The 57,671-nt window shown below is 41.5% G+C and carries 51 protein-coding genes and 3 pseudogenes (2 of these 54 only partly in view); 20 read left to right on the top strand and 34 right to left on the bottom strand.

All coding sequences use genetic code 11. The annotated features are described in order from the left end of the window. Window positions 1-638, bottom strand: partial view of a DNA polymerase III subunit alpha gene (locus tag KJS58_RS08525; protein ID WP_213532110.1) — the start only. It extends 3,070 nt beyond the left edge of the window; the window shows 638 of its 3,708 coding nt (coding positions 1-638); the start codon lies at window positions 636-638; its stop codon lies off the left edge, out of view. Window positions 639-793: 155 nt separating this feature from the next. Here KJS58_RS08525 and KJS58_RS08520 point away from each other — a divergent pair, with 155 nt between their 5' ends. The 3 genes from KJS58_RS08520 (at window position 794) to KJS58_RS08510 (ending at window position 2,041) form a co-directional block, all read left to right on the top strand. After that, entirely contained in the window at window positions 794-1,120 is a 327-nt protein-coding gene (locus KJS58_RS08520; RefSeq protein ID WP_191798628.1) for a YtrH family sporulation protein, read from the top strand. Window positions 1,121-1,138: 18 nt separating this feature from the next. Beyond that, window positions 1,139-1,624, top strand: a complete 486-nt coding sequence (locus KJS58_RS08515; RefSeq protein WP_213532109.1) for a sporulation membrane protein YtrI — start codon at window positions 1,139-1,141, stop codon at window positions 1,622-1,624. A 105-nt stretch (window positions 1,625-1,729) separates the two neighbouring features. Further along, a complete protein-coding gene (locus KJS58_RS08510; RefSeq protein WP_213532108.1) occupies window positions 1,730-2,041 on the top strand; it encodes a YtpI family protein in 312 nt (103 codons plus the stop codon). A 20-nt stretch (window positions 2,042-2,061) separates the two neighbouring features. Here the strand turns inward: KJS58_RS08510 and KJS58_RS08505 are convergent, their stop codons facing one another. From KJS58_RS08505 to KJS58_RS08495, 3 genes are all read right to left on the bottom strand, one after another. Beyond that, a complete protein-coding gene (locus KJS58_RS08505; RefSeq protein ID WP_213532107.1) occupies window positions 2,062-3,399 on the bottom strand; it encodes a DRTGG domain-containing protein in 1,338 nt (445 codons plus the stop codon). A gap of 155 nt (window positions 3,400-3,554) precedes the next feature. Continuing rightward, complete coding sequence (locus KJS58_RS08500; RefSeq protein ID WP_213532247.1) at window positions 3,555-3,824, bottom strand: hypothetical protein; 270 nt, start codon at window positions 3,822-3,824, stop codon at window positions 3,555-3,557. 148 nt (window positions 3,825-3,972) lie between these two features. Then, entirely contained in the window at window positions 3,973-4,323 is a 351-nt protein-coding gene (locus KJS58_RS08495) for a YlbF/YmcA family competence regulator (protein WP_213532106.1), read from the bottom strand. A 194-nt stretch (window positions 4,324-4,517) separates the two neighbouring features. On the opposite strand from KJS58_RS08495, the gene KJS58_RS08490 reads away from it, so the two are divergent. From KJS58_RS08490 to KJS58_RS08470, 5 genes are all read left to right on the top strand, one after another. Further along, a complete protein-coding gene (locus tag KJS58_RS08490) occupies window positions 4,518-5,885 on the top strand; it encodes a YheC/YheD family endospore coat-associated protein (RefSeq protein WP_213532105.1) in 1,368 nt (455 codons plus the stop codon). A 31-nt stretch (window positions 5,886-5,916) separates the two neighbouring features. Then, window positions 5,917-7,032 carry a YheC/YheD family endospore coat-associated protein gene (locus tag KJS58_RS08485; RefSeq protein ID WP_213532104.1) on the top strand — a complete coding sequence of 372 codons (1,116 nt, stop codon included), beginning with the start codon at window positions 5,917-5,919 and terminating at the stop codon, window positions 7,030-7,032. Between the two features lie 108 nt (window positions 7,033-7,140). Further along, window positions 7,141-8,514, top strand: coding sequence for a YheC/YheD family endospore coat-associated protein (locus KJS58_RS08480; protein ID WP_213532103.1), 1,374 nt, complete (start codon window positions 7,141-7,143; stop codon window positions 8,512-8,514). Further along, the gene (locus KJS58_RS08475; protein ID WP_249717034.1) at window positions 8,511-9,623 is read left to right on the top strand and encodes a YheC/YheD family endospore coat-associated protein; all 1,113 of its coding nucleotides are present in this window, start codon (window positions 8,511-8,513) and stop codon (window positions 9,621-9,623) included. Before KJS58_RS08480 ends, KJS58_RS08475 begins: the two co-directional genes overlap by 4 nt. Before the next feature lie 16 nt (window positions 9,624-9,639). Continuing rightward, window positions 9,640-10,752, top strand: a complete 1,113-nt coding sequence (locus KJS58_RS08470) for a YheC/YheD family endospore coat-associated protein (RefSeq protein WP_213532102.1) — start codon at window positions 9,640-9,642, stop codon at window positions 10,750-10,752. A 138-nt stretch (window positions 10,753-10,890) separates the two neighbouring features. On the opposite strand, the gene KJS58_RS08465 is transcribed toward KJS58_RS08470, so the two are convergent. After that, on the bottom strand, window positions 10,891-11,577 hold the full coding sequence (locus KJS58_RS08465; protein ID WP_213532101.1) for an HAD family hydrolase: 687 nt from the start codon (window positions 11,575-11,577) through the stop codon (window positions 10,891-10,893). 380 nt (window positions 11,578-11,957) lie between these two features. On the opposite strand from KJS58_RS08465, the gene KJS58_RS08460 reads away from it, so the two are divergent. Beyond that, entirely contained in the window at window positions 11,958-14,618 is a 2,661-nt protein-coding gene (locus KJS58_RS08460) for a cation-translocating P-type ATPase (RefSeq protein ID WP_213532100.1), read from the top strand. 106 nt (window positions 14,619-14,724) lie between these two features. On the opposite strand, the gene yfkAB is transcribed toward KJS58_RS08460, so the two are convergent. The 3 genes from yfkAB to KJS58_RS08445 form a co-directional block, all read right to left on the bottom strand. Beyond that, window positions 14,725-15,867, bottom strand: a complete 1,143-nt coding sequence (yfkAB, locus tag KJS58_RS08455) for a radical SAM/CxCxxxxC motif protein YfkAB (RefSeq protein ID WP_213532099.1) — start codon at window positions 15,865-15,867, stop codon at window positions 14,725-14,727. A 99-nt stretch (window positions 15,868-15,966) separates the two neighbouring features. Beyond that, window positions 15,967-17,082, bottom strand: a complete 1,116-nt coding sequence (locus tag KJS58_RS08450) for an HD-GYP domain-containing protein (RefSeq protein WP_249717033.1) — start codon at window positions 17,080-17,082, stop codon at window positions 15,967-15,969. A 45-nt stretch (window positions 17,083-17,127) separates the two neighbouring features. Continuing rightward, the gene (locus tag KJS58_RS08445) at window positions 17,128-18,576 is read right to left on the bottom strand and encodes a bifunctional metallophosphatase/5'-nucleotidase (RefSeq protein ID WP_213532098.1); all 1,449 of its coding nucleotides are present in this window, start codon (window positions 18,574-18,576) and stop codon (window positions 17,128-17,130) included. A 132-nt stretch (window positions 18,577-18,708) separates the two neighbouring features. On the opposite strand from KJS58_RS08445, the gene moaD reads away from it, so the two are divergent. Both moaD and KJS58_RS08435 read left to right on the top strand, forming a co-directional pair. Then, complete coding sequence (gene moaD, locus KJS58_RS08440; RefSeq protein WP_213532097.1) at window positions 18,709-19,440, top strand: molybdopterin converting factor subunit 1; 732 nt, start codon at window positions 18,709-18,711, stop codon at window positions 19,438-19,440. Window positions 19,441-19,525: 85 nt separating this feature from the next. Continuing rightward, window positions 19,526-20,581, top strand: coding sequence for an HD-GYP domain-containing protein (locus KJS58_RS08435; RefSeq protein WP_213532096.1), 1,056 nt, complete (start codon window positions 19,526-19,528; stop codon window positions 20,579-20,581). Window positions 20,582-20,935: 354 nt separating this feature from the next. Here KJS58_RS08435 and sufB read toward each other — a convergent pair whose 3' ends face one another. The 6 genes from sufB to KJS58_RS08405 all read right to left on the bottom strand — a co-directional run bounded on the left by sufB (window position 20,936) and on the right by KJS58_RS08405 (window position 26,954). Beyond that, entirely contained in the window at window positions 20,936-22,333 is a 1,398-nt protein-coding gene (sufB, locus tag KJS58_RS08430) for a Fe-S cluster assembly protein SufB (protein WP_213532095.1), read from the bottom strand. 20 nt (window positions 22,334-22,353) lie between these two features. Next, window positions 22,354-22,785: a Fe-S cluster assembly sulfur transfer protein SufU gene (gene sufU, locus KJS58_RS08425; RefSeq protein ID WP_213532094.1), complete on the bottom strand. Its 432-nt coding sequence runs from the start codon at window positions 22,783-22,785 to the stop codon at window positions 22,354-22,356. Then, window positions 22,775-23,998 carry a cysteine desulfurase gene (locus KJS58_RS08420; protein WP_213532093.1) on the bottom strand — a complete coding sequence of 408 codons (1,224 nt, stop codon included), beginning with the start codon at window positions 23,996-23,998 and terminating at the stop codon, window positions 22,775-22,777. Before KJS58_RS08420 ends, sufU begins: the two co-directional genes overlap by 11 nt. Next, the gene (sufD, locus tag KJS58_RS08415; protein WP_213532092.1) at window positions 23,995-25,296 is read right to left on the bottom strand and encodes a Fe-S cluster assembly protein SufD; all 1,302 of its coding nucleotides are present in this window, start codon (window positions 25,294-25,296) and stop codon (window positions 23,995-23,997) included. The genes KJS58_RS08420 and sufD overlap by 4 nt, the downstream gene beginning before the upstream one ends. A gap of 26 nt (window positions 25,297-25,322) precedes the next feature. Then, a complete protein-coding gene (gene sufC, locus KJS58_RS08410) occupies window positions 25,323-26,105 on the bottom strand; it encodes a Fe-S cluster assembly ATPase SufC (RefSeq protein ID WP_213532091.1) in 783 nt (260 codons plus the stop codon). 384 nt (window positions 26,106-26,489) lie between these two features. Beyond that, window positions 26,490-26,954, bottom strand: coding sequence for a Dps family protein (locus tag KJS58_RS08405; protein ID WP_160032912.1), 465 nt, complete (start codon window positions 26,952-26,954; stop codon window positions 26,490-26,492). A 301-nt stretch (window positions 26,955-27,255) separates the two neighbouring features. On the opposite strand from KJS58_RS08405, the gene mtnK reads away from it, so the two are divergent. Further along, window positions 27,256-28,479, top strand: coding sequence for an S-methyl-5-thioribose kinase (mtnK, locus tag KJS58_RS08400; protein ID WP_213532090.1), 1,224 nt, complete (start codon window positions 27,256-27,258; stop codon window positions 28,477-28,479). Then, the gene (gene mtnA, locus KJS58_RS08395) at window positions 28,476-29,555 is read left to right on the top strand and encodes an S-methyl-5-thioribose-1-phosphate isomerase (protein ID WP_213532089.1); all 1,080 of its coding nucleotides are present in this window, start codon (window positions 28,476-28,478) and stop codon (window positions 29,553-29,555) included. The genes mtnK and mtnA overlap by 4 nt, the downstream gene beginning before the upstream one ends. Before the next feature lie 143 nt (window positions 29,556-29,698). On the opposite strand, the gene KJS58_RS08390 is transcribed toward mtnA, so the two are convergent. Then, window positions 29,699-30,001, bottom strand: coding sequence for a YunC family protein (locus tag KJS58_RS08390; RefSeq protein WP_213532088.1), 303 nt, complete (start codon window positions 29,999-30,001; stop codon window positions 29,699-29,701). A gap of 263 nt (window positions 30,002-30,264) precedes the next feature. Here KJS58_RS08390 and KJS58_RS08385 point away from each other — a divergent pair, with 263 nt between their 5' ends. After that, entirely contained in the window at window positions 30,265-30,825 is a 561-nt protein-coding gene (locus tag KJS58_RS08385) for a hypothetical protein (protein WP_213532087.1), read from the top strand. Between the two features lie 43 nt (window positions 30,826-30,868). On the opposite strand, the gene KJS58_RS08380 is transcribed toward KJS58_RS08385, so the two are convergent. After that, a complete protein-coding gene (locus tag KJS58_RS08380; protein ID WP_213532086.1) occupies window positions 30,869-31,243 on the bottom strand; it encodes a DUF423 domain-containing protein in 375 nt (124 codons plus the stop codon). Between the two features lie 189 nt (window positions 31,244-31,432). Here KJS58_RS08380 and KJS58_RS08375 point away from each other — a divergent pair, with 189 nt between their 5' ends. Together KJS58_RS08375 and KJS58_RS08370 are read left to right on the top strand one after the other, a co-directional pair. After that, on the top strand, window positions 31,433-31,861 hold the full coding sequence (locus tag KJS58_RS08375; protein WP_213532085.1) for a hypothetical protein: 429 nt from the start codon (window positions 31,433-31,435) through the stop codon (window positions 31,859-31,861). Window positions 31,862-31,953: 92 nt separating this feature from the next. Continuing rightward, the gene (locus tag KJS58_RS08370) at window positions 31,954-32,802 is read left to right on the top strand and encodes a DegV family protein (protein ID WP_213532084.1); all 849 of its coding nucleotides are present in this window, start codon (window positions 31,954-31,956) and stop codon (window positions 32,800-32,802) included. An 86-nt stretch (window positions 32,803-32,888) separates the two neighbouring features. Here the strand turns inward: KJS58_RS08370 and pdaA are convergent, their stop codons facing one another. Both pdaA and KJS58_RS08360 read right to left on the bottom strand, forming a co-directional pair. Continuing rightward, entirely contained in the window at window positions 32,889-33,629 is a 741-nt protein-coding gene (pdaA, locus tag KJS58_RS08365) for a delta-lactam-biosynthetic de-N-acetylase (RefSeq protein WP_249717097.1), read from the bottom strand. Window positions 33,630-33,765: 136 nt separating this feature from the next. Beyond that, window positions 33,766-34,182 (bottom strand): hypothetical protein, encoded by a 417-nt coding sequence (locus tag KJS58_RS08360; protein WP_213532083.1) that lies wholly within the window; start codon window positions 34,180-34,182, stop codon window positions 33,766-33,768. A gap of 164 nt (window positions 34,183-34,346) precedes the next feature. Here KJS58_RS08360 and cysC point away from each other — a divergent pair, with 164 nt between their 5' ends. After that, a complete protein-coding gene (cysC, locus tag KJS58_RS08355) occupies window positions 34,347-34,892 on the top strand; it encodes an adenylyl-sulfate kinase (protein WP_249717031.1) in 546 nt (181 codons plus the stop codon). Window positions 34,893-34,934: 42 nt separating this feature from the next. Here cysC and KJS58_RS08350 read toward each other — a convergent pair whose 3' ends face one another. The 9 genes from KJS58_RS08350 to thrC all read right to left on the bottom strand — a co-directional run bounded on the left by KJS58_RS08350 (window position 34,935) and on the right by thrC (window position 44,935). Next, a complete protein-coding gene (locus KJS58_RS08350) occupies window positions 34,935-36,725 on the bottom strand; it encodes an ABC transporter ATP-binding protein (protein ID WP_306433065.1) in 1,791 nt (596 codons plus the stop codon). Between the two features lie 37 nt (window positions 36,726-36,762). Beyond that, entirely contained in the window at window positions 36,763-37,911 is a 1,149-nt protein-coding gene (locus tag KJS58_RS08345; RefSeq protein WP_213532080.1) for a nucleotidyltransferase domain-containing protein, read from the bottom strand. Window positions 37,912-37,939: 28 nt separating this feature from the next. Then, window positions 37,940-38,386, bottom strand: coding sequence for a lasso peptide biosynthesis B2 protein (locus tag KJS58_RS08340; RefSeq protein WP_213532079.1), 447 nt, complete (start codon window positions 38,384-38,386; stop codon window positions 37,940-37,942). 10 nt (window positions 38,387-38,396) lie between these two features. Beyond that, entirely contained in the window at window positions 38,397-38,690 is a 294-nt protein-coding gene (locus tag KJS58_RS08335) for a lasso peptide biosynthesis PqqD family chaperone (protein ID WP_213532078.1), read from the bottom strand. Continuing rightward, complete coding sequence (locus KJS58_RS08330; RefSeq protein WP_213532077.1) at window positions 38,687-39,628, bottom strand: phosphoenolpyruvate carboxykinase (ATP); 942 nt, start codon at window positions 39,626-39,628, stop codon at window positions 38,687-38,689. The genes KJS58_RS08335 and KJS58_RS08330 overlap by 4 nt, the downstream gene beginning before the upstream one ends. A 182-nt stretch (window positions 39,629-39,810) precedes the next feature. Then, window positions 39,811-39,954: a paeninodin family lasso peptide gene (locus KJS58_RS08325; protein ID WP_160032898.1), complete on the bottom strand. Its 144-nt coding sequence runs from the start codon at window positions 39,952-39,954 to the stop codon at window positions 39,811-39,813. A gap of 60 nt (window positions 39,955-40,014) precedes the next feature. Next, window positions 40,015-41,946: an asparagine synthase-related protein gene (locus KJS58_RS08320; protein WP_213532076.1), complete on the bottom strand. Its 1,932-nt coding sequence runs from the start codon at window positions 41,944-41,946 to the stop codon at window positions 40,015-40,017. Then, entirely contained in the window at window positions 41,943-43,211 is a 1,269-nt protein-coding gene (locus tag KJS58_RS08315) for a sulfotransferase family protein (RefSeq protein WP_213532075.1), read from the bottom strand. Before KJS58_RS08315 ends, KJS58_RS08320 begins: the two co-directional genes overlap by 4 nt. 308 nt (window positions 43,212-43,519) lie before the next feature. After that, complete coding sequence (thrC, locus tag KJS58_RS08310) at window positions 43,520-44,935, bottom strand: threonine synthase (protein ID WP_213532074.1); 1,416 nt, start codon at window positions 44,933-44,935, stop codon at window positions 43,520-43,522. A gap of 252 nt (window positions 44,936-45,187) precedes the next feature. Between thrC and yhbH the strand changes: the two genes are divergently transcribed. Further along, window positions 45,188-46,354: a sporulation protein YhbH gene (gene yhbH, locus KJS58_RS08305; protein ID WP_213532073.1), complete on the top strand. Its 1,167-nt coding sequence runs from the start codon at window positions 45,188-45,190 to the stop codon at window positions 46,352-46,354. Then, window positions 46,351-47,178: pseudogene (locus tag KJS58_RS08300) on the top strand (SpoVR family protein); the annotation flags it as partial. The gene yhbH and the pseudogene KJS58_RS08300, both read left to right, overlap by 4 nt. A gap of 63 nt (window positions 47,179-47,241) precedes the next feature. On the opposite strand, the gene KJS58_RS08295 reads toward KJS58_RS08300, so the two are convergent. The 3 genes from KJS58_RS08295 to KJS58_RS08285 all read right to left on the bottom strand — a co-directional run bounded on the left by KJS58_RS08295 (window position 47,242) and on the right by KJS58_RS08285 (window position 48,402). Further along, window positions 47,242-47,520, bottom strand: a complete 279-nt coding sequence (locus tag KJS58_RS08295; protein ID WP_213532072.1) for a type II toxin-antitoxin system RelE/ParE family toxin — start codon at window positions 47,518-47,520, stop codon at window positions 47,242-47,244. After that, window positions 47,521-47,754 (bottom strand): hypothetical protein, encoded by a 234-nt coding sequence (locus KJS58_RS08290; RefSeq protein ID WP_213532071.1) that lies wholly within the window; start codon window positions 47,752-47,754, stop codon window positions 47,521-47,523. A 63-nt stretch (window positions 47,755-47,817) separates the two neighbouring features. Next, window positions 47,818-48,402 carry a restriction endonuclease gene (locus KJS58_RS08285; RefSeq protein WP_213532070.1) on the bottom strand — a complete coding sequence of 195 codons (585 nt, stop codon included), beginning with the start codon at window positions 48,400-48,402 and terminating at the stop codon, window positions 47,818-47,820. 104 nt (window positions 48,403-48,506) lie between these two features. Between KJS58_RS08285 and KJS58_RS08280 the strand changes: the two genes are divergently transcribed. Beyond that, window positions 48,507-49,940, top strand: coding sequence for a SpoVR family protein (locus tag KJS58_RS08280; RefSeq protein ID WP_213532243.1), 1,434 nt, complete (start codon window positions 48,507-48,509; stop codon window positions 49,938-49,940). 204 nt (window positions 49,941-50,144) lie between these two features. Here the strand turns inward: KJS58_RS08280 and KJS58_RS25425 are convergent. The 4 genes and pseudogenes from KJS58_RS25425 to KJS58_RS08265 form a co-directional block, all read right to left on the bottom strand. Beyond that, a pseudogene (locus KJS58_RS25425) lies at window positions 50,145-50,666 on the bottom strand (restriction endonuclease subunit S); the annotation flags it as partial. 228 nt (window positions 50,667-50,894) lie between these two features. Then, a pseudogene (locus tag KJS58_RS25420) lies at window positions 50,895-52,355 on the bottom strand (class I SAM-dependent DNA methyltransferase); the annotation flags it as partial. Next, the gene (hsdR, locus tag KJS58_RS08270) at window positions 52,356-55,604 is read right to left on the bottom strand and encodes a type I restriction-modification system endonuclease (protein WP_213532068.1); all 3,249 of its coding nucleotides are present in this window, start codon (window positions 55,602-55,604) and stop codon (window positions 52,356-52,358) included. Between the two features lie 194 nt (window positions 55,605-55,798). Continuing rightward, window positions 55,799-57,671, bottom strand: the 3' portion of a protein-coding gene (locus KJS58_RS08265; protein ID WP_213532067.1) for a DUF262 and DUF1524 domain-containing protein. The gene runs 215 nt beyond the window's last position; only the last 1,873 of its 2,088 coding nucleotides appear in the window; its start codon lies beyond the right edge, outside the window — the gene reads right to left on this strand; its stop codon occupies window positions 55,799-55,801.

Raw genomic sequence — 57,671 nt, 5'->3', positions numbered from 1 at the left:
TCCTCTTCAGACAGATAATGAGCATCGTTCGTTGCAACAAGCGGAATATCCAGCTCTTTTGATAGACGAATGAGTTCAGGATTCACTCGTTTCTGTTCAGCGAGACCGTGATCTTGCAATTCAAGATAGAAGCGGTCTCCAAATATCGTTTTATAACGAATAGCAGCCTCTCTAGCTTCATCTATACGTCCCATGAGTACATGCTGCGGAATCTCTCCTCCAAGACACGCACTTAAACAGATGATTCCTTCACTATATTCCGCGAGGCTCTCCATATCGATTCGAGGCTTATAATGAAATCCTTCCAAATGACCTATCGAACAAAGTTTCATTATGTTTTGGTAACCAATATGATTCTGAGCAAGCAATATCAAGTGATAAATGGGTTGATCTTTGCGGTTTCCCCGTTCATGACGAGAACCTGCTGTTATATAAGCTTCACAGCCGATAATTGGCTTGATTCCTTTTGCTACACATGCTTTATAAAAAGGGATTGCTCCGTACATGACCCCGTGGTCTGTTAAAGCAAGAGCCTTCATCCCGTCGTTCGCTGCCTTGTCCACGAGCTCTACAATCCGTGCAGCACCGTCAAGCAGGCTGTATTCGCTATGAACATGTAAATGCACAAATGAACTCATGACCGTTACATCCTTCCCTTAATCATATTTCACGTATTTTATCTTTTCTATTTTATCATAACAAGGCAGGCTCCGCCCATAGAATAGAGTACAAGCAAGCTGTGTCCTTCCTTTCTAGTATTCAAACGAAGGAGGACAGAAAGGAGCCGGACCACATTATGAGTTTCATGTCTAAGATTATCCTTGATTTCTTTATTGCGTTTGGCATTGTACTCGGCGGGGCAATGCTCGGCGGAGTCGGTGCGGTCGTTTCCCTTCAGCCTCCTACCCAGACGATGCTGGATGTTGCAGGCAGAATAAAAATTTGGGCCCTGGCCGCTGCTGTCGGTGGAACGATTGATCCCATGCGTGTCATAGAAAGTAATATGCTGGATGGGAACTTATCTCCTGCGATTAAACAAATCTTGTATCTGATTTTTGCTTTTTTAGGTGCTCATATGGGGACAGAGCTAGTCAAATGGATATGTACAACACGAAACTAGGAAGGAGGTAAACGTCTCATGCGTGTACCGCCAACCTATCTTATACGTCCTTTTATACAATTATCCGGTGTCTTTGTGCTGGGTATGATTATCGGATGCGTCGTCTACAATGCTGTGTTTCATGCAAGTTACAATGAGCTGTGGCTGGAGAACAAAGATTTAAAGATTCAAGAAGAACAGTATATTGAAGATATAAAAACCTTAAAAAAATACAGTAAACGACAAACCGTAATCAAAGAAATTAATATTCGTGCAGAAGAATCAGACAAGATCCCCGACTCGGTTTCTGTGAAGGAGATTATACAACTGTTAGGCGATGAACTTGAGGTGCTGCGGGGCAGAGATGTATATAACATCGATGAGTATAGTAAAATGACCCGAATTATGATGGATAAAAAAACATACACCGTGAGAGAGAAGCCCTACTCTGTCAAAATTACAACCATGCTTGTTATGGAAGGTGTGCTTCAAGTATGGGTCGAAATCACGCCATCCTTTCGTTAAGGAAGCCTAAATCCTATGGGAATTTTTTCAATATACTAGAGGAAATTCATGATACAATGAGGACGACATGTATATTTTTCCCAAAAAGGAGCTGTCTTACCAACCATGCTAGATATCATTAGATACGTTTTATTCGCACTGCTGCTCATCTCTACGATCACCGCGGGTATCTCTAGTGTTCGCAGCAGACGGTCACGTGATCTGCAGCAAAGAGGCCTTTTACAAGCGCTCAGCAATATTTCGATGGGTATCATGCTGATTGTACTGGCATGTATCCAGATGTTCATGTTTCAAGGGTCTACGGTTGCCGTCATCATCGAAGCTATCTTTCTTGTTCTTGGCGCATTCCATGTATTTTCCGGTATTCGTAACCACAGTTACTATGCGAATCAAAAAAGCGAAAAGTCCCCTGTATAAGGCGGACTTTTCGCTATAGTTTATACCCGGTCAATCGCTTGAAGGGTCATGATTGCTTTACAGATTAACTTATGATCTTCATGGATAATATCAATATCCAATTTACAGTTAAGTCTGCTGACTTCAAGAATTCTCGGCACAATACTAATCTTGTCTTCAATCTGTACAGGCCGGACAAAATAAGTTGTTATATTCTCCAGTACATGATCACTGCCTGTCTTCTCCTGAGCAGCTTTATAACCCGCCTGCGTCATTAAGTTGACAAGCACACCTTCCGAGATCGTTCCTAAATCCGTAGCCATCTGCGGAATTATAATCCCATTATATCTAGTGTCTCCTTCGGGACCTCGCTCTTCTACAAACCCATTCCATATCAAATGATCGAACGTTTCACCAAGCTGCGGTTGTTTCTGCGCTTCTCGCATGGCATCCAGCACTTCTCTGCGCTTGACGGAGGTAATGAGCTTCCGATTCCGATCCACAATAGGTAAATAATCAATCCCCTCCGAAGCCATTAACTGAGCCGCAGAAGCAAGAGAAGTTTTGAGGGTTGCTGTAACTGGCTTGCGAACCACACATTTCTCTATCACCTCGTTCTGATCGAGTTCGATGACATCTTTGCGAGTAATAATCCCGATGACCCGATTCCATTCATCTATAACAGGAAAACGGAGTTCTCCTGTTTCCAGAACCAGCCTGCTGAAATCGGAAACCGTACTGCTAAGTTTAAGATAATATGATCTGGGCTTGTCTCCTACGATATCTTCGAGGAGCATAATTTTTTTCTTAATCAGCCGATCAAAAATAGCCCTGTTGATCATAGATGCTACTGTAAAGGTGTCATGTCGGGATGAAATAATAGGAAGGCTCAGCTCATTCGCAAGCTGGATTACTTCTGAACTCGTCTCGAATCCTCCTGTAATCAGCACCCCGGCCCCCTGATTTAAAGCCAGCAAATGGGCATTATCCCGATTTCCTACGATGAGCAAGCTGTCAGCATCAATGTATTTGGCCATTGCTTCTTCTTTCATTGCACCGATAACATACTTGTGGAGTGGCTTAGAAAGCCCCTCTCTGCCTCCCAGAACATACCCTTCTACAATCTCTACTACATCTCCAAACGTCAGCTGTTCTGAAGCACCGCGCAATCTTTTCTCTACTCTTATCGTTCCTACTCTTTCTCTCGTAACAACAAGTCCCGCATTTTCTGCTTCTTTTACAGCCCGGTATGCCGTTCCCTCACTTACACCAAGTTCTTTTGCCAATCCACGAACTGATATTTTGGTTCCAATTTTTAATTGCCTTATGTATTCAAGAAGCTGCACATGCTTCGTAACCGTTTCTTCGTTCCCTTCCAATCTGTTACACCCCTTTATTTCGGAACTGTACTAGTCTGTACTCATTATATCATGAACTACATAAAATAACCAAAAATAGGTTTTCATAGAAACGCAAAAAAGGGCTGTTCTGAAGCCATTTCCAGCTTACAGAACAAACCCTCGCGCGTGAAAATTCACTGTGAACGCTCCTTAGCAGGAACAATTTTCACCGTTTTCCCACTCTCCTTATCTTCCATCCACTTCAGTTCCCACTGACGAAGTTTAGATTTACGTACCCGGTCAAGTGCTTTTCTCTTCTCCTCGTCTACACCCAGAATAAAGTGTAGATTTGCACCAATAACAAGAAGGGCAAAAGCTAACCAAGTAGCACTGAATGCAGCACTCCATCCGGTAAACGAAAGATTAGGCAAGGCATAAATCGTCATTCCACCGGCAATAAGCATGTAGAAAATATGTTTTGCCTTCGATAATTTTAATTTTCCTACCACATTTCTCACTCCTCTTTCTCATGAATCTATATATCTACTCTATGAATGAGAAGTGGTAAATATGTGGACAAATTAGGAAGCGTGAGAAATCAGAGAATTGATCCTACTGATTTGCAGGTCCGCCATATAGATGTTGCAGACTTTCCATAATAATTTTGTTCACGTCTTCAATGATCACACTCAAGCGGCGTTCAGCTTCAAATAGTCTGCGGATATTAAGATTCAGACTAAGAACTTCAAATGATTTTTCCATTTGTTCCATCTCTTCTTGAGCCGGCATATCACCTGACATCATGCGCTGCTGAATTTCGTTTTGGCGTCTGCGGAAGTCTTCGAGCATACGTTTGCTGTCTGGATCTGCATCCACCAATTTCATAGCTGCTGTAATTTCCTGTACTTCTTCGCTTTCTTTCAGTACTTTTGCAAGTTCGTTAGCTTTGTCATGAACATTCATTAATAATTCCTCCCAGCTGATTTTAAATAATACTTCATTTTTAGGTTAGGTTTCAGGCAAGTTAAAAACAATTTTAAAAAGCAGGTCAATCACCAAGGGATATATGTCCTCATATGATGAATCACATGCATTGTTCTATTACCCATTCCACCCTAAAACAGACATCTTGTTTGCCCCCTGGAAGGAGATCCACGATGTCAAAGAAAAAAGTAGCGATCCAAATAAGCGGATCTGGCCTTCTGCAGGATGACGTCGTGATGCTCGGGGATAAATTTCTCAAGCAATGGAAAATCCCCACTGGACGTCCGTTAATCCTCGCATTCGGAAGTTTCAATCAGGAAGTAACCGTTCTTTCCGTCCCGAAATACGAAGGGATGCGGATGAGTCCCTCCTTAGCTAAGAAACTGGGTCTCATTAACCGTTCTGTCCTTCAAATTCGTTATCATGCCGACAGCCGTACACTACGTATTGGTCCGCTCATTAGTGTTCTAATCAGCAGAGACTACCCGGAACAGCTTGAAAAACCTTTTGGTTCAATCACCATGTTCTGTAGAGAACTGGTCGGTGCGTGTCAAAAACAGGGTGCGTATGTGTATTTCATTACTCCAAGTCACGTCGAAACGGTAACTGGGCAAATCGATGGCTGGATTTACGATGATGGCTGGAAAAAAACAGTCATGCCAGTAGCCGACGTCATCAATAATCGGCTTACTTCACGCAAACTTGAGAATAAACCTAGCGTACAGCATTTTGTGAAGGAAGTAAAATCCCTGTACGGAACACAGATGTATAATGAGAAATTTCTCGATAAGCATGAAGTATTCGAAGCGCTGAAAACAAATGCTGGACTTAAACGATATTTGCCTGAATCCCACTTACTTAAGTCCTTCTCTAGATTTAAAAGTATGTGTTTGGCTCATCCCGTTGTATTTCTAAAACCTGTACGGGGCAGTCTTGGCAAAGGTATTATTCGGATTTCACGGCAAACAGACGGCTCCTACCTGACTCATGCCACCTTAGTAGGCGGGGTACAGAAACAAACTTATCCTACTCTAGCCAAACTTTTCACAGGATTATCAGGAAAGATGAAAACAACAAAATTTCAAATTCAGCAAGGGATTCCGCTTATTGATATTGGGAAAAAACCGGTAGACTTCAGGGCTTTGGTCCAGAAGAATAACACAGGAAAATGGAAGGTTACCTCTATTGTGGCGCGGATCGCCGGAGGAAGCCATTTTGTGTCGAATCTGGCTAGAGGCGGCTCACTTAGTACGTTAAAAGAAGCGGTCAATAAAACGCCGCTTCCTCCGGAAGTCAAAAAAAATGCCCTTGCGCAAATGCGCCGAGCGGCTCTTGATATTGCTGCAGCCATTGAAGAAACCATCCCAGCTCATTTTGGAGAACTCGGTATTGATCTTGCTATGGACACGTCAGGAAACATTTGGCTTATTGAGGTGAATTCCAAACCTTCCAAAAATGATAACACACCGCTTTCGGATAACAAGATACGCCCTTCTGTAAAAGCAATGCTTGAATATTCTGCCTACTTGGCAGGCTTCTAAATCCATACATCAGAAAGGAGGAACATGAGATATGCAAGGAACACTCGGTACTCTCGGAGTTCTCGTTAATGAACGAGAAGGTTCACCTCCTTTTGCGGATGAAGTCTTTTGCCAAAGGTTATGTCAGGAAAGTAATAAATTTGATATGGACGTCGTGGTTATTACTCCTAAAGGGTCTGCACCCAATGGAAAATATCAAGCATATCGCTATGTAAATGAGAACTGGACTCAGGAAACGATTGATTTGCCTGATCTGATTTACGACCGTTGTCTCACTCCAGTTCCTGGAGTATTTCGGCGCAGATTACGCCAGGCAAGCAAATCTGCTTCCCGCAAAATCCGGTTTCTCTCCAGAGCACTGCCAGGCAAATGGCATGTATATCAGACACTAAAATCATATGAAATACTGCATAAACATTTACCCGAGACTGAACTTTACACTTCTAAAGATCAGTTGAAAACATGGCTAAAAAAACATCCGGATGGCGTTTTTCTGAAACCGCAAGCAGGATCCCATGGCAAAAGTACCGTGAGGGCTCAGTGGATTTCAGCAGAGCAAACTCTATACATTCAGGGACGAAACCGGTACAACCGGAGCTTCGAGAAACGATTCTCTCATCTCTCTTCCGGCCTTGCACAGCTGCATCGTATTCTCATCACTAAACCTTACATTATCCAGCCATTTTTGCCGCTCATGAATAAAGATACGAAACCATTCGACCTTAGAGCTTTGGTACAAAAAAATGGTATTGGACAATGGGACCTTAGCGGGCTGGTTATTCGGGAAGGCACGGCGGGCAGTCTTACCTCCAATCTTCACGGCGGCGGAACAGCAAAGATTGCCCACACCTTTCTTGAACAAGAATACGGAAAAGAAACTACCTCTCTCCTTTTCGCACAAGCAGCAACACTATCTGCTCTCATTCCGAGTATTCTAGAAAGCCGCTATGGAAGACTGAGCGAGCTTGGCATTGATTACGGCATTGACCGAAACGGTCATCTATGGATTCTTGAAGTGAACTCTAAACCAGGGCGCGCCGCCTTCCTTCTCTCCGGTGATTCCGAGAGTATAAATAAAGCTTGTAATCGACCGCTAGAGTATGCTCGTTATCTGCTGCTCCGTTCACAAGGATCACCTATTCATTAGAGTAATCACAAATAAGAATGGAATAAATCCCTCCAAAGCAAACTGCCAGTTCTGTAAATATACACATCAATAATCCTTTGCGTTTTTGGGATAGGAGGATAAAAATAAATGAGCCTGACATTGTGCAATCTGCATTTTACGAAGCGGCCGGAGAAAATCATCTATCTATCTAATGCCCTCATTAAAAATTTTCAATTATCCGGTAAAAAAAATGTTCATATCCGGCTAGGGAAAAATCGGATTCAAGTAAATCTAAAGCCAATGAAGAAAAGCGGAAAACATATCTATCTTTCAAGTGGTGTTCGCAGTGCGATTAAGGTACCAACAACCGGCGGCATCCTTGTAAAAAATGTCGAAGGAGACGAAGTGCATCTCGGACCACTAATTGGGATTTTATCGGATGGCCCCCCCTCTGCTACCAAACCCTTTGGTTCAAGAACCGGCTTTGTGAAACAGTTACTCAGAGAAGGAAATCAGAAATCGTACACATTTGGTTTTACACCTCGAGATATTGACTGGAGCAGTGAAACGGTAAACGGGTATTTCCTTAACAGCTCTGGCGGATTTGTCAGAAGGCGTGTACCGCTTCCTGATGTGATTTATAATCGTCTGCCGAGCAGACGATCTGATTTCTCGTATTCTACTAACCAGCTCCGAGATCGTTTTGAACGTAAAAACATCCCTTTCTTTAACTGGAGTTTCTTTAATAAATCAGATATATACAAACTCCTCGAAGATGATCAAACCGTCAATGGTTATGTACCCGAGTCCCATCTGAATCCAAGCATGGAGCTTATCAATGAAATGTTAGAAAAACATCAAATTGTGTATTATAAACCTTCTTCCGGAAGCCTGGGTCAAGGTATCTATCGATTGACCTATTTGCCGAGCCGCGGATATTTTTGCCGTTATCGTAAAGCAGGCGGTAATGTACTTTTGCGCTTTAAGACGTTTAAAAGCCTTGCCCGAATGTTAAAAACAAAAATTGGCTCGGAGTCTCATGACTATGTTGCACAGCAAGGAATTAGACTCATAGAAATTGACCGTTGCCCTATCGATTTTCGATTTCACATGCACAAGAATGGAAACAACAAATGGGTTGTCGTGGGGATCGGGGCTAAAAAAGCCGGAAAAGGATCCATTACCACCCACATAAAAAACGGCGGTTCTTTAATGACACCAGAACAAGCGCTCAGCAAAACATTTGGCAGCAGATCATCTGAAGTTTTGCAAAAAACAAAAGATGTCGCTATAAAACTTGCAGAGGCCATTGAATTTCATCATAAGCACGTTCTTGGTGAAATCGGATTTGACCTTGGCATTGATCAGGAGGAACACGTATGGATGTTCGAAGCGAACGCAAAACCAGGGCGATCGATCTTCCGTCACCCTCAGCTCAGAACAGAGGGGAAAGCATCGGTGGAACACATAGTAGACCACTGTTTATATCTAAGTCAGTTCCATCAGAGGGAAGATTTGTGATTGGCGAGATCCGGGACACGAAGCCTACTATTGCGATTCTGACCATGCATGATAAGAAGCTTCTCTTTCGAGGAAATCGCAACAATTTTCGTGACATTATCAACACCGGTGAAGAGCTTGGTTGTTCCGTATACATCGTAACCGTTCGCGACCTGAAGCTGTCTTCTCGAGAAATTAAAGGATATCGTTATGATGAACACGTAAAGGAATGGGTCCAAGACCTGTTCCCCCTTCCTCAGGTGATCTATAATCGTATTCCTCAGCGGGAAGATGAACAAGATCCATTGGTAAAGAAAAAAATACAGGAGTGTCTGGATCATCCAGGCATCACTCTGTTCAATCCTTATTTTTTTAATAAATGGGATCTGTTTGAATGGCTTAGTAAAGGAAAGTCTACCCGTGATTTTATCCCTTATACCAAAAGACTTCGAACCCGGCGAGGATTAGGAAAAGTACTGGAGCAATATCCTTATGTTTATTTAAAGCCAGAAAATGGGAAAGCAGGCAAAGGAATTATGCGGCTTACTTTTCAGCAAAAAGAAAAACTGCCTTATATACTTCGGATACAAGATAACAAAAAAAGTGTGACTTACAAGGCAGCTACTCTACAGAAACTTTGGAACAGAGTCCAATTAGAAACGGAAGATTGCAAATATATCATTCAGCAAGGAATCAAACTCGCCACCTATAAAGGCCGGCCTTTTGATCTTCGCGTACTGGTCCAAAAGAACAACAAAGGCGTATGGAGCCTCTCGGGAATTGGAGCTAGACTTGCTGGACTAAAAAGTATTACCACACATGTTCCCCGCGGCGGCAGCGTGGAGGATCCATATGAACTGTTGTCCGAAGTATTCGGTTCAGAAAGAGCAAGCCAAATTATGAATCATGTGAAAGAGACCGCCATCACTATTGCAAAACAAGTGGAAAAGGCAGCAGGTCATAAACTTGGCGAGATGTCTATGGATCTTGGTGTTAACCCCAGCGGAGGCATCTGTTTCTTTGAAGCCAATGCAAAACCGATGAAATTCGATGAGCCTTTGATACGCAAGCGATCACTCGAGCGAATCATTCATTACTGTACCTATTTAGCGAGACAAATAGAAAATTAGAGAAGGTGATCCTTTTATGCCGTCACCTGTCCTAGGCATACTCACGCTGTACCTTAACGATAAAAAGCATCTTGAAGAGAAAAAAGTCTATGAGAAGATGATTGAAGAAGGCCAAAAGCTAGGCATTGACGTGTATGTATTCACTCCTTCCGATGTAAATTCCAGTAAAGAACTGATTCATGCCCTGATGTATTTACCTGAGCAGAACCGCTGGATACGTAAATGGCGTTCTTTTCCGGACCTTATCTTTGATCGTTGCCGGATTCAGCGAGGAGAACGATTCCAGGAACTGCTTCGTTTTCGCAAAAAATATGCACATCTTCTATTTCTAAATCGTCCGCTTCGTAATAAGTGGACCTTGCATCAAGCATTGAATAAAAAAGCACTCTTTCGCCCTTTTTTACTTGATACTAAACTGTATGGAAGCACGGCCGATGTCAAATTAATGCTAAAAAAACACAACCTTCTTTACCTGAAACCGATTAACGGTACGGGCGGCCGTGGAATTTTACGTATCCAGCGCAGCTCAAAAAACGTTAACATCTTACTTGTACAAGGACGGGATCAGCAGAGACGTATCCTGTCACCTAGAAAGATCGAAATAGAAAATATATTCACGTTACTTCCTTCCGCAGATACGGAAACTCGTTATATCATCCAAGAAGGTGTTCAATTAAAACTTCCCAATGGTCGCGTTCACGATTATCGTATGCTCGTACAGAAGAATAAATATGGGCAGTGGGAGTGTACCGGCTGTGCAGGACGAATTGGTGCAGAGCGAAGCGTAACTTCTAATCTGCATGGCGGTGGCAGAGCTGCAGAGATGAACGAACTTTTATCGAGATGGATCTCCCTTCCCGAAAAACGAAACGAGGTTCGAGAAACGGCAGAAGAATTCGGTATTGAGGTTGCTAAGTACCTGGAGAAAACCTACGGCGATTTATGTGAACTGGCTCTCGATCTGGCTATTGATAAGAAGGGCCGTATTTATCTTATTGAGGTCAATCCTAAACCTGCACGTGAAGTATTTATTGAGATTGGTCAAGATGAGGTATACCGTCAGGCCATTATTAAACCTCTTGAATACTCGCTGTGGCTCTATAAACAAAAAAACAGATCATTCTTATAAAGATATGCTAAAAACAAGCCGCATATGTTATATCTGTCCACTGTAGGAGTGTTCCCTCTTTCATGTAGGAAAGTATATAACAAATAGCGGCTTGTTTTATTTTTATTATGCAGACTTTAATAGGTATTCCTGATTTATCTACTCGGCTTTGTTGTACAGCTCGAGCAGCTCTGTGAAATCATTTATAAATGCATTTGAACCCTTCAGTTCATCTTCGTTACCAAACCCAGCATAGGCGCAGCCAATAACGGTCTGACCATTCTCGGCCCCCGCTTCCACATCGGAAGAACGATCTCCTACCATCCACGCATTTCTAATTTGGTGCTTATCTAGAAGCAGCTTCACCAGATCTACTTTTGAAGCAGTACTGAATTCACCTGCACTGTAAAGATCGTCAAACCATTCGGCGATTCCGTGGATTTCTGCTATAGCTTTTACATAATGTTCTAGTCCATTACTTGCCACAAAAAGTTTGACACCCCTGTTATGAAGCTCTTGAAGTGTTTCTTTTACTCCTGGATAAAGGACTCCAGATCCTGCTTTTAGATCTTCTAGTTCAAGCTGCAGAAGAAGCTCATCTGCACGAGCCTTCGCCTCATCTGTCGCATTCGGAATTACTTTATTCCATATATCCGGCAGCAACATCCCGAGACATCCCAGCATAAGTTCATCAGGCGGAGTCGGACCCTCATGATGCCCTTCCTCCCTCAAGATATCAAACAGGCGGTGATATACGGGAATGAGAAGTGATTCTGTTTGAAAAAGAGTACCATCCATATCAAAGATCATGGCCTCCGGCTTTTTGAGGGTAACCATTTGATTCATTATTGCAGCATCCTTTCCGTAACAACATATTTCGAAGTATATAACGATCTATATATATGATACGCATTTTTTAACAGCCATGTAAACCGGAGTTATGTAAAATATAAATCGATTGAATCCATTCCATCACTCATTTGAAATGGATTCGATTCACAAAAGATATATATTTAACTGAAAAAATGGGGTGTCTCCGCTTATTTAAGCGGGTAATGAACAGAGTATTTATGATTCAAGCATAACAAGAGGAGGGTGTGGAGAAATTACACGGAGAGAGATCATTACTTTCTTTTGCTGATGCTTGAAATATACATAAGGCAAAAGAGAATGCAGGCCTAATTGAAATCTTTGGCAGCCAGAATAACAAGGGAGGGAAATTCGAATTGAATTACTATCAACAAAGTAAAGAAGAGGTTCTCAGCAAAGTAAAAAGTTCAGAACAAGGAATTTCCAGTACAGAAGCACAAAAACGACTGGATTCAGAAGGCTATAATGAACTGAAAGCAAAAGACAGAGATCCCATATGGAAACTTTTTTTAGAAAACTTTAAAGACCCCATGGTCATTGTACTTCTTATCGCAGCTGCTGTTCAGCTTTTCCTCGGGCAATATATTGAATCTTTAATTATTTTTCTTGTCCTTGTTCTTAACGCCATCGTTAGTGTGGTGCAAACAAGAAAAGCAGAAAGTTCACTTGATGCCCTGCGTAACCTCTCTGCTCCCGAAGCGAAAGTCATTCGAGACGGTGCACGTATAACGATACCTGCCAGAGAACTTGTACCCGGCGACATTGTGCTGCTTGAGGCAGGAGACAATGTGCCTGCAGACGGACGTATCATTGAATCCGGCAGCCTAAAGGTAAACGAAGGTATGCTGACCGGTGAATCGGAAGCTGTTGAGAAGCATACCGATCCTATAGAAGGTGAAGCTGCTATTGGTGATCGCCTTAATATGGTATTTAGCGGTGCTCTTACTGTTTACGGCCGAGGAACGATTGTCGTTACGGCTACCGGAGAACAAACAGAGATTGGAAAAATTGCAGGTCTGATTGAAAGTGCAGAATCTAAGCAAACACCGCTCCAGCGTAAATTAGATAAATTCAGTAAAAAACTAGGGATATTCATTCTCATCCTGTCCGTTATTATTTTCGGCGTAGAAGCAGCGCGTATTTACTTTAACAATAATTCAGTTGATATGACTGCATCGATCCTGAATGCTCTTATGTTCGCTGTTGCTGTTGCCGTTGCCGCCATCCCGGAAGCTTTATCATCCATTGTGACGATTGTTCTTTCCGTGGGAACGAATAAAATGGCAAAACAGCATGCGATTATTCGTAAGCTGCCTGCGGTTGAGTCTCTAGGTTCAACAAGTGTAATTTGTACAGATAAAACCGGTACACTGACTCAAAACCGAATGACCGTGGTCGATTATTATCTGCCTGAAGGAACCAAAGAAGAATTTCCAGATGATCCAGATACGTTAACCGCTGCAGAACGAAGACTCTTGCACATTGCTGTACTTTGTAACGATTCTCATATCAATGAAGAAGGAAAAGAACTCGGTGATCCAACGGAGATTGCGCTTATTGCGTTTAGTAATACTAAAAACAAACATTACCGAGAAATTCGGGACCAGTTCCCACGAGAAGCTGAAATTCCTTTCGACTCAGATCGAAAACTGATGTCTACCATCCATACCTTTGATGGACAGAAAACAATTTTGACAAAAGGCGGACCTGACGTACTCTTCAGTCGTTGTAATCGTGTCTTCATCCACGGCGAAGAACAACCGCTCACAGATGAAATGATCGAACAGTTCCGTCATCAAAATGAAGAGTTCTCTAAACGAGCGCTTCGTGTTCTTGCCTATGCTTATAAAAACATTCCAAATGAAACAACGGAGATCAATGTAAGTGACGAATACGACCTTGTCCTTGTCGGTCTTACCGCAATGATCGATCCTCCGCGTGAAGAGGTCTTTGACTCAATTGTGGAATCCAAAAAAGCAGGAATCCGTACGGTAATGATTACAGGCGACCATAAAACAACAGCTCAGGCTATTGGACGAGATATCGGACTCATGAGTGAGGGAGATATTGCGGTAACAGGTCAAGAACTTGATGCCATGTCTGAACAAGAACTTGATCAGAAGTTAGAACAAATCTCCGTCTACGCTCGTGTATCACCAGAGAATAAAATCCGAATTGTTCGTGCTTGGCAGAAAAAAGGCCAAATCACCGCTATGACGGGTGACGGAGTTAACGATGCTCCTGCATTGAAACAAGCTGATATCGGGGTTGCAATGGGCAGTGGTACGGACGTAGCTAAAGATGCGTCGGCCATGATTCTGACGGATGATAATTTCGTTTCCATAGTTAACGCCGTTGAAGTAGGTCGTACTGTATTTGATAACATTAAGAAAGCGATCGCTTATCTGTTTGCGGGGAATTTAGGTGCAATTATAGCGATTCTCTTCGCTTTGATTGTGGACTGGATTAATCCATTTACAGCGATTCAGCTCTTGTTCATCAATTTGGCGAATGACTCGCTTCCTGCCATCGCACTGGGGATGGAAAAAGCAGAACCGAATGTGATGTCGCGGAAGCCGCGTGATATTAACGAAGGTATCTTTGCCGGTGGAACACTCACAGCGGTGATTACCAGAGGTCTCCTTATCGGGATCGCTGTTATTATCTCCCAATATATTGGCCTTCAACATTCGCCGGAGATGAGTGTGGCCATGGCCTTTACAACGCTGATTCTAGCACGTACCCTGCAGACCTTTGCAGCACGTTCCAGCCAGCAAACGATTTTCCAGGTTGGCTTCTTGTCCAATAAGTATGTTATTGGAGCCGTCCTACTATGTTTCGTTCTTTACGGAATTACGTTGCTTCCTGGCGTGCGCGGTATCTTCTCCATTCCAGCAACGTTTGGATGGAATGAGTTCCTTATTGCCGGTGGACTTGCCCTCGGCTCCGTACTGCTGATGGAAGTAATTAAATTTATACGAGTAAGCATGCGTAAAGATGATCAGGCTACTTCCTAACGAATAAATCTAAAAAGAGGCAGTTACGTATATGACGTGACTGCCTCTCCTTTATGAAAATTCTTCTTGCCTGACGATAACCTTATATTTACTTAAGTTAATTAGGTTAGACGATATCAGAGAATGCTTTTCTAGTTTTGAAATCTACATCCTTATAATACATATCTGCTACAAGCAGGTTAGGTCCACAGCACTGAGCAGCATCACAAAAACAGTTTACGGTCTGATTAAGTGGATGATTTGTCGTCCATTCTTCAAAAATATCATCAAGCTTCTTATTTTTAATGTTGCCGAAAGCAGGGATATCTGCAAAATCTGTCACATACACATTACCGGTAAACATGTTCACATTAACCCGATTGCGACCATCCGGATCATTACGAACCGTTACATTTGGCTCTTTATGCAGTCTTGAGATAAGCTTACGATCTTCCTCTCCCCCATTACAAGCGTAAAATGGAAGGGTTCCAAACAACATCCACATGTCTTTGTCTCTGGCATCCAGCAGTCCATGAATACTGGCCCGCATGTCATCTAATGAAAGTACCGGCAGAGAAGCGGCAAAATTAGACGCATACATCGGGTGCACCTCATGACGTTTTGCTCCCATCTGTCCAATTAAACGATGGATACCCGCTAATTTATCATGCGTGCGATAATTGATCATGGATTCGGCCGATATAAACATTCCTTGCTCACTGAGTTTCAAAGAATTCTCCATCATTTTATCGTACATTCTTGCTGCTACTTCATAACTCACCGGCCGCGGACTGTTTGTAAATCCGACCTCATGCAGATCCTTAGCACTTAGATAATTAAAAGAAATATGCATAACATCAAGATAAGGCAGCATTTTCTCATAACGACTTAGGTCAAGTGTCAGGTTAGAGTTAATCTGGGATCTTATCCCCCGTTCTCTTGCGTATTTCAGCAGCGGTACAATCATTTCATCTACCGTTTTTTCGAGAAAACTTGGTTCTCCGCCTGTCAAACTAATCGTTTCAAGATGCTCCACCTGATCCAGGGCCTTGATCATTTCAGAAACAGGCAGTGCAGGCGCCTCTTTCATGACAAGCATGTCTCCTACGGCACAATGTTCGCAGCGCATATTACACAAGTGAGTCACTGTCATCTCTACACTTGTCAGCTTATGCTGCCCGTATTTTCGCAGTGACATAATAGGGTCCCAAGGATCATAAGACGGAGAAATAATTTGCAAAGAATTTGATTCATGATTTAATAAACTCATTTTAATTCACCTTACTTCCTAAAATAAACGGATAGCATAAGCAATCCTTAACATTATTCATTTCGTATATCACATCTGTTTACCGAACAAAATACCTCGTTATGTAAACTGAGGCTCTTCCGAAGTCATCATAACTGCCTCCCCGCCCACACCCGCAATCATAACGGATAAATGTTCCATTAAGTCGAGATCATAAGGGGTATGCAGCTGCCTGCCTTCCGAATCTTTAATAATTCGAACAACGGGACGATGCGGTGCTTCGGGATGGATACGAACAACGACTGCCGTGTCCCCCGTGATAAGCTGTACGGTAAGACCGACCGGATAAATAGCTACATAATCTCTAAAAACCTCCAAGATATGCTGATCATAGAGTGTTCCTGTACCCGCGAACAGCATTTCTACTGCTTGATGAGGCAGCAGAGCATTCTGATATACACGATTCGTGGTCATGGCATCATAAGAGTCTGTAAGTGCAAGCAGTTTGCCATATTCGTGAATATCCGATCCCTTTAGCCCTTGAGGATAACCTTGACCATCCATTCGTTCATGGTGCTGAAGTGCACAATGTGCCGATAATAAAGGGATGCCAGGTTCATCTTTTAAAAGTTTGAATCCATATAACGTATGATTCTTTACGATTTCATATTCCTCATGAGTTAGCTTTCCTGGCTTTTGCAAAATATGAGGAGGGATTTGAGTCTTGCCTATATCATGCAGCATCGCACCAAGACCGATCTCCATCAGTTTATTTTTGTCATAACCGAGTGCCTTACCAAGAATCAAAGAATGAATACATACATTAAGCGAATGATCATACAAAGTGTGATCCATGGTATGCATTCCCGTCATCATAATCATGACACCTGGCTGAGAACAAATATCCTCAAGAATCAGCTCCATCACACCGGTAAATTTTTTCCCTAAATAAGGATATTTATGTTTCATTTTACCGCCTGCTAGACTGGTGAACTGCTCTTTAATCTCCTTCATCGCTCGGATCCTAGTTTCTTCTCGTAACATAATAGGAAAATCGATATCTTCCATTTGAGGGTCCTGAATATATACATAACTAATACCCAACTGAGAGATTCGCTTGATCAGATGGGTTGTCAGTTCAATTTGTTCACTGAGTAAAACAATACCCTCATCATTATATATTCGCTTGCCGAGTTTCATCCCGGGCTCAAGCATAGCAATGGGTACAAGACGCAAGGTCACCCTCTCCTGCCTACATTAAAATGCTCTCTAACAGTTCCTTTACCTCGATATGATCGGATGCCAACGGGCTAAAGAACTTTCTTCTAGTGACTCCGGTCTTTGCAGTTCCATACCAAGCAAATCTCTAATAAACTCGGGTAATCGATAGGATAGGTCGGTACCTAAAGCAAGACTTTCATAACCAATATTAAATGTAAACATATCAAGCGTTCCTACTTGATAAAGCTGCTCATCGCTTAGAACAGTTCCCTGAACACGAATCTCCGTAATCTTATGATATGGCGGCAGCGAATCATCATAATATACTTCAGCACCATCGAGACACAAATTCCCCATTTGGTATCCTCGGAAGCCAAATCCTTTGAATACTAGCTCTCTATATTCAGGAAGCAGACTTTGTTCCAGCGCTCTGCGCAAATCTGACCCTTTTAACTGAATTGTACACGCATTTATGGGAGATGGACATAAAGAATGTAACATACCCTCCGTAATATTTCCTGCTGGAAGCGCCCCTAAGAGCTGACCTGCATTCACAACAGAAAGTTCTGCCCCTGTGAATTGTCTTACTGCCTGAGCTAACATATTACCAAAGGGGGACTCCTCATTCCAAGAAATAGGAAGTTCTTTGTCTGTAATTGCTACGGTCCGGCTCAGTCTAATCTCAGCCTGCTCACGATGAGCAAGAATGGCCGCAGTTACATTTTCATCTAAAAGCATCTCATTCACCGGATAACATCCGCCAGAAACCAAAGAAAAACGCTCCTGTCCAGGATGACGTTCAAGGGTTACTTTCCCCAAATACTTACCATATTTTCCCGCGCCGCAAACCACAGTACGATTTATGAGCAGCGGTTCTTTAAGCACATGGTGTGTATGTCCCCCTAGAATCACATCAATCCCTTCTATTATTTCGGCTATTCTCTCATCCATCATAAGACCTAAGTGAGACAATACAATCACAATATCAACCTGATCCCTTATCTCGGCAACCTGACTTCGTAATGTATCCATCGGATCAAGTGCTTCGAGTCCAAGCAGTTCATAAAAAGAGTTAAACGGAGCAGTCGCTCCGAGGAGTCCAATCCGAATCCCGCCTTTATTTATGATATGATAGGGTTCCATCCATAAGGGAGGTTTCCCTGTGCTTTTTAATAGGAGGTTCCCACATACAACGGGGCATAAAATCCCTGCATATGCTTGATCAAGAATATCTGCTGTAAACGTTAGACCTTCATTATTTCCGATTGTAATCGCATCATAGCCTGTCATATTAATGATATCAATATTTGCGCCGCCCATCGTGCCCTCTGTCTCTACGGCCATCCGGTCCATATGATCTCCTATATCAAGGACGAGCACTTCTTCTCCGGATGAAGATTGTTCTTTAGCTTCATGAATCATCGCTGCAAGCGAGCCCATTTGTTCAAAATGACTATGGATATCATTCGTGTGAAGAATGGTGAGTATTTGTTTGTGTGAAACGTTCATCTTCGTTCCCTCCTCCGGAAAAATGATACAGCCTGGTCCTTTTTTTCCGTTTCCTCTAATAGATAAGCATAACATTTCTATGTTAGATATGATATATTAAAAGGGTTTCCCAAGCAAAAATGAGGTGAAAAAATGAAAATAACTGTTTTATTATTTGCAGGAATAGCTGAGAGAATTGGCAAATCCAGAGTCGAACTTACATTAGCAGAATCTACAACAGCAGGGCAAGTAAAAGAAGAACTCATTCATCAATATCCCGATGCTGCGGGACTGATAGACAGTGCGATTATTGCCATAAACCAAGAATACGCACCCTCACACTCGCTACTAAACACAGACGATGAAATTGCCCTCATCCCGCCTGTTTCTGGTGGAGACGGAGCCACTTCGGGTTCCGCTGACAATGAAGAGATCCACACCACGTCAGATGGGTTATATACAATTGGGTACTCTCCACTGTCTGTGGAACAAGTAACCGATAAAGTCATTACTCCTAATCATGGAGCTGCCCTATCCTTTGTTGGTACCACACGAGAAATGACGGGAGATCAGCGGACTATTCTTCTTGAATATGAGGCTTATGTTCCTATGGCTTTATCTATGATGCAAACGATAGGACAAGAAATAGATCAACGCTGGCCTGGAACGCGGTGTGCCATCTCCCATCGACTGGGTAAAGTAGGAATTGCAGAGGTAAGTGTAGTCATCGCGGTTTCTTCTCCTCACCGAGCCGATTGCTATGATGCCAGCAGATATGCTATTGAACGTCTGAAAGAAATTGTCCCTATATGGAAAAAAGAAATATGGGCAGATGGATCCGAGTGGAAGGGCCATCAGACCGGACCGTGGAATCCCAAAACATGACCGTTTCCTTTAACAGGTCATTGTCATACCATTTTTTTCTTGTTATGATATTTTTAAATTCAATGCTTAAAGGTGGTTTATTTGTTTGAGATTACATGTCACCGATCTTAAGCCCGGTCAGTTACTGGAAAGTGATGCATTTAATCATTCCGGTGTGCAGCTGATGCCAGCAGGCTCTCTCCTTAACGATTCCGATATTAGTAGACTTAAATTACATGGTATTGATTATGTAGACATCGCAGATAGTGTACAGTTGCCCGATTTTCCTACCCCTGTTGTCACTTCGTCCCCCGGGGAGTCACTTATGAAGCTGGTTCCGTTGTTTGATACAACGATGGCAGGAACAGCAACTATTTTCAAGCAAGCGATGAACTCTGGAACCATTGCCATGAACGAGGTTGATGAACTGCTTCAACCGATGACAGAGCAACTTGTTGAACAGAAGGATGTTGTCTCACTGCTCCTGCTTTTAGACCGGGATGATGAGTATACATATAACCATTCAGTCCAAGTAGGCATTCTCACGTATTATATGGCCTCTTGGCTCGGTTATTCAGCAGAGGACTGTTATAACATCTCTAAAGCAGGATATCTCATTGATATCGGGAAATCAGTAGTCCCACAAGAACTATTGCATAAGCCCGGGAAACTCAGTACCGAAGAATTTCGAATCATGAAAAAACACGCAAAGCAAGGACATGACATTATTCTTGCATCTACAGGAAATGAACTGCTTGCCCTCCCTGCACTTCAGCATCATGAACGTGAAGATGGAAGCGGATACCCCTATGGGCTGCGCAAGGATGACATCCATCCTTATTCGCGTATAGCGGCTGTGGCAGACGTCTACAGCGCCATGACTACCACTCGCGTGTATCAATCCAAACAAGAGTATATCTCTGTCCTATGCGAGCTGTACGGTCTTAGCTTTGGTCAATTAAATGCAGAAGTAACCCAAAGTTTTATCAAACATTTGCTGCCGAATTTTATTGGTAAAAAGGTCCTGCTCACTACCGGAGATACTGGCATTATTGTACTGAACAATCCAAATGATTATTTCAGGCCTCTTGTAAAAAGCCCTCATGGGTTTATTGATCTTGCGAAGCATCGTTATATCGCAATTGTAGAAATTTATATTTAACAGTACGAACTAGAACCTATACATAAAAACCCTATCAAGTTACCTATGACTGATGTGGTGTCCCCTTTAGATCCATTACATGCGTTGTCTATAACCAAGCAGGTAAAGATAACAAACAGGCTGAGGAATCTTTCCTCGGCCTTTTCTTATTCTTTAAATCAGATAAATTATGATCAAAAAGTGGTGTTGGAAACTCAAGATATTAAGGAAGTGAAAGCATTTTCAATAAACTAATAAAAAAAGAAGAAGACGAACTTTAAAAAGTTCGTCTTCTTTATTGGATAATGCTTTTTGAATCGTCCACAAATGTGTCGCGTTAATTCAAAAATTCTCTAAAGTCCTTCAATAACTGGTTTAACCGATAGAACCTTCCATCTCGAATTTGATGAGACGGTTCATCTCTACCGCATATTCCATTGGAAGTTCTTTCGTAAACGGCTCGATAAAGCCCATAACGATCATTTGTGTAGCTTCTGCTTCTGACAAACCACGGCTCATCAGATAGAACAGCTGCTCTTCCGATACTTTGGATACTGTTGCTTCGTGTTCCAAAGTAATGTTGTCGTTCATGATCTCATTATAAGGAATCGTATCCGAAGTGGACTCATTATCCAAAATCAATGTATCACATTTGATATTGGATTTCGCCCCTTCTGCGTTACGTCCAAATGATGCCAATCCACGATACGTTACTTTACCGCCATGTTTACTGATGGATTTGGATACGATCGTAGAAGTTGTATCTGGTGCAAGGTGGATCATTTTAGCCCCTGCATCCTGATGCTGTTCTTTACCAGCAACCGCAATGGAAAGTACGGAACCTTTAGCACCGCGGCCTTTTAGAATAACTGCTGGATATTTCATCGTCAGTTTGGAACCGATGTTACCATCGACCCATTCCATCGTTGCATTTTCTTCAGCAACCGCACGTTTTGTAACCAGGTTATAAATGTTTGGTGCCCAGTTTTGGATCGTTGTATAACGAACACGAGCGTTCTTCTTGGCAATGATCTCAACAACCGCACTATGCAGAGAATTTGTGCTGTATACAGGAGCTGTACAGCCTTCTACATAGTGAACGAAGCTATCTTCGTCAGCAATAATCAAAGTACGCTCAAATTGTCCCATATTTTCGGAGTTAATCCGGAAGTAGGCTTGAAGCGGCACTTCACATTTTACGCCTTTTGGTACATAGATAAAGCTTCCGCCTGACCATACCGCACTATTCAGTGCAGCAAACTTGTTATCCGCCGGAGGAATAACCGTAGCGAAATACTCTTTCAAAATTTCTGGATGTTCTCTGAGTGCAGTATCCGTGTCCATGAAGATTACACCTTGATCTTCCAGTTCTTTCTGCATGTTGTGATATACAACCTCAGATTCATACTGAGCAGATACACCGGCAAGGAACTTTTGCTCTGCTTCAGGAATACCGAGTTTATCGAATGTTTCTTTAATTTCTGTTGGTACTTCTTCCCAAGTTTTACCTTGTTTCTCAGAAGGTCTTACATAGTACTGGATATCGTTGAAGTCGAGACCGTCAAGGTCTCCACCCCATTTTGGCATATCCATTTTGTAAAATTGTTTCAGAGACTTCAGACGGAAGTCAAGCATCCATTCTGGTTCTTCTTTAATACGGGAAATTTCTCTTACTACTTCTTCAGTCAGACCTTTACCCGTTTTAAAAATGGATTGGTGTTCGTCACGAAAACCATATTTATATTCTTCCATTTCAGGAGCTTTTTTAGCCATCGGGGTCTACCTCCCTATCGTTATTGTGATTTGTGATCCTCATCAATCCCTTTACGCAGTGCATTCCATGCAAGGGTTGCACATTTGATACGTGCGGGGAATTTATTTACACCGGATAGGGCTTCAATATCTTCATATTCGTCAAATTCTTGTTCCTCTCCTTGCATCAAGGACGAGAAACGTTCTGCCAAGTTCAAAGCTTCTTCCATCGATTTGCCTTTAATAGCCTCAGTCATCATGGAAGCAGAAGACATACTGATCGAACAGCCATCTCCTGAATACTTTGCATCCTCGACAATTCCGTCTTTAACTTTCAGCTGCAATGAAATCCGGTCACCGCATGTCGGATTGTTTAAATTTACTGTGACTGCGTCATCAGCAAAAGTACCCCGATTTCGCGGATTTTTATAGTGGTCCATAATTACGCGCCGATACAGATCATCAAGTTGCATCACTAAAATACTCCTTTGTCTGGATTAAGGCGCTGACAAGACGATCAATGTCTTGCTCCGTATTATATAGATAAAAGCTAGCTCGTGCAGTAGAACCTACTTCAAGCCACCGCATAAGCGGCTGACAGCAGTGATGTCCTGCACGAATTGCTACTCCGCTTGCATCAAGTACAGTCGCTACATCATGAGGATGAACACCCTCTAAGTTAAACGTTGCAAGGCCGACATGACGTTTCTTAGGACCATAAATGGTGATTCCTTCAATCTCAGATAAACGATCCATAGCATAATTGGCTAAAACACTCTCATGTCTTGCAATCTCGTCCATGCCAATTTCCTCAAGGAAATCAATAGCCGCACCGAGACCTACTGCACCAGCGATAATCGGAGTTCCTCCTTCGAATTTCCAAGGGAGTTCTTTCCATGTGGACTCGTATAGTCCAACATCATCAATCATTTCGCCGCCAAATTCGACCGGCTCCATGGACTCAAGCAGCGCCTTCTTGCCATAAAGTGCACCAATACCGGTCGGACCGCACATTTTGTGTCCAGACAAAGTATAGAAATCACAGTCCAAATCCTGTACATCAACTTTCATATGAGGAGTACTCTGAGCTCCATCGATGACCATAACAGCGCCATGACGATGAGCAATCTCAGCAATCTCTTTCACAGGGTTGATTACACCAAGGACATTAGATACATATGCCATCGATACGATTTTGGTTTTTGACGTAATGGTTGATTCTGCATCAGCCAATGACACACTGCCATCTGGCTGAAGCGGAATATATTTCAGAACAGCACCTGTGCGTAACGCAAGTTGCTGCCAAGGAATCAGATTACTATGATGTTCCATAGGAGTGATCACAATTTCATCACCTTCAGAAAGTACAGAAGGACCATATGAGGATGCAACAAGGTTTAGTGCCGTAGTTGTACCTCTCGTAAAAGTAATCTCTTGTGTACGTCTTGCATTGATGAATTTGGCCACTTTTTGACGAGCACCTTCATAAGCATCTGTGGCACGGCTGCCTAGCGTATGAACTCCGCGATGCACGTTTGAGTTTTCCCACTCATAATAATGTTTTACGGCTTCTATTACAGCAATCGGCTTTTGAGAAGTCGCTGCATTATCTAAATATACTAACGGATGCCCATTGATCTCTTGATCCAGGATGGGAAACTGTTTCCGAATCTCTTCGGCGTTCATTGTCCTAATTTCCTTTCAACGAGAGACTGCAATTGATCTTGCAATTCTTTCAATGGAATATCAGAAATAACAGGAGCCAAAAATCCGTAAATGATCAATCTTTCCGCATCCGTACGGGAAATACCGCGTGACATCAAATAGAAAATTTGTTCTTGATTTACTTGACCTACAGAGGCAGCGTGGCCCGCTGTAACATCATCTTCATCAATGAGGAGAATTGGGTTCGCATCTCCACGTGCTTTCGGGCTAAGCATAAGAACACGTTCTGTCTGCTGACCATCTGCTTTGGTTGCACCCTTTTCAATTTTGGTAATACCATTGATGATTGCTGTTGCTTCTTCTCTCATAACAGCGCGAGTAATCATCTGACTTGAAGAACTCTTACCAAAGTGTTTCGCTTGTGTGGTGTAATTCAGTTTTTGAGAACCAGCACCTACAGCAATTGTTTTTTGATCGGATGTTGAACCATTGCCTTTTAGCACAGAAAGCGTATCACTTGCCGTATTGCCAATGTTCATCTCTCCCACGATCCACTCAATGGAACCATCGTTCTCTACAACGGCGCGGCGGAAAGATACATCCGTCACTTGGTCGCCAAACTGGTGAACCGTTGCAAAACGAACTTTTGCCCCTACTTTTACAAATACTTCAGCTACCCCGATATGAGACACTTCAGCATCCAGTTGTCCAGATACATAATTATCTACATAGGTTACTTCGCTGTTCGTATCGGCAATAATTAGAATATGTGGTGCAAATGCTGCAGTACCATCATCAGACAACAGAATTGCCTGAACCGGTTTGTCGAGAACCACATTACGAGGAACATAGAGGAATACTCCACCGTTCCAGATTGCAGAATGAAGCGCAGCAAGCTGGTGTTCATCTGATTTCACTGCTGTATGAAGGTGTTTTTTAACAAGATCTTCATGTTCACGTACTGCTGTTTCCAGATCCATGAAGATAACACCTTGATCTGCTAGCTCTTTGGAAAGATTACTATACACAACACCGGAATTACGCTGAATCAGCAAAGTTCCGTCTTCTTCTTCTCTGATCAAAGAATGAATGGTTTCAGGAACCTCTTCCAGAGAGATTGCGTTAGCTGCTTTATATTGACCGTATGCTGAAATATTCCAACGTTCGATTTTTGTTTTTTCCAGTTTCGGAAGCTCAAGGCTACCAGCAAGTTCAAGCGCTGCTTGGCGCTGATCTGCGAGCCAAGCCGGCTCATTTTTGCTTTCGGATAACGCACGAAGCGCTACGGAATCAACCGGAAGAATGGTTTGTGTTGTCATTTACTTTTGTCCTCCTCCGTTAATCTTTACGCTTCTTGTCCTACAGTTTCATCTTCAATACCAAGTTCTTCTTTAATCCAGTCATAACCTTCTGCTTCCAAACGTTCAGCAAGTTCAGGACCACCGGATTTTACGATACGACCTTGCATCATAACGTGAACATAATCAGGTTTGATGTAGTTAAGCAAACGTTGGTAGTGAGTGATGATGAGGAATCCGCGATCTTCGCTCTTCATTGCATTTACCCCATTGGCTACAATGCGAAGTGCATCGATATCAAGACCCGAGTCAATTTCATCAAGAATGACGAGTGATGGATCAAGCAGCATCATTTGCAAAATTTCATTACGTTTCTTCTCACCGCCGGAGAAACCTTCATTCAGGTAACGATGAGCAAACTCAGGATTCATCTCGAGTTCTTTCATTTTACCTTCCATTTGACGAATGAATTTGATAAGAGAGATTTCGTTGCCTTCTTCACGGCGTGCATTAATCGCACTACGCAAGAAGTCGGAGTTTGTTACACCGGCAATTTCACTTGGATACTGCATAGCCAGGAACATACCTGCACGAGCACGCTCGTCAACTTCCATTTCTAGTACATCTTCACCGTTTAATGTTACCGAACCGCCAGTAACTTCATATTTCGGGTGGCCCATAAGTGCGGAAGCTAAAGTACTTTTACCTGTACCGTTAGGACCCATAATTGCGTGGATTTCTCCACCTTTCATGCTAAGGTTAATTCCTTTCAGAATTTCCTTACCTTCTATTTCTGCTTTAAGTCCTTCAATGACGAAATTTGTAGCCATATGTGCCTTAACCTCCAATAAAATAATTTCATAGTCGAAATCATATTGTTTATCTAAATAGGGTCGCCCCTTGATTTCCAGTTTCGCTTTATAAAGCATCACTTTATAATAATTCTAAACTGATTCTCAATGATTCTCAAGTCATTTATGTTAAAAAGTTTACAGACTGCAGAAAGAAAATCCCCTTCTCTCCCTAAAACTCTCCACAACTTGACAGCAACACTGCACTGTAACCACTGATACATATGAATTCTATATGAAATAGGGTACCGAATCAAATGAGATTCGCCTTTTTCATAAATTCATTATGATTCCTTCATCGTTAACCAAAAAGGCTGACCTTATAAGGTCAGCCTTTTTGTAATCTTTATCTTTCCTTTATAATTAAGCAAGGTAAGAACGAAGCATCCACATATGTTTCTCAAGATCAGCTTGGAATCCAGTTAGCATATCTGCTGTAGGCTGATCGCCTGCTTCGTCTGCTGCTTCAATACCTTCAGCATACTCCTCGGACAAGGTAGCAAAGTCTTCAATAATATTTTGCACCATTGTTTTCGTATCTTCGCCGCCAGCTGCTTCTTGAATAGAAGCAAGCTCAAGATATTCTTTCATTGTTGCGGCAGGGCTACCTTTAATAGTAAGGAGACGTTCTGCAATTTCATCCATTTGAAGAGTAACTGCATTATACAATTCTTCGAATTTTACATGAAGTGAGAAGAAGTTTGGACCCGTAACATACCAGTGATAGTTATGGATTTTCACATACATTACATTCAGGTTCGCAACCTGACGGTTTAGAATTTGTTCTACCCCTGTTTTTGTCTGTGTTTTATTGGTTGATTTAGCCATTGATATCCCATCCTTTTTTTTAATTTAATGTAATTTTCCAATCTTTATGTAGATCAGAAATCCTTCTATTTGGTGAAGATCAGATGCTGCTGTTCTTCTCTTCGCTACTATTTTAAATTTACCCTTTAGCCTAGTTAATGAAACAAATCTATCAACTGACCTCTAACATAAATCAGTTTCCCTATTCGGATAATTGTTCCAAAAAAATGCTATAAAATTGAAGAGTAATCCGATATACTGATATACCAAGTAAAGAAGTTGGTTTTATTCTTTATCATATACTTTAGCGGAGGTGCCTACCTTGTCTTCATATCATCCTTTAACTCTTGATGAAGCAATGCAACTGTCTCAGAAAGTACTGGATCTATTTGATGCAAACAGTAAACTGACCTGCCAGGAAATTGGTGATGGTAATTTGAATCTCGTCTTTCATATTACAGATACGAATTCCCGCAACAGTGTGATCGTTAAACAGGCATTGCCTTATGCCAAAATTGTTGGTGAATCATGGCCCCTATCGCTAGACCGCGCAAGAATTGAACGTGAGGTACTACAGGAAGAGTATAGAATCTGCCCTGGCTCTGTTCCGCAAGTATATTATTATGATGATGAACTTGCTTTAACGATCATGGAAGATCTCAGTGATCATGTCATCATGAGAAAAGGATTAATTGAAGGAAACCACTATCCTCTGTTTTCCAAACATATCGGAGAATTTATGGCTCGGACACTTTTTTATACGTCCGATTTAGCTATGGATCAATCTCTTAAGAAAGAAAAAGTTAAGAAATTCGTAAACCCAGACCAATGTAAGATTACAGAAGATCTTATTTTTGAAGAGCCTTATCGTATATCTGAACGAAACAATTACTCTCCTTCTATTGAGGATGAAGCAGAGGCGCTTCGTACGGATAGCGAGTTGCATTTGGAAATTGCGATTTTAAGAGAAAAGTTTCTTACTGAGGCGCAAGCTTTGCTTCATGGTGATCTTCATACAGGCAGTATTTTTGTTACATCAGAATCTACAAAAGTAATCGACCCGGAATTCGCTTATTATGGACCCATGGGATTTGATATCGGTGCCGTTCTTGCCAATCTGCTTCTGCACTATGTATCTATACCAGGATGGATCACAGATGAAGCTGCCGCCTCCGCACGTGCAGAAGAACTGCTTCTAATGGTTCAGAATGTATGGACTGAATTTGAAAGCAGTTTCTGCGATCTATGGAATCAAGATGTCCAGGACTACATGGCTCGTACCAAAGGCTATCAAGAGTTCTATATAACTAAACTCCTTCAAGACAGCGCCGGATTCGCTGGAAGCAAAATGATTCGCCGGATCGTCGGACTTGCGCATGTAGCCGATATCGATACGATTAACAATGAAACAATTAGAGAACAAGCTGAACGAAAAGCACTCTCCATTGGCAAAAACCTGGTGAAAAATCACCGCCGGATTACATCCATTAACGACTTTATGAATCTTGTTACAGACGCTAGCAAAGGAAAGGTAGGACAACGATGAGCAATTTCAGCACGAATACGGAGTTTAATCCATTAATTTCACTTAACTGGAGAGGAGATCACCTTGAACTTCTCGATCAGAGACTACTGCCTGAATCCATTGTTATGCTTGACCTCTATACTCCGGAAGAGATATGGGATTCCATTCATTCCATGAAAGTGCGGGGTGCTCCGGCAATCGGTATCGCGGCAGCTTTTGGCGTGGTACTTGGTGCAGGACAGTATCAGAAGGATGATATTGCAGGCTGGCTTGAAAAAGTGAAGGAAGTATGCGATTATCTCGCGACATCAAGACCTACCGCAGTAAATCTATTCTGGGCGCTGGACCGTATGTATGCAGCCGCTGTACAACTTAGCGAGGACCCTAATTACCTCTCTATCTCTGCATTAAATGAGGGGCTTACACAAGAGGCTATTGCGATCCGCGCAGAGGATGAAGAAGTATGCAGAATGATTGGTGAAAATGCCTTGCCTTTATTCCAAGACGGAATGGGCGTACTGACTCACTGTAACGCAGGAGGATTAGCAACAGCAAAATACGGTACCGCTACAGCTCCAATGTATCTTGCCAAAGAACAAGGAATTCATCTCAAAATTTTCGCAGATGAGACGCGTCCCGTTCTCCAAGGTGCTCGTTTAACGGCTTTTGAACTGCAGCAAGCTGGAATTGATGTAACACTCATTACCGACAACATGGCTGGAATGGTGATGTCTAAGGGCTGGATTCAAGCTGTTATTGTAGGTACCGATCGTGTAGCTGCTAATGGGGATGTTGCGAATAAGATTGGTACTTATAGTGTTGCTGTTCTTGCTAAAGCACATGGGATTCCATTTTACGTAGCTTGTCCGATGTCAACCATTGACCTGAATACACCGACAGGTGCACATATTCCCATTGAAGAACGCGCACCGGAAGAAGTGACTGAAGGGTTCGGTAAGCGTACTGCTCCCCAAGGAATCAAAGTATTTAATCCCGCATTTGATGTGACACCAAACGAATACGTAACCGCTATTATTACGGAAAAAGGAATCGTCCGCGCTCCTTTCGACCAAAACTTAAAAGCGTTGTACTCTTAAATTTAATTCATAACGTTATTATGAGATATGAAATGGATTCACTCTGTTAGCGAGTATGATTTAATCTCATTTATATTGTTAAGCAGCCCCCATTTAGAAAGGGCTGCTTTGTTTTTGAAGAGCTAAGAACCCAGCTGCTTTATTCACATCATTTTAATCAGGGCTTCTACTCCGGTCATACCAGGTACGATCCCTAGTTTTTCGGCTTCATGTGTTACAGATTCCATTGGTGCTGCCAGCAGTTCCGCAATGGTTTTAACCCCTACTGCTCTAGCTGCAATAATCTGTCGCTGCCCCAAACGCTCATTAAGTAAACCTACATCGAGCGCTCCGCACATAATATATCCCTTTGATGTCGAAACAGTAATGAGCGTCGTTTTAGGTAACTTCACTTCCACGGCAGTAAGGGTATATTCTCCAACTTGAACCGGTTCTAATGTTACCATTTGCGTAAAACACCCCCTTCGCTTTTACGTCTCGACATCATATTCCTAGGTCTTACAAACGGTGTGGACAGTAGCGGAGCACCGAATTATTGATAAAACATGTCCTATAACCTATGAAACTACCGAATTTGATATCTTACTATTCGTTCTTTTGTAATTTTATATGTCTATTGTACTATTCATCCTTGCATTTTAATGATATAGTTATGAAATACATATCCAAAAATTGTAACAGAAATCTGCAGCGTGGGGTAATTAAAAACATGAACAAGTCCATATCATCAAACATAAATCATGAACAAGCTTTTTTATTTAATGTAGATATCATGATTCATAGCCGTACCAATGCCCTTGCCTTGCAAGCTTTGCTTGAAATTCTTAATGAACCGGAAGGAATCAGTGACTTTCGAATACAGTCCGGCATCGAGCTGGGTACAAAAATCAAAGAAGCTTTACACGAGTACCCTTCTACTGAACAGAATGCAGCTTCACCGAACAAACTATCTCCTAAAGAAGCAGTTGAACCTAACAAGCAAAACAACTATCCAAAAACAACGAAACTGGCCGAAAGACAGCAATCCTTAGCTGTAAATCAACAACACTCCATACCTGCATTCATGTGTCCTTCTGACGATTGGATTAATTCTGCGATGCAAGCAGGCAGACTCATCCGAATCCATATTCGAGACAACAAGGGACAGCAAAAAAGCATCCCCTGTCGTATATTAAATTATGATCAAGGAACCAAGTTAGTAAGCATTTATCACGTTGACGAGAAACAGGTGTACTCTATTCATACCTCCGAAATCGAAAAATACGTATAAAAGAAACGGCTTCTCTCAGCAATAGAGAGAAGCCGTTTCTTTTTTATACTTTCTTCAAAGTCGTAACCGCTAGACATATCCAACCAGCAATAAAACTCACACCGCCGAGAGGAGTTATAGCTCCTAATGGACCAAGACCACTTATACTTAGCGCATATAAACTTCCAGAGAATAATATAATACCAATGAATAATAGCCTAGCTGACCAGACAAGTAACTTAGCTTCACCGAAAACTTTTGCAATAACTCCAATTAAAATGATGCCGAGTGCATGGATCATGTGATACTGAACACCTGTTTCATATACTGAAATCTTGTCCTCACCAATGATAGGTTCTAACATATGTGCACCAAATGCACCAATCATAACAGAAAGCATGACTAGAATTGAACCGATGCCTATCCACTTTTTTGCCACTTCCATTTCACTCCTTGTTCCTGTTGTCTTTCTATTATCTTACCTCAATTGGTTTCCCCTAAGCTATCTAAAGTGAGGTTTGTCACTAAACTGCAACATTCAGAGCTGTACTCATTTTCTCCTTTCTCTTGCTTTTTTGAAAGATTTATGAAACATTAAATGGTAAAACAGAAAATAAGGAGTATACGGATGGATAAATTCGAGCAGGTTCATGAAAGGGATAACACAAAACAAGAAGAGGTAACAGAAGTGAATAATCCTTACGGAACATTTCAGCCGCCAGTAACTCCGCTGAAACACTCAGGTCCTGGAATTGCTTCTCTTGTATTGGGAATCCTATCTCTTATCACCTACATTACTATTCTTGCTTTATCACCGGCAGCAGCAAGAGATATTTTACAGAGTAATTCTCCTGAAGCAATGCTTGAGAGTATTTATGTAATCATAATTGGCGTTCTGGTCCTTGTTGGATTACTTCTTAATCTAATAGGTATGATTTTGGCGATTGTTGGCCTATCCCTTAAGAATCGAAAAAAAATCATTCCTATTACCGGAATGATTTTTCATGGGATCATATTACTCATTACTGTAGGCTTCTTTATTCTAGGTATGATCTGATCATAACCTCAGATCTTTTTGCTACAAATGTCTATATGCATTATAATAGAACTGTATGTTATAAATGAATTTTTTCTAAAAAGGGGATTAAGATGTCGCGAATTAAAATTTTTGCGGACAGCACCAGTGATTTACCTAAGACTTGGGTCCAGCAACATGAGGTTGGTATTGTTCCACTTTATGCCGTGTTTGGCGATGAATCGTTAAAAGATGGTGTTGAAATTAGCCCCGAACAGCTGTATGCAAGGGTAGATCGTGAAGGCCGTCTTCCAAAAACGGCAGCACCTTCTCCTGCTGATTTTATGGCTTCTTTTGGTCCTTACATAGATCAGGGCTATCAAGTTTTATTTATTAGCCTTTCATCTGAGCTTTCTTCTACGTATCAAAATGCACTCATCGCTTCAGGCGAATTTCCAGATGGCAGTGTTACTGTGTTTGATTCACTTAACTTAACATCCGGAATTGGTGTACTCGTAATGAAAGCAGTTCAAGCTGCTGAACAAGGAAAAACCATCACTGAAATTGTTGACCTGTTGACTGAGATGAGACCAAAAGTAGAAACCGAGTTTGTCATTGATACACTTGATTATCTATACATGGGTGGCCGCTGTTCAGGAATGCAAAATTTAATCGGCAGTCTTCTCAAAATCAGGCCTGTAATCAAGGTGGTTGATGGAAAGATGACGCCCGCATATAAAGTTAGAGGCAAACGCGAAAAAGCCATTGACCAAATGCTGAATAATGCACTTAGCAATGTCGATGTGATGGATAACGATACCATTTTCGTTGTACATTCGATGTGCGAAGAAGATGCACTTGCCATTCAGAAGACTTTACACGAAAAGACCAAAGCAAAACATATTGAAATAGCTACAGCAGGTTGTGTTATTTCAAGTCATTGTGGACCTAAAACGATTGGACTTGTTTACGTAAGAGCTTAAGTCTAAAAGAAGAAGACCGTTCCTATATGGAATCGGTCTTCTTCTTTTTGTATTTTGAGATAACCTGAAAAAATCATGAATTAACATTAATATGTTTTTGTTTTGAGTTCATCCAAGCTTTTGAATGTATAACCCTGTGCTCTAGCCGCATCAATGATCTGTCCTAAGGCCTCTGTGTTATCCTTAGACACTGAATGAAGTAAAATCACTGCACCTGGATGAAGCTGTTTCATCACTTGATCGTAGGCATACTGAGCACCATGCTGTACCTTCGTATCCCAATCTTTATAAGCAATAGACCAGAACACATTAATATAACCTTCATTCTTACTGACAGTAAGAGAACGTTCGCTGAAAATCCCGCGTGGCGGACGAAGATAAGGAATTTCCTTGCCCGTTAGAGCAAACACTTCCTGTTTGACTTTATCCAGTTCTTCTTTAATTTTGGCATCTGGTGTTACGCTCAGATCGGGATGACTCCAGGAGTGATTCCCTACAATATGGCCTTCCAGACTCATTCTTTTGACCAGATCAGGCTGATCTTTTAAATAATGCCCTGTTACAAAAAATGACGCTGGCACTTTCTTGGCTTTAAGCACATCTAGAATAGCAGGTGTATATCCGTTCTCATAACCATTATCAAACGTTAGATACAACTCTTTTTGTGAGGTATCCCCAAGGAATATCGCTTCATTTTTTTCGAGAATTCCTTTAAATCCTTCCTCATTGATGGATGCAAGCCCGCCATCTTTACTTTTTTTGAAACCAAAGTGATATGCATCTTTCACAGGGGAAGCCTGTATATAGTGGACACCGGCTCCAGTCATGATCAAGATGATCATGATGCTGACCATAAACCACTTTTTCATCATGAATCCGCTCCTATCATCTACACAGTTATGTTACTTAAGATAATATGAGCAAGAATCCAATTTTTTATGTCAAACATTCAGATTTATACTGTTATAATCGGTACCCCTTCTTCCCTTCTTGCTCAGAAATGATATGTAAAAGTTCATGGACAACATTCGATTTATCGGTATGAGACAACCAGCTTCGTGCTGCTTCAATGGCCTGAATTTGACCGCGCCCTTCATCCTTCCATGTCAGCAGTTCCACAATTTTGATCAGTAGAGCCATCATCTCTGTGTTATCCAGTTCTTTTTTTTCGGCACGCATTTTATGAAACAATGCCTCTTGTTCCCAGTCTAACAAGATTTCCTGACCAATCGTTGGTCTCATTAGTGTATATCCTTGTCGGCAACTCTCACAGCGAACGGTGAGCACCTGTTCTTCTACAAAATGTACTTTTACTTCTTGAGTACACGTTGGACATTTAAACTGTACATCTATATGTAATGGTTCTTTTTTCTCTTTCATGGTGGTGCCTCCTATATTTTTCTTTTAAACATTTTGACTTAACTGATCATGTTTACCCCGAAATAAAACGTTTAAATCGGATGATCCTCTTTCTTCATGATATAATTAAAAATAAATGAAGTTTGTGTTATGTTCCGTCATTTTATTTTAGGAGGATTACTGATTTGGAATCAATAAAAAAAATCAATTTCACTAATCCAAAAGTGATTTGGCTTACCGGCCTATCAGGCTCAGGTAAAACTACTCTTGCCACTCACCTGAAGGAAGTATTAATGGAGCACGATTATCCGTGTTATATTCTTGATGGAGATCAGGTACGAAAAGGCCTTAATCAAGATCTTGGTTTTAGCCCGGCAGACCGCAAAGAAAATTTACGCCGCATAGGCGAGGTTTCCAAACTTTTTCTCGACGCAGGTCTTTTCGTAATTGCTGCTTTTATCTCTCCTCATGAAGAAGATCGCCAGATGGTAAAAAAAATGTTTGAACCTGGGCAATTTGTTGAGGTTTATGTAAATTGTTCACTTGAGGAATGTGAAGCAAGAGACCCAAAAGGCCTATACCTCAAGGCAAGAAAAGGAGAAATTCTCCATTTTACAGGTGTCTCGGCACCTTATGAAATACCAAATAAGCCCGATATCATCATTGATACCGAGCTTCTGGATATTAAAAATTCCGTTGCTAAGTTACTGCAAGAATTGGACAAGCTATAAAAACTAAAATTTCAATCTACTAACGAAGGGTGATCGTTTGAATTATAAAGACACCCTCGTCTGGTAGGATAACAACTGTCCGAATACACCTTCCTCATCGCTTGCAAGTCCCTCATACTCTCCTTGCTGCATAACCTTGCCATCCTCAAGAACAATCACTTGATCTGCGTTACGAATGGTCGATAACCGATGAGCGATTACGATAATCGTCATTGATCCTTTCAGTCTGTCCAAAGCCTCCTGAATTTGCAATTCGTTTTGGCTATCCAGGGCGCTTGTAGCCTCATCCAAAACCAGAATAGAAGGATTTCGTAAAATTGCTCTTGCCAGTACAATCCGCTGCCGTTCTCCCCCAGATAAACGTAACCCGCGGTCTCCAATCACTGTATCTAGCCCTTGTGGCAGCTTTTTAACAAACCCAGCAGCTGCAAACTCTAACGATTCCCATAACTCTTCTTCTGTGGCATAAGGCCTAACTAGAAGCAGATTATCACGTATACTCGAATGGAACAAAAAAGGATCTTGTGAAACATAACTGAGAGACTGCCTCCAGTGCCCCCGCTGTTCTTGTTGCAGAGGAAGCTGATCAAGCATAATTCGTCCTGCTGTCGGCTCTATAAGTCCCATTAGAAGATCAATGAACGTACTTTTCCCTGCTCCTGATCGTCCTACCACAGCGGTCATTCCATTAACAGGGATAAAAGCATTAATTCCGTGAAGGGCATCCTTTTTTTGCCCAGGATAACGATAAGAGAGCTGTTCATACCGAATACCTTGATTTAGAAGGATTGGCATTTCATCAGAATGAAGTGGTTGGTTTACTACGTGCAAATCAATGTTTTCTTTCGATTGTTCGCATTCGCTCTGCAGCTGCATCAGGCTTCGAAAGGCAGGAATCATTGATACAATATATTCGATACTTGTTTGTATCATCGAGAATCTCGGCCATAACCTTGAGAAAATGACGATCAATAGCAGCATTGACTCTCCTTGAGACGCGAACAAATGCAAAGAAGAGTATACAAATAAGGCAATAATAACGACCGCACTAATCTGATAGATGAGCTGGGTAGCGGAATTTAGTTTAATGAAATCAACCATGTTTTTTTCCATCCGTAAACACAGTGCCCGAAATCCCTGAATATGCTGTTCTTCAAGGCCATTGCTTTTTATATCTTTCATCCCATTAAAATGTTCTACGATTTCCGTCATATACTGCTGTGACAAATCCGAGGTATGATCTCCAAGTTTTTTTGCCTTATGCACAAAAGGCCGAAGAAGAAAGAATAGCACGGTAGCACTACCAAGCACCATCAACGTTAGCAGTGGAGACAACCAAAATGCAAAAGCGATTTGAATGATAGTAAAAATGGAGGCTGAAGTCAGCCGTAAAAGAAGTGTTGTGCCCTGACTAACACGCGCGAGTTCTGAGGTTAAGATATGACTAAAATCAGATTTACGCTTACTCATAAATAGCTCCCACTTCGAATGAAGAAGAAGCTGATAGGTTTCATAACGAAGCGTATGTACAAAATGCTGTTGAATTTGTGAACTGAGTATCGTCTGGTTTCGTTGTAAAAACGCTTGAAAAGCTACAATGCTGATAAACACAACCAAAACCACTGCAAGCTTAGAGTCTGCGGGTATATGCTGCATTATAGATTGTAACCATTCTAGTGGTAGTGATCCACCGAAACTAGTGTCAACAATACCAATAGCAGCGAGCATCGGGATGAGCATGTAAATACCTGCTCCCTCTAGAATGCTGATTAAGACCATACAGATAACGTTTACAAGCAGTTTACCGCCCGTAATGGCGTAGAGTTTCTTCATGTAGAGCTTTAATTCTTTCATATTCTATCTCCCTGCTTCACGGTTTGGCACGACGCCAGATCCATAAGAACGGGCGTAAAGGTACATATAAAAAATGCAATACACGAGGCAATGGCAACAAAGCCGCGTCCTGAGGACCCGGATACAAACGCCCCAGCAGCATATATAATCGTCGTTTAGGGGATTTAATATGATGTAAATATGATTTTAGCTTTTCTTTATGCGGAATTTTCCCGTCATTGATAAGTTCAAAAGCATAAGCTGCCCATTTAACTGATATTTTCTCTTCTGCCACCAGCTTCATATCACTCCGCAGCGGTGTATTCAGGAGTTCAGAACATAGATAAAAAGTTTGCCCTGCATAATGTTTGGCTTCATGTTCATCCATAAAAAAGGTTAGATCATCATTTAACTGCTGATTACGAATAATACGGTCAATGTCAGTCAGCCAGCGTAGGCGAAACCATCCGTGCCTAGCTCCATGGCTGATTAAATATACAAATAGATCTTCTTGCCCTAGATAAGAAACCTCACGATTGACAATTGTCGTCGTGCGTCTTCTTTCCCATAATTTCGTAAAGGGTACATTCTTCGCTCCCGATGGATTCAGACTCCAATGAATTTCAACTTGTATTTTTAGCGCAGGATGAATCAAAGGAATATGGTGGTCCTTCCATTTCCAGCTTCCAAGGATATGCGGTTGTTCATACTCTTTAATATAACCCAGTCCTTCAAGCAGGGAAAGCGTGGCCTCTACATCATTATAGTTCACAAGCAAGTCCAGATCTTTGGATGTCCGATGAGCCAGATCCCCATATAATTCTTGCGAAAGAATAGGTCCTTTTAAGGTCAAAACCTTGACGCCAGCCCCCTCTAACGAGGAGAGTAAACGCTCTAATTCAGCAGTGAGCTTCATCATAAATAGGGTATTCGTCATGACACCGTGTGCTAATTGCTTCATCACATCAGCAGGAACCTTGCTGCTGATGTGATGTAACTTTGGAAAAATCAGCGGATATACTCGGTGGTGTATGATAAGTTCAATAAACTTTTCCCAATTAACTTGAGTAAAGTGCTCTTCTAATGGATTTGACTCACCGTGATCTTCTCTCTGCAACAACTCACACATGAATTGAAATTCAACGGTGGAAGCTTGTTTTAGCAGACCATTTTGCTCATTCTTCATTTTCTATAAACCACCCTTTTGTTACATGCTAGGATTGTTTGGCAAACTTGTTTACAACGGTGAATTTCTCTATACCTTCCGCACCTGTTACGTATAAAGTCCCACTCCGAAGCCAAGCGTGTGCAATTAACTGCTGATCATCATTCTTTGCAATACCAAAATAAAGTGTGCTTGCAATCCTCCGTCTTTGCAGCATCTTCATTGCCGCAATGCCAATGACCATACATTCGCTTTTCCACGGGGTATGTTTACTAACCTTGTATATCACTTTGGCAATATGAAGCGCCGTTTTTTCTTTTATTGGATGTCTTTCAAAGGTTGTTTCTTGCTGTTCAGCGCCTAAAAATGGAGCAATCCTAACGAATGGTAAATAACTCAGCACTCTCGCATAGGCCAGATATAACCATGCTTCTACGATCATTCGCTTTAAAGCAGGCTCTTGTCTGAGAAAAGACCGAAAAAGAGCAGTTCCCATGATTGATTTCCTAGCTTTCTTGTATTTTGATGAGTCCTTCCTTATATAAATGCTGCATAAACGTTTGGACGTGTTTCTCACATTGATCTGTCGATACCGCGAATTCTGTTGTGAGCGTGTGTACTAGATTTGGAATCGTGTTTCCTTCTGATAAGAGCTCCCAGATTCGTCCACCTGTTTTGCCGAGATTATAGTATTTACCGGACTGAATAGACATCATGACTTTATCCCCATTCATATCACTAACCACATAACCTTCTTCTTGAATGTAAGTCTCAGTTAACAAAACCACATTGTCTGTCATATCGATTGACTCACTCCTTTATTTACCGTTTGTAACACGGTGTCGACTAGATTATGTACTGTTCTTCCATCAATAGGACGTAATATCCGTTTCATCGGAAGTACTCCAGCAAGCTGGGTAACACTTGAAAAATGCCACTGAAGCATACTCATTCTTTTAATCAAAGCTAGCCGGTAGGTGTGCGCTTGGAGCAGATGAATCCCTGACAAGGCATAGATCGGTTCAACGGTAATGTTATTTTCTGGTGTTGGAAGTAGTTCAAACACACCTGCAAGTGGAACATCATCTACATAAAATTGGTCTCTTCTAGGTACGGCGTACTTGAATTCATCCATGATGACTTCGTATCCCGCTGACTCCATTTGTAACATATCCATGCTGTATGCGTTTAGTTTTTGCTGTGGATATGCTGGAGAAACAATAGGCTCAGCAGATCCTTTCGTATAATGCACGGCAACTACATCATCACTAAGCAAGGGATATCCCTGATTTGCTAGCGCTGCTGAGAGTGTTGATTTCCCTGCTCCTGAATCTCCTAAAAATGCATAAGCAGATTGGCCGATCATAACCGCACTCCCATGAAGCGGCAGTGTCCTGCGCTGCATAAGAATGGCTCCCATACAAGTTCCAAGCAGATATAACCTTATCCGCGCCATGTTTACTCCGTATTTAGGTGAAATAGTAATTTGTCTCCCATAAGACACTTCAAAAAGAGCAAGATCAGGGATCTCAAATAGTAATGCTTCATCCCGATATTGAAAATTATGTCCAGCAATGTTCCATTCCTCTGCAATATGCTCTAATTTGGCAAATTCAATATAAACATCAACTTCGCCTATAGAAGTGATCTTCACTTCTGTTAATTCAGGCAGAGGAATCTCGCTCCAGATCTTAAGACCAAATGCTTGATAAAGATATTTCTTATTTCCACTATCCACCACACCAACCTCCTTACTCCTAACGTGACCACTCTTCGCTTCGGGTAAAGCCTCTTCTCTCGCTTTTATATTGTCTAAGCTGATAAACCCCAAGTTAATTATCAGTAGAGAAATCGTAGATTCATTCCTCTACTGATAACACCGACGCTATTTACTTATAAGTACGATAGCTTTACGCCCACTCAGCTAGGTTTAACTGGATCATACTGATCGGCATCATGCTCAGTTACCCAATCAATTTGTCTATATCCTTTTCCTGCTTTTGTGCTGCTTACATCCAGCACTTCCAAACTAGGAACCTGCCATTCTTTTTTCTCTGTCAACATACATTCACCTCCCTTCCTAGCAGGAGGAACAACCTGCCGCGCTTATTAGTAACTAGTAATCTAGAACTGATTTAAGAATCGGTATACGATCAGGCTGTGCATTAATAATCGAACCTCGGGATCCCAAGCCATTTCCGGCCGGGGTTCCTTGATTTTTGCTAGTCCTTTCTCAATTTGAGGAATGTTCAAATAGCTTGATACACTGCTATCCTTGCTTATTTTTACAAGTTCAGATCTAAACTCATCCCACTGTGGGCGAATACGATGAATCCAATCGGCTGGTTGAACACCGCGTACGCTCTGGTTTAACCTTACATTATCAGGCAGACGTGTATTCATAGCTCTGCGTAATAATGCTCGATCTCTACCTTTTTTGACATACTGCTCAAGGGGAACCGACAAACAAAAACGAACCACTCTTGGATCACTTGTAGGGTCCCTCTCAAGCAGGCCGTAACGAAGAGAAAGTTTCGTTGAGGTGGCCCCATTTTTATTCGCTATCGATAAATTACTGAATTTTTCTTTTCTTGTTTGAACTGCATCAATCATGTTTGTATTTGAACTTGTTATGTACTGCTGACTGCCGCGGTATATCCCCATTTTTTCAGCAAAATCCGGATGGATCAGCTCAGGTACCGCGTCTCTTTCTTTCTTTTTATGAAAAAAATTATGAATTGAGGGAAATGCTTTACTTCCAATCATAGGAAGTAATCTTGATCTCGGAACTTTGGCTTGGCGGCTGTATAATTGCAATTCTCTTGCCAAGTGAAATAGTCTTCCTTTACGTAGAAGCTGAGTGTAATACTCTAGAGCCGGCCCCCAGGAGATCGTAAAATTGCCTCTTCCGCCTGTAAGCAGAACACCTACATTCTCCTTTTGAGCTTGTTCATAAAACCCACGTATCCAAAAAGAATTATCAAAAAATTTATAGGGCATCTCCATAAGACCGAGCCACTCATTCACTTCAGACAGCGGATTTCTATCAGAAAAATCCATATAATGTTCTTGGATATTCCCGATATGCTCCACCGCAGATCGTATAAAAGGAGTTTCATCTGCAATGAGTCTGCTTGATGTCCAGTCTACAAAATCTGAAATCGGAATATAGCTGTACGCTTGAAGTGTTTTCCCCTGTCTCTCCAGTAAAGGAGAAGCAAAACTTGCTATTGTTCCGGAATCAAGTCCTCCGCTTAGTGCAGCTCCTACCTGTTTGAATGTTCGGAGACGACTGGACACTGCTTCCTCTACTACCTCACGAAAAGCTTCTTCGTATTCCCCATCCGATTTTAGATATAATGTCTCCACTTGATCGATTTGCTCATATCTGTGGAGACTCACCATTCCGCCAGAATGAACAGTAATACTATGTGCTGGAGGAATCTGTTTTATATTTTGATAGGCGGTAGCATGAATGTCATACGATTCATACATCCCGTTAATCGCTAAAAATTCAGCCATCCAATGTTCGTTCAGCTGTTTACGGAAAAAAGGCAGCTTAAAAAGTGGAGTAATCCGGCTGCAAAAAGCAAATCGCTCCGAATCTGAAGTATAATAGAAGGTTCGATGACCTGATACATCCCTTGCTCCAAAGAGCTGTCTCTTTTTTTCATCCCAGATCATGAAGACGAAATCTCCAATAAGCTGTTTAGGGGTGAGCTTCCCCCATTTCTTATAAGCTATAAGTATCAATTGACTGTCCGTTACTATTTTTCTTGCTTCGCGGGGAACTCCCAGCCTTTCAAACAACTCTGATCTATTATCCAAAATCGCATCTGCTGTAATAGCCAGTCCTGTTTCTTCCTCATAATAGGGAAGCTGCTCATGAATCGACTCAGGCGTAACCCACTGTGCATGACAACTCATAAAAATATGTCCATCACACCAGGAATCAATACGATCCCATGGATAGGAATCAAATGAACGCATGACAGGTTCCATCTCATCCAGCAGAATACTCTGGCTATGGTATCTACATCCTGTTATTGCACTCATGATTTCTCTCTCCTTCCGCCTAGGTATCCCTGTACGAGTGACGCTACCTTGTTCCCAAACGGGAGTAAAGATTTCAGCTGATTTATTTTCTTTCTGATCTCCTGCAACTGGTATTCCAACCGTTGTTTATCCCTGTAAGCCTTAGTGAGTCGATTCTCCAGAAGTCTGACTCTTGTTTCCAACTGAGAGATTTGGGTGAGAGCAATCTCGTAATCTTCATTTTCTATCTTGATACCTGACCCGTAATCTATAGAAGGAGGTGTAGGGCTAACAGCTAACGGCTTGTTGTATAACATTTCATACTCAGGCTGCCAGCGATATCCGCTTATTTTTGCAAAATGGTTTTCTATCTGCTGAAGAAGAGTAACATCAGGCTCTACCGAGTATTTTTCACCTGTGATGCGTTCAGCTTCGGCAAGTTCTTCTTCGTAACCTAATGCTGTGAAAATCCCCGATCCAAGCACCCTGCAGTAGGCATCAATCTCTTCACTTGTGAGCTGTTCTTTCCAAATATCAATCGAGTCTGCATGTGCTTCCTTATGTTGCAGTAAAAAAGGATCGCCTACCCCCATGCTGTAGAACAAATTGGCTTTCGCCTCACTTACTGGGGAACCATATTTCTCCATACCGTCTTGATAAGGAATTCCCGTAAACTGACATATTTTACGTAATTCATCGGCTGGATTCCTTGCCATATCTTCATATTTTAAAATATAAGTATTAACGTTTTTTGACTTGAAATAATGGTAATAACGGAAAAGGCCAACAGTAAGATCAACGATCTTCATACTGGGCTCTGACTTATTTAAATCATGAACTAACGAGAAATGTTCACCCGTATGCTGGTTTACTTTTTTGTAGGAAGCCGCGACTGCAAGAGGATTACGAAATAAACCTATGCGTTTTGATCCGGGGAAAAGCACATCCAGAAATTCAAGGCATATATAATATCTCGGGGATTTATCGATAAGATAGTGTGCTCTATTTTGTTCTAGAAGGCTACCATAGACTTCCGTTGCAAATGCTCTGGCTGCTTTATTATAAACACCTGTCGGTAAAATTCCATGAACGAATTGTCTGACAATGGCGCTACCGCCATAGGGTCGAGATGGAACAATGTTCAGATCAGCTAGACTGAGTAAATACCACATTTCTTGAGCAGCATATACTTCGGGATGATTCTGGATCATAGCTGTGGCTAAAGAACTACCGCTTCTTGGGGTACATAACAGAAATATAAGCTGATCGTCCTTGAAGTCTTTCAAAAAAGTGCATCTCCTTTCTGACAGAAGACTTACAAAAATCCTGAAGATGCGAACAGAGTTAAAAACATTGTCGATACATTATGTATGTTTAACAATACTTTAAGATACAATTTGTATCATGTCAATGACTGTTTTCATTCTCTTTCATAAAATAACGGAGCTGGATTTTCCAAATTTCCTTTAGCAAATGATAAAGATAGTCTATTCTTCACTCGAAAGAAACAGTACCCTAAATAAAAACACAAAAAACCCTCTAAGATGTAGACCAGCTCTTCATCCTAGACGGTTTTTTGTATTAAATTTCGCTTTTATTTCACTTGGAGACGATGGTAAAAAGGAAGGAGTTCCGCGACCACTTGATCCATCGTTCCTTCTACCTCCGTTTTACGAACAGGCATATCATACAGTGCTGAGATTTGCGGCGGGAATTCCTGCTTAATCTCACAAAGTTCAATAGATTCATTGAATTTTGCAGGATGCGCTGTAGCTAATGAAACAACAACTTCACCTGCAGGAAGCGTACGTTCTGCTGCGGCAACTCCGCAGGCGGAATGAGGATCGAGCAGATATGCTTTTTCATCGTTATATTTTTGAATCGTTGCGAGGCACTCTGCACCAATCACACCGTAAGCTGCAAATTCGGATTGGACTTTGCTTAACAGCTCTTGTGGAATTCGAATTTCACCGCTCTCCTGAAAACTCTTCATATAGCTTTCGGTTTGCTCTGCATTCTCATCCAAAACGTAATAAAGATATCGCTCAAAGTTGCTGGCAACCTGAATATCCATAGAAGGGCTGTACGTCGTATGGAATCCATCAGGTTTATAGACCCCTTCTTTCACAAAACGCTCTAATATATTATTCTCGTTCGTTGCAAGTACCAGCTTACCAACAGGTAAACCCATACGAGAAGCCAGATATCCTGCAAAAATATCTCCGAAATTACCTGTAGGCACGCTGAAATGCAGCGGTAATCCTGTTAGTTCAGGGCGCTGATCTGTGACCCGGAAATAGGCGTAGAAATAATAAACCGTTTGAGCAAGGATGCGAACAATATTAATCGAATTAATTGCGCACAGATGATGCTCATTTTTGAAATTCACATCCGCAAAAAGTTCCTTAATCATCCGCTGACAGTCATCAAAATTGCCTTCCACTGATAAATTCAGCACGTTCTCATCTTGTACTGTAGTCATCTGAAGTTCTTGCACTTTACTTACTTTTCCGTTTGGATGCAAGATACAGATATTAATTCCTTCTTTACCTCGAACACCTTGAATAGCAGATGCCCCTGTATCGCCAGAAGTAGCACCCAAAATATTAATCGGGCGTTTATACTGTTTAGCTACATAACTATACAATTGCCCCATGAGCTGAAGCGCAATATCCTTGAAAGCAAATGTTGGACCATGGAACAATTCAAGTAAATATATATCATCCGTAAGTTGATGAACGGGAGTAACGTCTTCATGCCGGAAGGTACTGTAACTGGCATAGACCATCTCCTTCAGCTCATCACTCGGAATTTCTTCATTCAAGTAATAAGAAAAAATTTCAAGCATTAAATCCTGAAAGGAAAGAGTTCTCCACTCTTCCAACTTGTCGCTAGATATAACAGGAATGGTACTTGGTACGAGCAAACCTCCATCTGTAGCTAGCCCCATCAGAAATGCATCAATAAATCCTACTTCACTAACCTGTCCTCGAGTACTTTGATATTGCATGCGCTATATTCCCTCCTGCACTTTTGACCATGCACGAAAACGATGGTCCTATCTTCTTCTCTTTTAAACCATCATACACTGAACCGCAGCAAAAGCGAATCATTTTCTGTAAGTTAACGACAATAATAGGAAGATAAATGTTCCACTTCTCTATTTTATATCGATGTCATCACATATCATCCCTGCCCGTGAATATACTTAATTTACAGCAGGTCAAACTGTGCCGCACAATTTACAGGGGAGGTGCCTAAAATGCCGGATTCTCGCCAGCCTTACTCATTTGTCGTTTCGAAAGAAGATTGGTCTCTTCACCGTAAAGGTTACCAAGATCAGCAGCGCCATCAGCAGAAGGTGAAGGAAATCATTAAGCAGAACCTGCCCGACCTTATTACAGAAGAAAATATCATTATGTCCGATGGTAAACAGATCATTAAAGTTCCGATTCGGAGCCTGGATGAATATCGATTTGTCTATAATTATCAAAAACAAAAGCATGTCGGCCAAGGAGATGGAGATAGTCAGGTCGGCGATGTCATTGGACGTGATCCTGCGAGTCAAAAACCAGGTAAAGGCGAAAAAGCAGGCGATCAGCCAGGTCAAGACGTTGTAGAGGCAGAGATCAACATGGAAGACCTTGAAAATATGCTGTTTTCCGAACTTTCCTTACCTCACCTCAAACAAAAAGACAAAGAAGAAATTGAGACACAGAGTATTAAATTTAACGATATCCGTAAAAAAGGGATGCAATCCAACATCGACAAGAAGCGGACCATCTTAGAAAATTTACGCCGGAATGCAACTACCGGGAACCCAGGAATCCATCATATCAGCCCTGATGACCTCCGCTACAAAACATGGGACGATACCGTCATCCCTCACTCCAATGCCGTCATTATTGCCATGATGGATACATCCGGGTCCATGGGCTCTTTTGAAAAATATTGCGCAAGAAGCTTCTTTTTCTGGATGACCCGGTTCTTACGTAAACAATACGAAAAAGTAGAGATTGTCTTCCTCGCCCATCATACGGAAGCAAAAGAAGTGAGCGAAGAAGAATTTTTCACTCGTGGTGAAAGCGGCGGTACGATCTGTTCATCAGCCTATATTAAAGCGCTTGAGATTATAGATCAGCGTTATCCACCTTCAAGTTACAATATCTACCCTTTTCACTTCTCTGACGGCGATAACCTAACCAGTGATAATGAACGCTGTGTTAAATTAATCGGCGAACTGCTGAAGCGAAGCAATATGTTCGGTTATGGTGAAGTCAATCAGTATAATCGAAGCAGTACGCTGATGTCTGCCTACCGAAATATCAAGATGGATCAATTCATGTACTACGTCATCAAAGAAAAGGGCGAAGTATACAAGGCCCTGCGCACCTTTTTTCATAACAAAGAAGGAGGCAGCGTTTCATGAGCAGTTCAAGTGAATTAAAGGACCTGGAATATGCTATTGACGAGATTATGGAGATCGCAAATGGCTTCGGACTCGATTATTATCCAATGCGATATGAAATCTGTCCTTCTGATATAATTTACACTTTTGGTGCGTATGGCATGCCGACTAGATTCAGTCACTGGAGCTTTGGGAAGACCTTTCAGAAAATGAAGATGCAATATGATTTCGGACTCAGCAAAATTTACGAATTGGTTATTAACTCTGATCCATGTTATGCCTTCTTGCTGGACGGCAACTCTCTTATTCAAAATAAGCTGATTGTAGCCCATGTCCTTGCTCACTGTGATTTCTTTAAAAATAACGCCCGCTTCTCGAAGTCTAACCGAAATATGGTCGAAAGTATGGCAGCAACGGCAGACCGGATTAAGCAGTATGAACTGGAGTACGGCACAGAAGCCGTCGAATCTTTCATTGATGCTGTCCTCGCCATTCAGGAGCATGTCGATCCGCAGCTTATTAAACCGCAGCATCTCGATAAACAGCGCTATATGGAGCTGAAAATAAAAGAACAAAAAAATCCAGACCCCGCTGTTCGTCCTCCTGGGCGATATGACGACCTATGGGATATCGGAGTTAAAGCTCCTGAGGGTCCTGATCCAAATACACACCAAGTCTTTCGCTTCCCTCCTGAACCGGAAAAAGACATCATGTGGTTCGTTCAGGAGTTCTCAGAAGTTCTGACTGACTGGCAAAGAGACATTATGAGCATGCTCCGTGAAGAAATGCTTTACTTCTGGCCGCAAATGGAGACCAAGATTATGAACGAAGGCTGGGCTTCGTATCGCCAAGGTGCTTAAAATTCATACAGCAAAAAACCGATTCCTAATCGAATCGGTTTCATTTATCTAATACAGTTTACGCTTCATCGCACCGTGTTTGAATGAAGTAATCACATATCGTTCACCATTCTCCATTACTTTGTAAGATACGATATAACGATCAACGATACAGTAATACGTGTTAGGATACTCACGAGATGGCATCGCTGTACCCATATGGACCACCTTAGCTTCAATACGCCGAATAAGATCAATCTTATACTCCATTGTTTCCTGCTCTGTATAATGCTCGCTCTTGATCTGGTGAAGCCGCCTTACAGCTGTGTTGGTCCATTCGACAATCAATTACCAGTCACCACGCTTTATCGCTTCAACCAGATCATCTGTGGAGTATACTTTCCCTTGCTGAATATCTTGTTCCGAAGCTTCTATCATCTCTTTAATCTCGGGATCTGCATCCAATGCTTCAACAGGATTATAGATCTCATATTCAAGCCCTGCTATTCGAATATACTCCCTGTGATCTTTATGATACGACTCAATTACCGTTCCATCGGGAGCTTTGAGACTAAAATTCATATCCTCACCCTCCTTTGTTCGAGTATATCATACCGTATATTGCTTCACATCAGCTAAAATATTTCATGTCGCAGGTACAATTTTGAATTCGGATACACTCTCACGTTTCGAATCCAAATGCTCAAGCCATAACTCAACAAGCTGATTCCCATCGATCAAATCAATATTAAGCCCATTTGCATAGTTATACGCATTTGCAGTAAATTTACCCGTCGTTATTACGTATCCTCCAACGGCTCCTTGTTTCACCATTTGTGAGTGAATGATGGCAATAGGATCAAAACTAACAGGATTATAATCGTTGTAACACTTAACTTGTCCAAGGTATAAACCTGCATCTGTCTCTTCTTCTATATCAACGCCGTAATCACCAGAACCTTTCGTTACATAAGTGCTTCCTCCCCGGACAGAAGTCATAATCTCAGCAACAAAATGTTCAAATAAAAACGGGTTTTCAGCTTTGTCTTCTTCAAGATCTCTTTTAAACCGATGGTAAAGACCAATACGCAATGTTTCCTTCATATCTTCATGTGTAGTTATAGCTTCAAGTGCATTGTCACGGTAATTTTCAATGGTCTTTTTTTGACTGGTATACATGTGAAAGAAAATAAAATTCAGCACCAATAACAGGCTGACAATCAGTATCATATGAACACTCCTTTTGACTTCATCCTGTCCAGTTCAGAACAAATTTAAAACTCAAGAGCAGTTCAATCGTTTAGAGAAAATATGAGTTGGAGGGCTTCAATATGATGTCTCAAGAAGATATAAAAGATCTTGAATACACCATTGATGAAATTACTGAAATCGCTACGGGATTCGGACTCGACTTTTATTCGATGCGCTATGAAATATGCCCTTCCGATATTATCTATACTTTCGGAGCATACGGTATGCCTACACGTTTTAGCCACTGGAGCTTCGGTAAGACGTTTAACAAAATGAAAATGCAATATGATATGGGACTAAGCAAGATCTATGAACTGGTCATCAATTCAGACCCTTGTTATGCATTCCTTCTAGATAGCAATTCTCCCGTACAAAATAAACTGATCGTCGCGCATGTCCTAGCCCACTGTGATTTTTTTAAAAATAACGCCTATTTCTCCAAGACCAATCGTCAAATGGTCGAAAGCATGACCGCTACGGCAGAAAGAATACGAGAATATGAAATCATTCATGGTGCTCTTCAAGTGGAGAAGTTTATTGATGCGGTACTCTCCATACAAGAACATATTGATCCTCATAAAGTGAAACCATATCAAATGGGGAAAGATTCTTACGTCAATTCTCTAGCTAATAAACAGCCTGTAATTGATCCTGTAACTCAAAAAACACCATACGATGATATTTGGTCACTTGAGCCCTCAGAAGCTCCAGAAACAGCTCCTGAGGATCCTGTTTGCTTTCCTCCGCAGCCTGAGAAAGACATCTTATGGTTTATCGAGGAATACTCTCCTGTTTTGCAGCCATGGCAGCGAGACATTCTAACTATGCTACGAGATGAGATGCTCTACTTTTGGGCACAAATGGAGACAAAAATAATGAATGAAGGCTGGGCAACCTTTTTCCATCAACGGATCATGAGAGAACTCGATCTGACAGAAGAAGAAACAATTGAGTATGCCAAGTTAAATTCTTCTGTCGTACAGCCTTCAACGAAATCACTAAATCCGTATTATCTAGGACTTAAGATGTTTGAGCACATCGAGAAGCGCTGGGATAATCCTACACCTGAAGAAAGAGAACGTTTCGGGAGAGTGCCTGGGCGTGGCAGAGAAAAGATTTTTGAAGTTCGCGAAGCTGATCATGATATTTCCTTTATTCGCAACTACCTTACAAAGGATTTGGTCAATGAACTCGATTTATATGTATTTGAAAAGAAAGGTCCTGACTGGAAGATTACAGATAAGTCATGGGAGAATATACGGGATCAGCTAGCCTACTCTAGGGTAAATGGCGGATTTCCTTATCTGGTCGTTAAAGATGGAGACTATATGCACAGAGGGGAGCTTTACTTACTGCATCAATTTGAGGGTGTCGAGCTGGATGTAAAGTATGTGGAACGAACACTCCCTTATGTTTATCAACTATGGGGGAAACCAGTTTATATTGAGACAGTTGTCGATGATAAAAAAATACAGTTTACCTATGATGGGAATAAGGTGATTAGGAAGAGTATATAAAGATAAATGTAGATAGAAAAAGGAGAGCGGATCAGCTCTCCTTTAAACTTTATTTAGTCTTAAACTATCAGGTCTGTTTATACTAAGAGGAGGTTGTAAAAGATAATAAAACGTTATTTTGTTGTTTATGTATGGTGAAAAGAAGATTAGTCGGAGTTTTCTACAGATCGAAGCCCGCAACTATTGCAGGCTTCGTCATATAAATCATTTATCAAAACTATTCATTAAATTTTGAAATGCACTCTCATCTTCAGTGTTATTAGTGCCTAATTCACCTTTAAACGCTCTAGATAGTATCGAGGCTTCAAGAATCTCAAAATTTTTATTAAGTGAAACATCAATTAATTGTTTGGCTTGATTGATTTTGTCCAAGAGTCTTTCGACTTTGTCAGCAATTCGTTTTTGTTCGGTTAGAGGAGGGAGTGGTAAAGCAAGACCTCCTAATATTTGAGCATTGGCTCCTGGTTGTGCACTTCCTTTCTTTACTACGGTTATTTGATTCCAATACATTGGACTCTTCATAAAACTCCATAAATATTCTGGCATTATAACAGAGTTTGTCCTCAAACGAATCAAATACGATGCAAATACAGAATGCGGTGGTTCCTTTATCAAAAAACTCTTTCCAGTAGTAGCTCCAGTTCTAGCTACAACGATATCATGAGTTTTAAGTTGATATTTCAGATTATCTTTTTCCGATATCTCACAATAAGGTACAGTATTCCAGTCAACATCATTATCCTGAATGTCAGTAATTCTAAGGAAATGTGGTCCTACCTTATCTGTTGTTGAAGACGCTGTATACCCATATTCCACTTTTTCAAGGCATGAAGCAAGCTTTATCCAAACCCAATTTTCTGGCAACTTATAAGGCTGCTCTTCAACTTGTATCAACGCTTTCTCCAACAATTCTTCCTGCGATTTTACATTTTTTCCGCTCATTACCATACGTGATTCTGCTACCAATGACAAATTAGGTTTGTTTTCCTCATAGCTATTCCGATTCCTTTCAACTGCCCGTAGTTCAGCAACGACTTCACCAAGCAGAACCAATGCCTTCTCCAGCTTCGCCATCGCTTCTTCTGCCGAGTCGATTGGGTCAGGAAGGTTGTTATAATCAGACAACGACTCATCAGCAATCAAGCCGATATCCAAGCTATCGCCCTTCTTCAGAATTTCCTCACGCGTGAACACATTCCAGCGCTCATCTTCCACTTTCGTGCGATCCTCAGCTTTATAAGCCTTCTCAAACCCGTCAAAATGAGCCTTAGTCAGCGGAGTACGTTTACCGAAGCTTGGCATGTTGGTACGCAGATCGTATACCCACACTTCCTTCGTACTGTCCTTATCTGTCTTCTCGCGTGTGAAGAACAATACGTTCGTCTTAACACCTTGGGCATAGAAAATTCCAGTCGGCAAACGCAGGATTGTATGCAGGTTGCACTTGTCCATCAAATCAGCACGTATCTTCGCTCCTACACCGCTCTCGAACAGCACGTTATCCGGCAAAACAACCGCCGCACGTGCTTTGCCGTTAGCTCTTAATGCACGATAAATATGTTGAAGGAAGTTCAGCTGTTTATTTGTTGTCATGAATGTTAAATCATCACGTGTCGGGCGTTCGCCACCTTGCTTTGTTCCGAAAGGTGGATTCGTCATGATGACGTCAAAGTTACTGAGATTCTGCCCATCACTAGTGAGAGTATCCCCATGCAGGATTTCGCCATGAATATCGTGCAGCATCGCATTCATCATCGCAAGTCGATGTGTATCCTTAACGAGCTCCACACCAGAGAATGCTTGGTACTTCTGAAACTCAGCTTCTTTCTGTCCCAAATCGAAATAATCATCCGTCTTGCTACGCACATGACGATCTGCCGCAATCATAAAACCGAAAGTACCAGCCGCTGGGTCATTACAACGTTCGCCTGGCTGTGGGTCCACAAGCTTCACGATGACATCAATCAACGGACGAGGTGTAAAATACTGCCCTGCTCCCGATTTCGTCTCGCTCGCATTTTTCTCTAGTAATCCCTCGTACAAGTCACCAAGTCCTTCTTTATCGACAGTATACCAGTTGAGTTGATCGATTGACGTAACGATCTTCTCTAAATTCTTCGGCTCTTTAATGTTCGAAGTTGCGTTTATGTAAATTTGCTTAATAATCTCGTTTCCTTGATCTCCAAGATCAAGGAGCAACTGACGGTAATGCTGTTGCAAGGTCAAACCATGCTTCTCCGTCAATGTGTCCCAGCGAAACTCCTCCGGCAATATAGCTTCATTGTTGGTTTCCTTCATCATTTTTAAGAAGAGCAAATACGTTAATTCCGTTACATACTGATGATACGTGATGCCGTCATCACGCAGTACATTACACAAATTCCACAACTTCTGTACAATATCCTTATTAACCATTTATGCAAAATCCCTCTTTCTTGGTGTGTATAGCGCAGTATTAATTGTCGTTACAATGGTATCAATCTCACCGTTAAAAATCTTATTCAACTGCTTATAGCCGCCTTTACTCTTAAAAGGCTCGACATCGAATGCCTGCTCTGGGTTCGGGTCTAGTACCGATTCCTGTAGCAGTTGCTTCTCGATCCGCTTTAGCCAGTCCTTCTGAACCTTTGTCCAAACCTTACTATCATATATCTTTTTCATCGCGCCTACAATGCGCTCTTCATGACTAATTAATGGATCTCCCAACGTTTGCTGGCGGATGAAGCTAATAATATCAGCTGCGATATCTTCATTTTTCGCATCTCTCCAAGCCGCTTGCAGCATTTTTTCAGAATATCCTTTCTGATCTAATGCTACTCGCAGCTTACGAAGTTCGTCACGAGTCAAGTCGTTTGGACGCGTACAAATAATAGTAAGGGCTGGAATGAGGTTCAGATTCTCTGTTATGAATGAATGGAACCCTTCCAAATAATCTTCCGGCTTCTCCGCATTGCCATAACCTCTTGTGGTTGAGAGCAATTTATCTTCATGCTCAGATATATAGATCCGATGCGCTCTGCCACGATTCTCATCTATGAAAGCAACAAGCGATTTCTTCATCTTCAGGTCAGCACCTGCTTGTAGTGCACTCATGTTCTTTAGATCGGTGATAAATTCCTCAATTTTCTTGCCGCCGGATAACGCCTCGAAATCCTCGTGATCTTTTGACGTCCAAGTGCGCTTCTTCCGTTGCATCTTCGCCACGATCTCATCCTTATGTTGTTTCCCCTTCTCTTCGCTCTCGATCTGAGCAAGCTCCTCGGTCAGTACGTCCAGTGTTACTGTAGGTTTAGTCACAACCGGTTTCATATCCGTGTACGGTTTCAATGTTTCGTAGATCCCTACAGCGTCATAGATCATAAAATGGTCCTTGCCAATCTCATCGCAGCGTCTAGTCGCTCTTCCCAGCATCTGCTCGTACAAGATACGCGAACGAACGCGTCGCAGAAATACAAGGTTTGTAATGCTTGGAATATCCACACCAGTTGTCAGTAAGTCGACAGTTACTACTATGCTCGGAAGACGCTCATTTCTGAACAACTTGATAGCATGTAATGGGTCTTTTATCGAACCTGTTATCTTAAGCACCGCGTTGTCGTCTACTGCACCGTACGCTTTCTCAAGCTCTTCCTTGAAGATCCGTACAACCATATCTGCATGATCATCTGTCGCAGCGAAGATGAGTGTCTTCCCTTCTGATTCAGGATCGATATACTTCGTCAGCTCTTCCAAAATGACGCGATTGAAATTTTCTGTAATGACGGTTTTGTTGAACTGAGTGACTTCTAGATTTATTTCGTCCTGAAGGAGCTCCTTGTCCACATTGCCAGAAGAGACATCGTAGACAGCAACTTCTTCGCCAATCTGCCATTTAATCCCGTGTTTTTTAAGTTGAGTCTCAAATTGCATTGGCGGTTCATGATCGATCAGATAGCCGTCAATTACCGCTTCTCTATAAGAATAATTGAATACAGGACGTCCGAATATTTCAACCGTATGTAAAGCTGGTGTAGCCGTTAATCCAATACGTACTGCATCAAAATAGTCCAGCACCTTGCGATACTTACTTACGTAATCCTCGTGATCACGGAACTCAAGCTCCAGCGCCGACATTTCTTTGTCCAGTGTATAACCACGGTGTGCTTCATCGACAATAATACAATCATACTGGTCGACTGAAGGAATGTCCCCATCCTCTGACTCATTGTAAAATAACCTTTTGACCATACCCTGTACGGTAGCGATCTGGACTTTAGTTTCTTGGTTTGGCTTCTTGTCGTCTAGTGTCTGAAGTTCAAAAATTTCTGTAAATGAATGATAGCTTTCTAGCTTAGAATCTTTAAATGCTGCCTCCGCTTGACGACCAAGCGCCGAACGGTCAACAAGGAACAAAATACGTTTGAATCGATTATGCTTAATCAGACGATAGATGAGCCCGATCGCCATTCTAGTTTTCCCTGTACCTGTAGCCATAGCGAGCAGCATATTGCGTTCACCAGCTTCAATCGCACGTTCAACAGACAAGATCGCATCCTCTTGGTACGGACGAAGTTTTAGGTATTCGAGCGTTTCGTCATGCAAATCTTTAGAGGCTTGATCAACATCCTGCTGCAGCAGAGCCTTGAGCCCCTGCGGCGAATACCAAGCTTGCAGAGGACGTGGATGATTGCTCGGCTTGCGAGCATCAAGGAACCAGATACCAGACATATGTTTAAGTTGTTCTAGGTAGGGACGACCATTCGTAGAGAACAGGAATGGTACTTGATAATTGCCCCAAGGTCCGTGAATAATCTCATCACCGTGACGGACGACCTGCATTGCGTATTTTTTTGCTTGCGCAATATCCGCCTCTACGTTTCTGCTAATCCTTTTGGCTTCCACAATACCGACTAGCTCTAAACCACAAAATAAAGCATAATCCGCAAATCCAGTTTTAAGTGCCCATTCCGCAATCGCGAGATTTCTCCCTTTCTCTGGTCGAACACCAAGTCCGAAACGAAGGGTCTGCGAATCTACTTCCCAACCTGCTTGGCGCAGCTTTTCATCGATAATGAGTCTCGTCTCTGCTTCCGTTAAGGCGAAGGCGCTACCTGCTTGTTTAGACTTCATACGACGTTTCTTCTTGTCCTCATTCGTAATGATCGACTGCTGTTGTCTAAGCGCAGCAAGTTCTAACTGAAGGCGCTCCATCTTCGCTTCATAAGATTCTGCTAATTGAGCCAATTGCTCGTCATTACTTACAGTTTCCTCCTGTACCGGTTCTATATACTCAGGCGCTTGGAAGTCCCAATCACCGTACACTTGCATAAACCATACGCTGAGCCGAAACGCCAGATGCGATAATGCCTGCGCCTCTCTCGTAGAGCCGTATCCCGATTCATGAACAGCTTTGTTGCCGATTTTGCGAAGGGTATGTAGATAATCTTCAATCTCATCCGTTATAAGATCATCCCGTTTGAGTTGTGAAAGCCGCTCAACCTGCGTTAGTTCTTTCGTCTCGTCTATTTCTTCTAAGGCACAAATAAACTTAGTCATCGTTTCGCCAAACATTCGGAGCTTGATTATTGATGTATTTGGATCGATAAAGAGATTTCGTTCAGCCATCTCACCAAGGTTTGATAAAATATCCCATCGATTATGTAAAAAACCAAAATTTCCAGACATCTATTGTTGACCTCCTGTAACAATCAGTTAGTTCAATAGTAACAGTTTATTAGAGTTTAATCGACATTGATAGACATAAAACCTGCATAGTTGTAATTTTCAGTGACATCTTGGTTAACAAATCAACCTTTCAGAGATAAAAAAGATAGACTGCTTATCAGAGTCTATCCCTCTATTTCCACCGAATTTACTGTTCATTCATCGTCTTGCTGCTTCGAAAAAGCTTGTTTGATCAAGCTCATAATATATTCGAGATCATCATAAGAAGATAATCCAACTTCTACATCGCCATTACCCCATCTACCAACATTAGTTACGTCTTTACAAATCCCCTTAGGATCTATAATTTCATTAAATGACATATTCAGACTTAAACGGAGTCGGCTTCTTTGCGGTACTACGTCTACAAAGTTTGTTACTGCCTTATATGCTATATAAAGCTTCTTGAACTCCTCCCTTACTGAGCTATCTAGGTTGCATATCCTCCTTCTTAGTTCTTCGAACAAGAATAGCATCTCTCCTTGAAGATAATCAGCATGATCCTCAATGCTATACGTACGATCCTGAGTGACTGCTGAAGTATTGTATTTAGACAACACATCATCTGTCAGTCTAGGAAACTCCCAAATAGAAATGGCTAGATCTGCAAGTGTTTTTGCTCGAATTTTAATTTTTTCCTCATCCCATGTATCTAATTTTGCTATTGCTCGGTTTAGGCGAATTGGGCTATCCGCAAACCCACCTTCTAAATCACGTTTAATTTTAAATGGCTTATCACTCAACTCCGAATTGTAACGAGTTAACGTCAAATTACCTAAAGTGTGTAGATATGTCTTTTGCACTTCTTCCCAATTCGGACCCAAGTCTTGTCTCCACTCAATCGATAGATTCTTGTTTTGTGGCATGATATGTTCTATCGTGTAACTTTCAATATTTACAACCTCTTTGCGATTATTATTTTCAAGTTTTCTAAGCAAATAATTTCGATTTCTAAAGTTGTAAATGTCCTTAACCATAATTTCACGGGTGAACTCTTCATCATTCGGAAATCGTTTATAAGATTCTTTATTAATAAATGCTACTTGAGCACTTTCCAAATAATTTGTTTTATCAATTTCCTTTGATAGATTGGAGAAAGTTTTATTCAATGAGTTTGTTGGAACCCCACAAATCGCTCGTCTGAAAACATAAGATTCAACTAACTTTAATATTGAAATAAAATCTTCTTTCGTTAATTTTCCATTCTCAAAATCATCATAAACCTCTAACAAAAATGGGTAGGATACGTCTACTTTTAAAGTGTTGATGTCAGATAATACTTGATTAATCTCTAAATCAACTTCCTTTTGAAAAGCCAGTTTAACATAATACTTTGAGTAGCAATATATATCCTCAACAACTTGTTCGATAGATACTTCCTTCAAAGCAAAAATGTAGCTTTTAAAGCTGGAATAAACATTATTGATGTTAGGTATCCGACCTGTTTTTACTGTCAAGTAATCACGCATGAAACGGTCAAATACATTAGAATCGTTAAAATTACTAAAACTTCTCTCCATTGGATACCAGTATGACCGATACACATGTTCCTGCTCTTTCGGCTCTAACCCCATTAATACATAGTTTCGAATCAAGTCCGCTTGTGACAAATCAAGACCCGTCGAGTTCAAACTTTCAAAAATCAGTTGAGGATTGTCATGATCTCGATCTAAAGAAATATCTACGACAATTAACTTGGATAAACCTCTATATATTCCATTCAGATCAGTATCTGATTTTCTCAGATTTTCAAGAAAGTAGTTATAATTTTCAACCAAGCGTTGTGAATACTCTTCGGGTAATTCCTTATCTAAAACCAGTCGAATTAACGTTTCATTATCACTTTGTGTTAACAGCAGCTTATGGTAGTCGTCCCCTTCTTCTTCGCTGTTAACCAGATAGTAATTCATTATTTTCTTTCTGGTTACCTCATAACGTTCCTCCCGCTCCTCAATTGCTTTTCCGAGCGCCAAGAGCAACAAATTCAAGGTTGTCATCCTCTGCTGACCATCAATCACGAGCAATTGC

The organism is Paenibacillus sp. J45TS6, from assembly GCF_018403285.1.
Classification (GTDB): domain Bacteria; phylum Bacillota; class Bacilli; order Paenibacillales; family Paenibacillaceae; genus Paenibacillus.
The sequence above is the reverse complement of the archived record's forward strand: the minus strand, read 5'-3'. Positions and strand labels throughout refer to the sequence as shown.

Bases quoted from the DNA above. Each gene is read 5' to 3' on its own strand.
- KJS58_RS08515 (WP_213532109.1), top strand. From the start codon at position 1,139: ATGCGTGTACCGCCAACCTATCTTATACGTCCTTTTATACAATTATCC.
- KJS58_RS08510 (WP_213532108.1), top strand. From the start codon at position 1,730: ATGCTAGATATCATTAGATACGTTTTATTCGCACTGCTGCTCATCTCT.
- KJS58_RS08500 (WP_213532247.1), bottom strand. From the start codon at position 3,824: ATGCTTATTGCCGGTGGAATGACGATTTATGCCTTGCCTAATCTTTCG.
- KJS58_RS08495 (WP_213532106.1), bottom strand. From the start codon at position 4,323: ATGAATGTTCATGACAAAGCTAACGAACTTGCAAAAGTACTGAAAGAA.
- KJS58_RS08490 (WP_213532105.1), top strand. From the start codon at position 4,518: ATGTCAAAGAAAAAAGTAGCGATCCAAATAAGCGGATCTGGCCTTCTG.
- KJS58_RS08485 (WP_213532104.1), top strand. From the start codon at position 5,917: ATGCAAGGAACACTCGGTACTCTCGGAGTTCTCGTTAATGAACGAGAA.
- KJS58_RS08480 (WP_213532103.1), top strand. From the start codon at position 7,141: ATGAGCCTGACATTGTGCAATCTGCATTTTACGAAGCGGCCGGAGAAA.
- KJS58_RS08470 (WP_213532102.1), top strand. From the start codon at position 9,640: ATGCCGTCACCTGTCCTAGGCATACTCACGCTGTACCTTAACGATAAA.
- KJS58_RS08465 (WP_213532101.1), bottom strand. From the start codon at position 11,577: ATGAATCAAATGGTTACCCTCAAAAAGCCGGAGGCCATGATCTTTGAT.
- yfkAB (WP_213532099.1), bottom strand. From the start codon at position 15,867: ATGAGTTTATTAAATCATGAATCAAATTCTTTGCAAATTATTTCTCCG.
- KJS58_RS08445 (WP_213532098.1), bottom strand. From the start codon at position 18,576: ATGAACGTTTCACACAAACAAATACTCACCATTCTTCACACGAATGAT.
- moaD (WP_213532097.1), top strand. From the start codon at position 18,709: ATGAAAATAACTGTTTTATTATTTGCAGGAATAGCTGAGAGAATTGGC.
- sufB (WP_213532095.1), bottom strand. From the start codon at position 22,333: ATGGCTAAAAAAGCTCCTGAAATGGAAGAATATAAATATGGTTTTCGT.
- sufU (WP_213532094.1), bottom strand. From the start codon at position 22,785: ATGCAACTTGATGATCTGTATCGGCGCGTAATTATGGACCACTATAAA.
- KJS58_RS08420 (WP_213532093.1), bottom strand. From the start codon at position 23,998: ATGAACGCCGAAGAGATTCGGAAACAGTTTCCCATCCTGGATCAAGAG.
- sufD (WP_213532092.1), bottom strand. From the start codon at position 25,296: ATGACAACACAAACCATTCTTCCGGTTGATTCCGTAGCGCTTCGTGCG.
- sufC (WP_213532091.1), bottom strand. From the start codon at position 26,105: ATGGCTACAAATTTCGTCATTGAAGGACTTAAAGCAGAAATAGAAGGT.
- KJS58_RS08405 (WP_160032912.1), bottom strand. From the start codon at position 26,954: ATGGCTAAATCAACCAATAAAACACAGACAAAAACAGGGGTAGAACAA.
- mtnA (WP_213532089.1), top strand. From the start codon at position 28,476: ATGAGCAATTTCAGCACGAATACGGAGTTTAATCCATTAATTTCACTT.
- KJS58_RS08390 (WP_213532088.1), bottom strand. From the start codon at position 30,001: ATGGTAACATTAGAACCGGTTCAAGTTGGAGAATATACCCTTACTGCC.
- KJS58_RS08385 (WP_213532087.1), top strand. From the start codon at position 30,265: ATGAACAAGTCCATATCATCAAACATAAATCATGAACAAGCTTTTTTA.
- KJS58_RS08375 (WP_213532085.1), top strand. From the start codon at position 31,433: ATGGATAAATTCGAGCAGGTTCATGAAAGGGATAACACAAAACAAGAA.
- KJS58_RS08370 (WP_213532084.1), top strand. From the start codon at position 31,954: ATGTCGCGAATTAAAATTTTTGCGGACAGCACCAGTGATTTACCTAAG.
- pdaA (WP_249717097.1), bottom strand. From the start codon at position 33,629: ATGACTGGAGCCGGTGTCCACTATATACAGGCTTCCCCTGTGAAAGAT.
- KJS58_RS08360 (WP_213532083.1), bottom strand. From the start codon at position 34,182: ATGAAAGAGAAAAAAGAACCATTACATATAGATGTACAGTTTAAATGT.
- KJS58_RS08350 (WP_306433065.1), bottom strand. From the start codon at position 36,725: ATGAAGAAACTCTACGCCATTACGGGCGGTAAACTGCTTGTAAACGTT.
- KJS58_RS08345 (WP_213532080.1), bottom strand. From the start codon at position 37,911: ATGAAGAATGAGCAAAATGGTCTGCTAAAACAAGCTTCCACCGTTGAA.
- KJS58_RS08340 (WP_213532079.1), bottom strand. From the start codon at position 38,386: ATGGGAACTGCTCTTTTTCGGTCTTTTCTCAGACAAGAGCCTGCTTTA.
- KJS58_RS08335 (WP_213532078.1), bottom strand. From the start codon at position 38,690: ATGACAGACAATGTGGTTTTGTTAACTGAGACTTACATTCAAGAAGAA.
- KJS58_RS08325 (WP_160032898.1), bottom strand. From the start codon at position 39,954: ATGTTGACAGAGAAAAAAGAATGGCAGGTTCCTAGTTTGGAAGTGCTG.
- KJS58_RS08320 (WP_213532076.1), bottom strand. From the start codon at position 41,946: ATGAGTGCAATAACAGGATGTAGATACCATAGCCAGAGTATTCTGCTG.
- thrC (WP_213532074.1), bottom strand. From the start codon at position 44,935: ATGCAATATCAAAGTACTCGAGGACAGGTTAGTGAAGTAGGATTTATT.
- yhbH (WP_213532073.1), top strand. From the start codon at position 45,188: ATGCCGGATTCTCGCCAGCCTTACTCATTTGTCGTTTCGAAAGAAGAT.
- KJS58_RS08290 (WP_213532071.1), bottom strand. From the start codon at position 47,754: ATGAATTTTAGTCTCAAAGCTCCCGATGGAACGGTAATTGAGTCGTAT.
- KJS58_RS08285 (WP_213532070.1), bottom strand. From the start codon at position 48,402: ATGATACTGATTGTCAGCCTGTTATTGGTGCTGAATTTTATTTTCTTT.
- KJS58_RS08280 (WP_213532243.1), top strand. From the start codon at position 48,507: ATGTCTCAAGAAGATATAAAAGATCTTGAATACACCATTGATGAAATT.
- hsdR (WP_213532068.1), bottom strand. From the start codon at position 55,604: ATGTCTGGAAATTTTGGTTTTTTACATAATCGATGGGATATTTTATCA.